Origin of the sequence: Winogradskyella poriferorum (genome assembly GCF_036553625.1) — a bacterium.
Classification (GTDB): Bacteria; Bacteroidota; Bacteroidia; order Flavobacteriales; family Flavobacteriaceae; genus Winogradskyella; species Winogradskyella poriferorum.
In genome coordinates this window covers 230,686-288,356 of record NZ_JAZHOU010000003.1, presented here as the reverse complement: position 1 = coordinate 288,356, position 57,671 = coordinate 230,686, and the positions used below count along the sequence as shown (strand labels likewise).

The following is a 57,671-nucleotide window of genomic DNA, read 5'->3' as shown; positions in this document are numbered from 1 at the left end:
TAAAAGAAGATAGAGAAAATTTGACAATGACACCTTAAGAGTAATAGGCAAGGTTTCAATGTCGTTCGAGAACATCTCGATTGGAAATGGAGATTCTTGGATTTGGATTGATTCGTTTAAACCAGCTGTTGAATTTGATACAGTATATAATAATCTGAATTTTTGTGAAGTCCAATTAACTGGATTGTTTGATTCAAAAAACACTGGACATTTGGGACAATATAATGGAGGATTTAAAAAAATTTATGTAATAAAAACTGAATAAAGCCTACATACAACATTGCATAAACCAATTACGGCGTATTCGACTGCGTCCGAATCCACTCGGAATTGTTAACGTCAGTGCTTAACTGAAAAACATTATCTTTAATCCTATAACTGACGGTTATATGAGACCGTTGTGCAACATTTGACCAAACCATCCAGAAATATATGTTTACACCAATTATTAGAGTAATTCTTGTCATATTTAGTTTAATTGCTGCTGCATACTTTTACTCAAAAGAGGATTTTGCAAATATGTCAATGATGTTAATTGCTGGAGGACTTTTTATTTATGGATATTTCAAGTACGGAACTGTTTATACTGCTTTTCAGCATATGAAAAAGAATAATCTTAAAAAAGCAGAAGAACTAATTTCTAAAATTAAAAATCCAGACAAGTTAACTAAAGGACACAAGAGCTATTATTATTTTACAACTGGAATTATTGCTTTAGAAAAAAAAGAATTTGAAAAAAGTCATTTCGATTTAACTCAAGCTTTGAACATTGGCTTAAGAACCGAAAACGACAAATCAATTGTCTTACTTAATTTAGCAAATATTGAACTTTTGAGAAAGAACTTTATAAAAGCGAATGAATATATAAAAAAGGTCAAAGAACTTGATTTAAAACCTTTAGTTGAATCAGAGACCGATAGAATTGAAAAAGAAATAAACATTGCACAACAAAGTTTATAAGATTGCTCGTATTCCACTAAAACAAAGACATTGGAGACACAAGACATTAGAATTGGATTTAAAAAACTGTTCGGAAATGAAAAATATATTCATTTCGTTCTTACACTTTACGAGGCATTTCCATTGAGAAAAAGACTTTTCTTTTGGCAAGAACAGTTATTAAAAGACTTTACGAATAAATTTGACTTGGAACCAATAGAGATTGAACAAGTTTACGAGATATTTAACCATTGTCCTGTGCATAATTATGAATTAAAAGATGACAATGTTTTAATAGTCGATGGAAATGAAATTAGTTCTAAAGTCTCTTATGAGAGAGAAAAAGAACTTTTTCCAATGGCAAATATTAATGCACCAAGAGACTTGGAAAGATTTAATTATCCGAAAGATGTTAATGTTGTTTATTGTGAAAAATGTAGGGAATTAAAAAGAGTGTGACGAATAAAAAACGTTGCAAAATAATATGTATAATTAATTGCTGATTATGGCCTACTTTCAAAAGTCCTCGCGGACTTTCTATCCGTGATTTATTTACTAAATTTAGTGCTTAAACACGCTACAAAATCATACATGAGACCGATGGAACAAATTTGAAGAAAAAGTTGCTCATATCGAAAAATATTATCAAACTGATTTTAATTTTAGTTTGCGGAATTTCTTATGCACAAACTGAAATCATTGGAAAAGTTATTAGTGGAATTTCTGGAGAAGTACCAATTTCCGAAATTTATGTAAAAGAGCTAATTACTAAACAACCTTTAACAATGACAGATAGTTTGGGTAATTTCCGAATTGAATATTTAGAACCTAACAAAAGTTATGTCATAGAAATTTCAGCATTCGGGTACGGAAATCAAAAATTTGACGTAAAAACAAAAAGCGGAATTAATAACGTGATTTTTGAACTGAAAGCTGAATGTGGTTATAGTGCGGAACGTGCTGAATCAGATTGGAAAAACGGAAAAGCAAGTTTATTACTTATTGGCTCAATCGCACCAATTGCAAATTCACCAGCTGACAAACGATTTGAGAAAAAATACGGAATCAGATATTATGACTTTGGTTGTACACCACCAATTTCGGAATGTATAAAAGAATATAACGAGCGAATTTTTGAACTTATGGATAAAAAGTATGGAATGGAATGGCGAAAAAAAGTTCGTTCTGACGTCCAATATTTAAACTAAAAAAAATACATTTTACAATACCGAGTATAGCTCATTGCGGCCTAATTCCTAATCGGAATTCATTGCAATTTGCTATCTTTCGATTACGGCAGAATTATAACCAAACCATAGTAAGTAATTTTGATGACAAAGGAAACCATTTTTCGAATAATTATCACATTAACTATTGTCTTAATTACACAATTAAAAGCAATAGAATACTATGGAGAACTTTCTAGTTTCTTAATTATTATACTTTTAATATTTGACCTTTTTGAAAAAAATCATTTTAACGACTCAAAGCCCGAATTAATTTATTACTTATCATGGGGAACAATTGGACTGTCAACATTTTTAATTAGAAAAAGTTATATTGGACCTTACAGTCCAATTTTCTTAATATTAATAATAAAGCTTGTCACCTTACTTCTCTATTATTTAAAATATAAAAGCCTTTGTGTAACTAGAACAATTTTATCAAAGTTATGCTTAGCAGCCTTAGCTCTATATTTCATTGAGTTGCTAGCTAACTCTACTCACGGCTTAGGATCAACTACATTGTTTTGGACAAAACTATCTTCAGCCGAACTATTTTTGATTTTACTAACAAAAAAGGATAGAATTAAATATAAATGGTCTATCCTGGACTCTTCATGGAAAAAATAAAAACAATTTACAACACGGTTTATAGTATAATGCTTCTGATTTTCAGATACTTATCTATCAGCTTTATTTTATTATTTTATCGGCACTTTAGCAATTTTGACATTATTAAAAATTAAAATGTAACATTTTCTAATTTCTGCATCTAAAGGGAAATTTAAAACGCAGAATCATGAAAACCATAGCATTATTAATTCTCTCAACATTTTTCACTTTTTCATTCCCAAAAGATAAGACTCCTCAACCTATTCATGTGGAAGTTTCTGGCAAAGGAGAACCAATTTTATTAATTCCTGGATTTACAGTTCCTGGAGAAGTCTGGAATCCATTAGTTAAAAAATTAGAAAACAACTACGAATGCCATGTTGTAACCTTAGCTGGTTTTGGTGGCAAAGCACCTATTGAATTTCCTTGGTTATCAAAAGTAAACGATGCCCTAAACAACTACATAAAACAAAATGAGTTAAATAATGTCACCATTATTGGTCACAGCTTAGGAGGAACTATTGCTACTTGGTTAGCCAGTAGAGAAAACTCACTTGTCTCTGATATCATCTTAGTAGATGCTTTACCAGCCGCTGGAGCTCTAATGATACCAAATTTTAATCCAGATGACCTTGCTTATGATAGTCCTTACAACAATCAGCAACTCGCCATTAGCGACGAACAGTTTGAACAAATGGCAACAAGCATGTCACAAGGTATGAGTCTAAATAAAAAAGCGCAAGAACGCATTAAATCTTGGATATTAGCTGCAGACCGAAAAACCTACGTTTACGGTTATACAGATTACCTTAAATTAGACCTTAGACAGGATTTAAAAAACATTACAACACCAACCACTATTATTGCCGCAACAAAACCTTATGGTAAGGAAATGGTTATAAAAACTTACAAAGAACAGTACACTAATCTAGAGAATTATAATTTTATTTTAGCAGACAATGCTGCCCATTTTATTATGTTAGACCAACCAGATTGGTTTTTACAAACAATAAAAACAGTTCTATTAGCCCAATAATGATTTCAGAAAAAGACTTTACAGTAGTATACAATACGCATGCTGCAAAAATCCGGAGGCTATGCTTAGGCTATGCCTCTGGAGATTATGACCTTGCGAATGAATGGCTACAAGAAACCTTTATAAAAGTCTGGAACCACAGAAAATCGTTTAAAGGAGACGCTTCTGTTGACACATGGATATACAGAATAGCCGTAAATACTTGCTTAAGTGATTTGCGCAAATCCAAAAAAAATATTCCCATTAATGAAGACCTATTAAAAGACCATGAACCAGACAATACTATTGCTACGAAAGATAAGAAGCTCAAAAAAATGTTTCGATGTATAGATCAACTCACAGAACAAAATAAAGCTTTAATTCTTTTAGAGTTAGAAGACATACCACAAGCTACAATAGCAGAAACCGTAGGATTAGCGCATGGCACACTTAGAACACGATTAAGCCGAATAAGAAAATCGCTTTTAAAATGTATTACCAATGGAAAATAGCACACTAAACAAAATATGGGATAGTCAGGATAACACTGAAATAATTCACCCTGAAATCATTATTAAAAAAGCAAAAAAACAACGTAGAAGACAGTATGGCTCAATTTTAATTATGGGCTTAACTGTAGCAACACTCATTGGTTTTACCATATTTGTATCACCAAGTCAGTGGAATAATTTTACTTTAGGGTTATTATTGATGATTTTGAGCTTGGTATTTAGGATTACGTTAGAGTTAGGTACTATTTATCTAAGAGACCAAAAACTAGTAATATTAGATAACAAATCTTACAAAAGTTATTTAAAAAGGCATTACAAATCACGTTTATGGGTACACTACTTTGTAACTCCAATTTGCTTGCTAATATACATTTACGGCTTATATTTGCTCTTACCTTATTTTAAACGTGAGTTCTCTGAAGGCTTTTATCTATATATTTTAATTTCAGGTTTTGGATCCATTGCTGGTATAATTGCAATAATCATTTACAGTATCCGAAAAGAATTACGTTTTTTTAATAAACTAAATAACAATTAAATTATTCGTTGAGTAATTCCGCCACAAAACTCTCAAATTCCTTTTTGAATTCTGTATACTTCTCACCTGTTGCAGGTCCATTAAATCCTGTATGTATCTTTCTCACTTTTCCTTTTTTGTCTATAAAAATTGAAGTAGGATATGATAACACATGATTAAGCATTGGTAATTTTTTTTGTGCCTTAGATTTGTCAGCACCTCCGTACTGTGCTAAAAGTATCGGATAATCTATATCTATTTTGTATGCCAAACGATCTATACGACTAAAAGCAGTTTCTTTGTCTTTTGCATACTCAAATGCCAAGGCAATAAACTCTACACCTTTGTCTTTGTTTTTTTTATAAAAGTCGGCATAGTATTTACTCTCATCCAAACAATTAGGACACCATGTTCCCATTATTTGTACCACAACAACTTTGTCTTTAAATCGGTCATCCTTAAGACCTACCAACTCATCAGAGGTGTTAGAAAACACAAAATCTAAACTATCATAGCCTTCTTTTAGGTATGTTAATTCGTTAGCACTTGGCAGCTCAAAATCTTGGCTTCGTTTGGCCTCAAAAGGCTCTTTCCAATGGTTTCCAGAATAAAAATAACCGTTCATGGTTGAATCAGTGACTTTAGCTGTAAACAAAAAGGCATGTGCGCCATCAAAAGTTGATAGCTTTAGACGCGTCCCATCTAGCACTCCTTCTAAGTAACGATAATCACCAGTTGTGGTTCTAAATGTTCCTGTAATTTTCCCATTATCGTATTGCTTAAAAATACCTTTTGCAAGGTATTCATCTTCCTCAACACCTTTACTAAATACAGTTTCCCAAACTCCTTCAATATTATAAGCCGCACCTGTTCCTGTTCCAAATCTAATTGCATTTTTAAACGTAGCTTCAAACGGTACTTTTCTATTTCTATCAGGACTTATATAATAACCGCTTAAATTATTATCCTGATTAATTTTTGCCACTAGGTAGTCTTCAAATACAGGTAAGTTAATGTATACAGAATCATTTTTATATTCTATTTCATCTACTACAATCGTTTCTTCAGCATTGTAAATGTTTAATTTTTTATCAGATTCTACCTCAAAAACAAAAGGAATTTCCTCATTATCCTGAATTGAAATCCAAGCTCTGTAACTTCCTGTTTCTAATTTATTGTCGCTAAGGGTGTTGTTTTTTTTATCGTCTTTGCATGAAAATAGAAGACTTATCACTAAAAGACCAAAAATATATCGCATTGTAAATTGAATTTTATTTAAGTTCGAAATAACAACAATTACCTTACATAAAAAAGCCTATTCAAAATTCCTCTACTCAGATTTTTGTTTTTATAATAGCGAAATGCAACCTGTTTAAAATTTAATTAGGGATGTTTCATTAACATTTAAGTATTATTATCTTTGTGGCCTGAATAAAACAGCACATGAAGATATCTTACAACTGGTTAAAACAGTTTATCAATATAGATTGGAACGCCGAAAAAACAGGCGAATTACTTACAGATCTTGGTCTTGAAATAGAAGGTATAGAAACCTACGAATCTGTTAAAGGTGGCTTAAAAGGCATTGTAGTTGGCGAGGTATTAACTTGCGAACAACACCCAAACGCAGACCGATTAAAAGTAACAACTGTAAATATTGGTGAAGCAGAGCCGGTACAAATTGTTTGCGGAGCACCTAATGTGGCTGCAGGACAAAAAGTACCTGTTGCTACAATTGGCACAACACTTTATACTGCAGAAGGTGAAGCCTGGAAAATCAAAAAAGGTAAAATTAGAGGCGAAGAAAGCCACGGAATGATTTGTGCTGAGGACGAACTTGGTCTTGGCGAATCTCATGATGGCATTATGGTTCTTGATGCCGACTTAAAAGTCGGAACTCCTGCCGCTGAGATTTTTGAAGTGGAAAATGATGAAGTTTTTGAAATTGGTCTAACACCAAACCGTGCCGATGCCATGAGTCATTATGGTGTGGCTAGAGATTTAAAAGCTGGTTTATTACAACAAGATCTTAACTTGGAGTTGATATCTCCATCAGTAATGTCTTACCATGTAGATACGCGTTCTTTAAAGGTTGACGTCGATGTGCAAGACAAGGACAAATGTCCGCGTTACTGTGGTGTTACTATTTCTGGTGTTAAAGTTGAAACATCTCCAAGCTGGTTACAAAACCGCTTAAAAGCAATTGGCTTATCTCCTATTAATAACATTGTAGATGTTACTAATTATGTTTTGCATGAATTAGGACAACCATTACACGCTTTTGATGCTGCAAAAATAACTGGTAACAAGGTTGAAGTTAAAACCTGCGAAGCTGGTACAAAGTTTACAACTCTAGACGAGATTGAAAGAGAATTACATGAAGATGATTTAATGATTTGTGATGCCGAAAAACCAATGTGTATTGCTGGTGTTTTTGGTGGCATAGATTCTGGTGTTACCGAAACAACAACCAATATCTTTTTAGAAAGCGCTTATTTTGATCCTGTAAGCGTTAGAAAAACAGCTAAGCGTCACGGTCTTAATACAGATGCTTCTTTTAGATTTGAACGTGGTATCGATCCTAACTTTACAAAGTACGCTTTAAAGCGTGCTGCACTTTTAATTACTGAAATTGCTGGTGGTGAAATAACAAGTGACATCTCTGACGCTTATCCTAATAAGATTGAAGATTTTCAGGTTGTATTGAGTTTTGATAATGCTAAGCGATTAATCGGTCAAGAAATTCCGAAAGAAACCATAAAAAGTATTTTAACCTCTTTAGACATAAAAATTAATAATGTTACTGAAGCTGGTTTAGGACTTACGGTACCGTCTTTTAGAAATGATGTGCAGCGCGAAGCTGATGTTATTGAAGAAATTCTAAGAGTTTACGGTTACAACAACATAAAAACTACTGAAAAGCTTAACGCTTCTATTTCTAACACATCACGTTTTGAAGATTACAAACTTCAAAATGTTATTGGCAATCAGTTAGCTTCTCAAGGCTTCTTTGAGATTATGGCTAACTCACTAACATCGCCAAAATATGTTGAGTTAAGTGAACAATTGAATGCAGACCATAACGTAAAAATGCTAAATCCATTAAGTAATGATTTAGAAGTTATGCGTCAATCCTTATTATTTTCTGGATTAGAAGCTGTTTCGCACAATATTAACAGAAAACGTGATGACCTTAAGTTGTTTGAATTTGGTAAAACTTACCATCAGTATTCAGACAATAGAGAAGAACACAAACATTTGGCACTTTTTGTAACCGGAAACAAAGCACAAGAACGTTGGAATACACAAGCTACACCTAGTGATTTCTTTTACCTAAAAGGTACTATTGAAACTGTATTAGAGCGTTTAGGATTAAACCGACTAAAATCTGCACCTCATAAAACCGATATTCTTAGTGAAGGTATGAGCCTTTCTATAGGTAAGAAAACTTTAGTTGAATTTGGGTTGGTTAAAAAATCAGTTTTAAAGCATTTTGGTATTTCTCAAAACGTATTGTTTGCTGATTTTAATTGGGATAATGTGTTAGACATGGCACAACACAACAAAATTAAGTTTACTGCCATACCTAAGTATCCAGAAGTTCGTAGAGATTTTGCGTTGCTACTAGACAATAGCGTTACGTTTGACGATATCTATACAATTGCCAAACAAACTGAAAAACAATTGCTAAAAGCTGTAAATCTGTTTGATGTTTACGAAGGTAAAAATTTACCTGCAGGCAAAAAGAGTTATGCAGTAAGCTTTACGCTACAAGACGAAAATAAAACGCTTAACGATAAGCAAATCGATAAAATAATGAACAAGCTTCAATCTAATTTTGAAAACAAGCTTGGTGCTGAATTGAGATAATCAAAGCTTTCTTTTTATGCTACTAGCTAAACGCTTTTTTATATCACTAATATTCATTTTTTATTTTTTTGAAGACGCCTCTGCGCAACGTCTTTATAAAATAGATCAGGACAATGCTTCAACATGGTCATTACTAAAGTATGATATCAATACAACATGGAATGGATTAAAATATTCGTTTAAAAGACCACTTCACTGGAAAAAAAATGATTTTTTAAAACTTGGTGGTTTAGTCTTTGGTACTGCTACTCTAGCCCTTGCAGACGAAGGTGTTGACAAATATATAGATAACCATAGGTCTAATTTCCCTAAAGTCGTTAGAGATTATGGTTGGTACTTTGGCAGTCCTCAAAATTATTTTATGGCTAACGCTGGTTTATATGGTTTTGGCTTAGTAACTAAAAACAGTAAAATTAGGCGAACAAGTGTGCTTATTATTACTTCATCTATTACAAGCGGGCTTTTGCAAACCATTTTAAAAAACGGACTTGGTAGAGCAAGACCAGGTACAGGCTATGGTGCATTTCATTTTAAGCCTTTTTCAAAAGAAGGAGGTCAACACTCATTTCCTTCTGGACATACTGTACTTTCTGTAACCATGGCACATTCTATTGCCAAACAATTTGACAGTCCATGGATAAAAGCAGGTGTTTACACCTTAGGTGCAATTCCACCAATGTCTAGGTTAATCGATGGCGCACACTGGCTATCTGATATAGGGTTTAGTACAGTATTAAGCATCATAGTCGTGGATGGCGTTGATAAGTTTTTATTCAAAGAAAATGCCTTTAACATCGTAGAACCTAATAAAAATAAAATATCTTGGAGTTTTGCATTTACAGGTAACCAAATAGGTATTGTTGGTAGATTTTAACCAATTTGTACCACAACTTTATTATTTTTAATTTCTAAACATGAACGTTAACAAAGATATTTTTACCGTTTTAGATTCGGGTATTCCAATATTTATGGAAGCAGATTTTCCATTGGAATGGTCTATGACCAGAAATGAAAAATTTTGCTTCATAAAGCTATTAGAAATCTTAAAACCTGAAGTTGCTATTGAAATAGGTGTAGATCAAGGAGGAAGCCTCCAGGTTATGAGTAAGTATGCTGAAAAAGTATACGCTATAGAAATCGATGAAAGTAAGGTAGAACGTTTACAAGGCAAGTTTAATAATGTTGAATTTTTGGTAGGAGACTCCAAAACAATAATACCTAAACTTTTAGATACAATTCAAAAAGATGGAAAATCCTTAGAGTTTGCATTAATTGATGGAGATCATTCTGAAAAAGGTGTAAAAGCTGATATTGAGAATCTTATAAAATACATTCCACCAAAAAGTTTAAACATTATTCTACATGATAGTTTTAATCCAGATTGTAGAAAAGGAATGACATCGGTGAACTTCACAACTAACAAGCATGTTCATTATGTTGAACTAGATTATATCTCTGGAACTTTTGAACCTGATGGACAGAAAAATGAAATGTGGGGAGGATTAGGTCATATTGTTCTATTAAAAGAAGAACGAACTAAGCATTTGGATGTAAACCAAAGTCAAGAACGATTATTTAATATCACAAAACGTTACTCAAAACATTATTGGAAAAATAAATTTAAACTCCTAAAGCCATTCAAAAAATAATTATTTTCTAAAATACTTTTTACATAAGATTCAATTAGAAGAACGAATAAATAAAGTATTACTATTTTATAAAATTTTAGGTCTATTACGGTCGAGTAAGCGTCATTGTACCAATACTTAAATTATTCCATAAGCCTCCATCAGTTTCATGTGAATAATTACCCGAAAAACTATCAGTGCTTTCTTCATAAACTCCTTCAAAAATAAATGTTCTATCATCAAAGAAGAAACCAGAGGTGCTATATGTCCTTATTTCCATTCTTAAATTTACACCATCAAAATTGAAAGAACGCTCAAGGAAAACTTCTGTATTTGTATATACACCATCGTTATAAACAATTCCACAACTTATACTTGTGTCTTCACAATAATTATAATTTAAATCCTCGGAGAACTCTAATTCTAAACCTTCAAATGTACTATGACTAACGCAATCTGGATCATTGCTATTTCCTGCAGCATTACACTCACTCATATTTATATTTGAAATCCAAAATCCGGTTATATCAGGACCTGTAACTTCTTCAATACCAATACCAGTTACTGCAATTACATTATTTTCTGAATCCAAGTCATTATTTATAATAATGGAACCATTGTAATTTTGAACATTATTAGGACTAAAGGTAATATCAATATCTTGAGAACTTTGACCATTAATTAAGCCACCTGTCCAATTTGCAGTATAGCCAACAGGTAGATCTACTGATGAAACTAGCATAGGTACAATTGTATTATTCTGTACTGTTAAAACTCTCACTTCCTCCGAACCGATTTCCACATCACCAAAATTCATATCACCAGATAAGCTTATTGCATTTTGCACAACACCAATACCAGTAACAGGAATTAAATTATTAATGTCATCAACATCATTATTTACTATAATATCACCATTATAATCTTGTAATTCAGTAGGTGAAAATGTTACTACTACATCTTGCGTAGATTCAGCCGCTATTTGCCCACTATTCCAATTTACACTATACCCTTCAGGAATATCAATTGACGAAACATTTATTGGTGTAGAGTTCGGATTCTCTATTGTAAATGATATGTTCTCAGAACTTCCTATTTCAACTTCTCCAAAACTTAAATCACCTATTAAGCTTAATTCAACCTCGCCTGCATTTGATGTAAAAACTAACGTTTCACCTACCACATCACCTCCAGAATTTCTAATTTCAACATTTACTGCTTGTTCAGTTGTGAATGTTCCCAAAGTCCATATAACTTCCGCAAAACCTTCATCGTCTGTTAAGACACTAGTATTATCTACTTCACCATCACCTGGTGTAACTTGAAAATATACAGGAACGTTTGAGATTGGATCACCCATATTATCAGTTACTTTTACTTTTAAAGGCTCGTCTAATTCGGCTCCTTGTGTGCCCTCTTGCTGATTACCAGATACAATTTCTAATGTTTTAGGTGCTTCCCAAACAGTAACATTTGATGAGAAAATGCTTGTGTTGTAATCTACTAATGTTTCACCTAATACTTGAGCATCTGCTCCAACAACTATATTAAGCCCTGCATCTACCTTGGCATTCCAATCTGGATCTTCACCATCAAAATTTACTCCCAAGGTTAAATCCTCTGTCATTATAGGTGTACAATAAGGTCCCACTACATTGTAAAACTTAATATCAACTTTTGGTGTAATTGTAATATTTTGCATTATTTCAGCCACAGCGGAATTATCTACTGGTTTTCCTGTAGTATTTGATGAAGTTTCACCTATATAATCCCATACACCATTATTATAAGTTGCTCCTAAAGTTGTTGTATTTACCGAAGTAAATCCTCCAGTAAAACCAAACTGACCTGATGTTTCTATTGATAATTCAGCAACGAGTTCTGTTGACACAGTTACAACTACAGGAACAAAACCAACAAATGTGGTAAAAGTTTTATCATACTCAGCTATTGTAGTAGAAACATTTAATTGATCCTCAGCATTAAGTCCAAAAAACAAATCACAATCTATGGTTAAATTAGCATTTTCTGCACTAAATTCAAATTGCTGTAATGTTGAATTCTCAAAGTCAAAATCAAACTGAAAATTAGGATTAAATTCCGCTGAACCATCTGTAATATTAAACACAACTGGTCCATCTTGATATATGACGGTATTGGAAAAATCAAAAGAAAAACCTTCACCGTCTCTCTTACTATTTATATTTTGATTATTGTTATTTGTATTTCTTTGTGGAGTCTCTGATAAATCAGCATTAAAACTAAATTCAGCATTCTCAAAGACATCTTCCATATTAGCTTGCTCTACTTGAAAAGTTGCTTGATCACCTTCAATTGTTTTAGTGATAACTTTAACTAAAAATCCACCATCTTCTTGTCCTATCAATACAGAGCCAACTTCAACATCTTCTACCAAACTTGCTGGTTGCACAACTAAAGTGCCATTAAGTATTTCTGCAATTTCATTTGTAGTTTGATTATTGTCAGACAGTACAACTACATTATCTTTAATTTCTATTTCTAATTGTTCAATTAATTCAGGCTCTAAGGCTTCATTATTTTTATCACATGAACTTAAAATTATAAAAAATATTAGAAGTAATTTTTTCATTGTTCTCTTGTATTGGTTAATAGCTATTCAAAACTAAACACCATAAATAATAAATAAAATACCCATTAAACGGTATTTTATATGAAGCTGAATTTTTAAAAACATTATCATTTTATTTAGACTTTTCAGTATTGCTTTTTTTATTTTTAACAAAATTTAAAAACACTAAACCATGGCAAACGTAACACTAGGAGGAGCTCCAGTAGAAACAATAGGTGAATTACCAAAGGTTGGTAGTAAAGCACCGAATTTTAAACTAACAGATACAGATTTAAAAGATCATAATCTATCAGGATTTGAAGGTAGCCGATTAGTATTAAATATCTTTCCAAGTGTAGATACAGGAACCTGTGCTCAATCAGTAAGAACCTTTAATGAAAAAGCAAGCCAATTAGAAAACACCAAAGTACTTTGTATATCTAAAGATTTGCCATTTGCTATGGCACGTTTTTGTGGTGCCGAAGGCTTAGACAATGTTATCAGTTTATCAGATTACAAAACAGGTCAGTTTGGCAAAGATTATGGTTTGGTATTCTCTAATGGCACTTTTGAAACATTACTATCTAGATGTGTTGTTGTTATAGACTCAGATGGTACTGTATTATACACAGAGCAAGTTTCTGAAATTGCAGACGAACCAGATTACGCAAGTGCTTTGAGCAGCTTATCATAATTTTTAATGCAAAATACCAAAGAGCCTTTTATAATTAACAGACTAAAAAGTGTTGGCTTTGCTTTTAAAGGAATGCTTATTCTTATTAAAACCGAAGCCAGCATTAAAATTCAAGTCTTTATTGCTATAGTTGTTACTGTTGCTGGTTTTTATTTTGATATATCAGCCACAGAATGGATGTTTCAAACCGCTATGATAGGTCTAGTAATGAGTATTGAAGGTGTTAATACTGCCGTAGAATACATTGCAGATTTTATTCACCCAGATCACCATCCAAAAATTGGTTTAATAAAAGATATTTCTGCTGGAGCCGTTTTTATTGCTTCCATAGTCGCTGTGATTATTGCAGGAATAATTTATCTACCTAAAATATTTTAAATACCAAACCTTAGCTTTATTACGTTACATGATTGAAAACTTAATCAGTCTTAGACCTATGCCGTGCTATAAAATGAAGCTATTTTCTATTTTACCTTTCTTTATTCTACTTCAAACTAGTTGTAATAACAAGCCTAAAGAAATATTATCAGTTGTTGTTACTAATACTGAAGCAAAAACTAAGATTGAAGAAAACAGCAAGCTAAAAGACACACTAAACATTACTTCTAATTTTGTTCTTGGGAAATTTGATTACAAATCAGATTCTACCTTTGTAAAGGTTGATAGCAGATATACAGCAAAAGATATTTATCTCAACTATATGACTTATAAAGCTTTTCTAGAAATGTCTAATAAAGCTAAAAGAGATAGCATTGATTTAAAAATAATATCTGGAACAAGAAATTTCTATGAGCAAAAAGCCATCTGGAATAGAAAATGGAATCTATATAATAACCTAAATCCAATCCATAGAGCTAAGAAAATTTTAGAATACAGTTCTATGCCTTCTACATCTAGACATCATTGGGGCACAGATATAGATTTGAATAGTTTAAATAATTCGTATTTTAACACCGGAAAAGGTTTAAAAACCTACCAATGGCTAAAAGAACATGCCAACAGTTTTGGTTTTTATCAGGTTTACACCAATAAAAATAATGGAAGAACAGGCTATAATGAAGAAAAATGGCATTGGTCTTTTGTACCTTTGGCGAGTAAATATTTAGAGTTTTATAATTCTAATATAAAAACTGAAGATATTTCAGAATTTGAAGGATCTCAACTTGCTAAAGATCTTCATATTATAGAAGATTACGTCAATGGGATTCCGAAAGAAGTAAAAAAATATAAACAACAAACACCTTAAAGATATAAAGGTAATTACCGAACAGTATTCGGCATAACATGGCAAAAAAGACAACTAAAAAGAAAAATACAACCAAAACCAATTCAAAGTCTAAAAAGACTTTCAAGAAACCATCACTAGTATTATCTAATCAGCAAAAGCTTATTTTTGGTAGTCTATTGATTATTTTGGGCGTGCTTTTATTTATTTCCTTTTTGTCATTTATATTCACAGGAAAGGAAGATCAAAGTGCATTAAGTAACTTCCCAGAACGTTCAGAAACCTATAAGAATTGGGCAAGTCAATTAGGTGCTTGGGTAAGTGAATTATTTATAAGCAAAGGATTTGGTATACCATCTTTTATTTTTTCTGGTTTAATTTTTCTTTCTGGAGTTTATGTAGCGCTTAATCTCAATAAAGCAAAACTTAGAAAACATTGGATTTGGGGAACACTAATAGTTATCTGGCTTTCTATCTTCTTTGGTTTCTTTACTCATAAATTCGATATACTTGGCGGTACTGTTGGTTTTGAAATGAATCATTTCTTTCAGGATTATATCGGAAAAATCGGTACCGCACTATTACTACTTTTTGGTCTTATAGCCTATTTGGCTCTACGATTTAAAGTTACTGGAGATACGTTTGTTAAACTTTTTAGTAGTGCTAAAAAGGATTTTCAGAATGACATGAATTCTAATACTGAAGATGATTCTCAAACAGCCATTGTAGATAACAGCCTAACCGAAGAAGCTGAAGCTATTAAATCTGCTTTCGAGATTTCTCTTGATAAACCAGAACCTACTATTAGCAACCATTCTAAACCAAAAGAAGACAAAAAGCCATTAAATATTGAAGTAAAGCCTCAACCTATAGAAGAAACAGAATCAGAACCAGAGCTTAAGGTTGAAGTAGAAACAGTTGAAGAAGAAAAATCTGAAACTGATAATCTTGCAGCAAAACTTGTTGAAGATTTTGGACAATTTGACCCAACTTTAGAATTAGGTAATTTTCAATTTCCTCACTTAGATTTATTAAAGAAATATGATAATGAAGGGATTTCTATAGATCAGGAAGAACTTGAAGAAAATAAAAACCGAATTGTAGAAACACTAAGCAACTACAAAATTGGCATTACCAGCATAAAAGCAACGATTGGTCCTACGGTAACACTTTACGAAATTGTACCAGATGCAGGTATTAGAATTTCAAAAATTAAAAATCTTGAAGATGATATTGCTTTATCGCTTGCTGCTTTAGGCATCAGAATTATTGCTCCAATTCCTGGTAAAGGTACCATTGGTATTGAGGTTCCTAACAAGAAATCTACTATTGTATCGATGCGCTCTGTAATTGCTTCGCAAAAATTTCAGAAATCAGATATGCAGTTACCAATAGCGTTTGGTAAAACCATTAGCAATGAAACCTTTGTGGTAGATTTAGCTAAAATGCCTCACTTGCTTATGGCTGGTGCAACAGGACAAGGTAAATCGGTTGGTTTAAATGCTGTTTTAACTTCGTTATTATACAAAAAACATCCTGCTGAAGTAAAGTTTGTATTGGTTGATCCTAAAAAGGTAGAATTAACACTTTTTAATAAGATAGAGCGTCATTATTTAGCCAAGTTACCAGATAGCGAAGATGCTATTATTACAGATAACACAAAAGTGATTAACACGCTAAACTCACTTTGTATAGAAATGGACAACCGTTACGAAATGCTTAAAAATGCATTTTGTAGAAACATTGCTGAGTACAACGCCAAATTCAAAGCCAGAAAATTGAATCCTAATGATGGTCATCAATTCTTACCATACATTGTTTTGGTGGTAGATGAGTTTGCCGATTTAATTATGACAGCTGGTAAAGAAGTAGAAACACCGATTGCCAGATTGGCACAATTAGCACGTGCTATTGGTATTCACCTTATCATTGCCACACAGCGTCCTTCTGTTAATGTTATTACTGGTATTATTAAGGCAAACTTCCCAGCTCGTATAGCATTTAGAGTTACTAGTAAAATAGATTCGCGCACCATTTTAGATGGCTCTGGCGCAGATCAGCTTATTGGTCGTGGAGATATGCTCTACACACAAGGTAATGATCTTATACGTCTGCAATGTGCTTTTGTTGACACACCAGAGGTTGAAAAAATCACAGAATTTATAGGTTCGCAAAAAGCCTATCCAGATGCTCATCTCTTACCAGAATATGTTGGTGAAGAAGGTGGCACAAATCTTGATATAAATATTTCTGACAGAGATAAATTGTTTAGAGAAGCTGCCGAAATTATTGTTACAGCACAGCAAGGATCAGCTTCATTATTACAACGAAAGCTAAAATTAGGTTACAACAGAGCTGGTAGAATTATAGACCAGTTAGAAGCTGCTGGTATTGTAGGTCCTTTTGAAGGTAGTAAAGCCAGACAGGTTTTAGTACCAGATTTAGTAGCTCTAGATCAATTACTAGAAAATGAAAAACAATAATATATTACACTTATATAAAATGAAACGACTATTAATTATAGCCTTTATCACTCTAGGTTTTACAGCTTTTTCACAAAATGACACAAAAGCCGAAGCACTATTAACAGAAGTAAGTAATAAAATAAAAAGTTACAAGAACATCTCTATAGACTTTAAATACGAACTTAACAATGTTAATGAAGAGAATATGAATCAGGAGACTCGTGGTGACGTTGTTATAGAAGGTGAAAAATATAAACTTAATATCTTAGGGATTACAAGAATTTTTGATGGAAAAACACTTTACACCATTAGCCCTGAAGATGAAGAAGTAACAATTTCTTCAGATAACTCAGACGAAGAAAGTACGATTTCTCCTAGCGACATGCTATCTTTCTATGAAGATGGTTACACTTATCAAATGGATATCATTCAAAATGTAAAGGGACGCAAAATTCAGTATGTAAAATTGAGTCCTATGGACACAAACTCTGAAATAAAGCATGTTTTATTAGGTATAGATGCTACAACAAAACACATTTATAATCTTATTGAAGTGGGTAAAAACGGAACAAAAACAACATTAACTGTTAATTCTTTTCAAACCGATCAACCTATCTCAAAAACCTTGTTTACTTTTGACGAAAGTAAATATGAAGATTACTACATCAATCGAATAGACTAAGGTTTTAATACTTAATGTGTGAAAATACTAGATAGGTACATACTTATCACATTTTTAAGGACGTTTTTTAGCGTCTTTATTATATTCATGTTCATCTTTGTGCTGCAAGGTGTATGGCTTTATATATCTGAGCTTGCTGGTAAGGATCTAGATGTTTCCGTGACTGCAAAATTTATTCTTTACTACATGCCAAAGCTAATTCCTTTGGTAGTACCGCTTACCATTTTATTATCATCTATTATGGTTTTCGGAAATTTTGCCGAGAACTATGAGTTTGCAGCAATGAAATCTACAGGCATTTCGCTACAACGAGCAATGCGTAGTCTAAGTGTTTTTATTGTTGCATTAGGTATAGCTTGTTTCTTTTTTGCAAACAACGTTATTCCTTGGGGAGAATATAACTTTTACAACTTAAGAAAAAACATAGCAAAAGTTAAACCTGCCCTAGCTATAGCAGAAGGCCAGTTTAATGAAATTGGCAACATAAATATTAAAGTAGATAAAAAATCTGGAGATAGAGGTCAATACTTAGAAAATGTAATTATACACGATAAAAGTTCTGCCAGAACTGGTAATTACAAGGTTATTGTTTCTGAAAAGGGTGAGCTAAAAAGTAGCAAGGACTCTAATGTTTTACAACTAGAACTTTTAAATGGTAACTATTACGAAGAAATTATAGATAAAGATATTCGCAAAAACATTAATAGACCACATGCCAAAAGCTATTTTGACAGCTATACCATTAATGTAGACTTGGAAATTCTTAATGATGAAGACCTTGATGAAAAGAACTATAAAGGGAAGCATTCCATGTTAAATATTGATCAATTAAATTATACCATAGATAGTTTAAAAGGTCAAAGAAGAGAAGACTACAAAACCTTATCTAACACATTATATAACAGAACAACTTACGCTGCATTAAACCTTAATATTAATACCGAAAAAGATTCTTCTTTTACAGGTAATGTAATCGATCTTTTTCCTGCAAGCAAAAAAGGACAGATTATAAACCTTGCATTAAATTCTGCAAATAGTACCAACCAAATTATAGACTCCAACAAAAAGAATTTTGAAACCAAGTCTATACATTTAAACAAGCATATTATAGCTTTTCATGAAAAATTTGTCTTAGCAATTGCCTGTATCATCCTGTTTTTTGTTGGAGCACCTCTTGGAGCTTTAATAAGAAAAGGTGGTTTAGGTTTACCAATTGTAATTGCGGTTGTACTGTTTTTAACCTATCACTTCTTTGGTATTTTTGCCAAAAACAGTGCTGAAAAAGGAAGTTTTAGTCCTATTATAGGATCATGGTTATCTACAGCTGTAATGCTTCCTTTAAGTATTTATTTAACCTCTAGAGCCACTAATGATAAAGGAGCTTTTGAAATTGAATCGATTCTTAAACCATTAAAAAAGTTCTTTAAACTTCAAAAAAATGAAATTAGAGACAAATCGTATTTAGATAAAACATCTGAAGATTATAAAACGCTATTAAGTTTTGAAAACTCAAAACTTATTCAAATTGTTAAAAATCATAGAGATTTTGACTATAAATATGAGCACAAGAACTCAGCAATCTCTATACTTAATGAAAGAGGAATTACAGTTCAAGAACTGAGGTTGGCAGGACATTTATCTAGCAGAAAAGATGATGAGATAATAAGCCTAAAAAATGAATACGAAGAAGATTCTAAATTAGCATTTATCTTTTACATCATAATGACTCCTCTTATTATTCTTGCTGGAGTATTCAATAATAATGGCCCACAATTTTTGGCATTTGTATTTTTTATACCAGGTATTCTCGCATTTTTAATTTGTGTAATTGCACTTATAAAATCTATATCAAAACATATAGATTTGTTTAAAGCACTTGGAAAATCTAGGAGTGCCAATGGAGCCATACTATATTTTCTTGGACTACCACTATATTTTATATTTTACTTTGTTCAAAAGAATCAAATAGAAACAGAGCTATTCAAAGTAAGGTCAAAAGAAGTAAGCAGAGAGCAACTTTCTGAAAATTCTCAAAGACTTCTAAAAGATTATAAAGACTATTCTAACACAAGTTTGGTGAGCTATCTTTTAAGTTTAGTTTTTATAGGTTTACATTTTATATTAAAAAACAATAAACTTCCAGAAATAGCGGAGTCATCTCTTAGCTTAGGGTTTATAGCTTTAGTATTCTTTATTATTTATGCTTTTGTAGATGCCTACTTCTATTTAAAGTTTTATAAATCTACCTCTAAAAAAGGTAAGCATCTTAGTGTTTTTATTTTAATAATACTATCTATTGTCTATCCTTTAAGATATATTCTTACACGAAACAAAATCAAGCAAGACTTCGGTTAACAAAACCGCGTTATCATACAAAATAACCGTATCTTTGCATAACTAAATTCTTAGGTATGACTATTAATGCTATGGACAAAAAAACCAAGTTAAATACTATTGAAGAAGCCATTGAAGACATTCGTCAAGGTAAAGTAATTATTGTGGTTGATGATGAAAACCGCGAGAATGAAGGTGATTTTTTAGCTGCTGCCGAAATGGTAACTCCTGAGATGATCAACTTTATGGCTACGCATGGTCGTGGTTTAATATGTGCACCTCTTACCGAGCATCGTTGTGAAGAATTAGAACTTAACATGATGGTTAGAAACAATACCGATCCTATGGAAACTGCTTTTACAGTTTCGGTAGATTTAAGAGGTAATGGTGTAAGCACTGGTATTTCTGCAAGCGATAGAGCTAAAACTATAAAGGCATTAGTTAATACTGACACAAAACCTTTTGAGTTAGCAAGACCTGGACATATTTTTCCTCTTGTTGCCAAAGAAGGTGGAGTTTTAAGACGTACAGGCCATACAGAAGCTGCTATAGATTTTGCGCGTTTGGCAGGTTTTGAGCCAGCCGGTGTTATCGTAGAGATAATGAACGAAGATGGTACTATGGCACGATTACCTCAACTCATGGAAGTCGCAAAAAAGTTTGACTTAAAAATTGTTTCTATCGAAGATTTAGTGGCTTACCGTATGGAGCACGACTCTTTAATAGAAAAGAAAGAAGATTTTAACATAGAGACACGTTTTGGTAAATTTAGACTTAGAGCATATTTACAAACTACAAATAATCAGGTACATATTGCATTAACAAAAGGCACATGGAAATCTGATGAAACAGTTTTAACACGTGTTAACTCTACATTAGTTAATAATGATATTCTTGGTACGCTAACCAATAATGCTGACCAAAAGTTAGATGATATGTTCAACGCTATCAATACAGATGGAAAAGGCGCTATCATATTCATAAATCAGCAAGCTCAATCTATGAACCTTTTATCACGTTTATCTGTTTTAAAAGAAAGTCAAGAAGAGGGTAAATTGGTAAAAGCACCGAGAATTTCTATGGATTCAAAAGACTTTGGTATTGGAGCTCAAATTCTTCATGATTTAAAAATCAGTAAAATCAATCTTTTATCCAACAGCTTACAAACCAAACGTGTTGGCATGATTGGATATGGTTTAGAAATCGTAGATTATGTTAATTATTAAGACTAGTAATTAAAGCTCTAAACTCCTCTGAAGTTTTTTCTTTGTAAATACTCTGAATAATTTCTTTATTCATTTCGTGATTCCTTGAGTTTCTCTTATACTTTTTATAAAACTCAGGATAATCTTTTTTTAGAAGTAATCGCATTTTTGTCCTAGTCATTGGATAAAATTGACCTGTACTTAAATCAAATAAAACTGTTTGATGTTCATTAGACATTAAAACTCCCAATACACCAAAGGCAAGAGACATGCCACTAACATTATCTTGATTTACAAATACATCTGAAAAAATTAAAAAATCATCAAAGCGATCTGTTTTTACATAATGACGTTCACCAGAATAAGTAGAGGCATTTAAATAAGTGTTCTCTCCATCATTATAAGCGAAATGCATAATTTTCTTATTAATTATGGTATCCTTTAAGTGCAATTTTTCGTCTGTGGTTCTATTCTGAATTTTAAAATTTATATCTCTTATTGGACTATTATTAGCCAATTCCATATAAGTTTCAAAAAAACCTTGTTTAATAGAGTCATTGAGAACTTTTACAGACTCAGGTGAAAAAGGATTCAATTTTTTTAAAACCAGTACTTCTCTATCCAAAGAATCGAATTGCATTAAACAATCTTTTAAAACTGCCCTTATTCTGTCATCATGTTTTCTGGTGACATCCATACTATTTTTGGATCTAGAAGCTTCAAAACTACCATAATTACCATATATTGAATCATTTAGTTTTACCAAAACATTTAGTCTTACAATGGCTTTACCTGTTTCCTTAAATGCACCTGTATGCTCTGATATTAAAAGTTGATTAATACGCAATGATAAAGCTGTTTTAGAAGAATCTATTGGTAAAATGGTTTCTAAATAATCAAGTATTTCACGATCAAAATCTTTACTAAAATCGGATAGAACTTTTCTATTCATTAAGCCCTTTTGAGCTATACCAATGTTAGATTTAATAATACGATTATCAATAATTTCTGAAATATAAAAATCTGTGGATAAAACCGTTTCCGTTTCATTTGGTAATAACTCTATTTCATGGACATCTTTATTTTGAGCATTTAAAGCGAACGAAACTAATAATGTAATAAAAAAGTAAAATGATATTTTTAATATCCTCATTATAAGCAAGATTCAATTAGTTTTTTCATTTTTTCTGCCCTATTCCCTACTTCATCTTCTGTCCAAGATAATTTTATTAAGCATGAAATATTTCTACCAATGTAATTATCTGATTGTTCGAATGATTTTGTTTGAAGATATTTTAAACCATCCTTTACGTCTTGAGTAATTGGAAATAAAGATTTCAGTTCTTTTAAATGATCCCACTTGCGTATGTAGTGCCAATTGTTGTCATAATAATTCCAACAAGCATCTATACCATTTTCTTTAAAAGCTTTAATAACTGCTCTTGTCGTTTCCAAATCTGGTAAAAAGAAATTAAAAAACGCTCCACTCTCCTCACCTCCTTCTGGCACAGTTCTTAAAGTTATTTCTGGTATTTGAGATAGTTTATCTTGAAATATCTTTAGATACTTACGTTGAATGTCTAGAAACTCTGGTAATCTCCTAACCTGCGCCAAACCTACAGCTGCATGCAGTTCTGAAATTCTAAAATTATAACCTAAAAACGGATGAGTTTCAGCACCTCTGTCATTTCCAATATGATCATGACCATGATCACTATAATGGTCGGCATTAAGGTAATAGTCTTTATTATTAGTTATTACCGCTCCACCTTCACCACAAGTTATAGTTTTTACAAAATCGAAAGAAAAACAACCTAAATCTCCTACACTTCCTAGAGGTTTACCCTCATAGGTTGCTCCTATCGCTTGGCAAGCATCTTCTACAAGAACAAGATTATTAACATCACATACTTCTTGAAGTGCATTTAGATTAGCCATACTACCACACATATGAACTACCATCACAGCCTTTGTCTTTGATGTTATTGCAGCCTTTACAGCTTTAGGGTCTAAAGTTAAAGTATCATCAATATCTACTAAAACAGGAATTGCTCCTAGCATCATTATGGCTTCAAAACTTGCAACAAAAGTAAATGTTGGCATTATAACCTCATCGCCAGATCCTACGCCAGCAGAAGCTAATGCTACAGAAACTGCTGCTGTTCCACTTGATACTAATTGTACATGTTTAGTACTAAAAGTTTTAGATAGTTCTAACTCAAGTTCTTTGGCTTTCCAATGTCCCTTGCGCATTCCGTCAAAACCATATCGCATTAAAACTCCATTATCTAAAACATCGTTAACTTCCTTTCGTTCTAAGTCACCAAATAACTCAAATCCTGGCATAAATTTTCTGTTTTTTTATTTTAAACAAATATAAGCTTTTGAAGTTCTTAAAAATCGTAATCTAAATTTCAATTGTAGTTTCTGATAAAGGTTTTCTTACTTTCTTAAGACTAGCAAACATATCATCTTTTGCTCTAAAACCTACTGGGAACAACAGAACAGAAGTTAATCCATATTTATCTAATTCTAAAACCTCATCTACTTGCTCTGCTACAAAACCTTCCATAGGACAGCTATCTATGTGTTCCATTGCGCAAACGGTCATTAAATTACCTAAGGCTATATACGCTTGCCTTGTTGCCCAATCATTTTTTTTGATTTTGGTCATACTTTGAATTGTAGACTTAAGTCCCTTCTTAAATGGATCTAAAATTTCATCTGGTGTTTGCCTTATTTCTTTTATAATATTAAAATGATAATCGACATCCTCATCATTAATTTCTTTTTGAATACAAATGACTAATAAATGAGAAGAATCAATTACCTGGCGCTGACCATAGGAATGCTGTACAAGTTGCTCTCTTTTTAACTTATCTTCTACAACTACCAATTTTAAAGTTTGTAAACCATAAGATAATGCAGTAAGATTAAATGCTTGTTTTAAGGTATTTATCTGATTTTTAGATAATTTTTTTGTAGTATCAAACTTTTTTGTTGCGTAACGCCACTTCAATTTTTCGATTATAGACATATTCTTTTTTATTGCAAAGATATGCCATAAACAAAAAAGAGTTCCTATTTCTAGGAACTCTTTGCGGAGAAAGAGGGATTCGAACCCCCGGAGGTGTGACCCTCGCTGGTTTTCAAGACCAGTGCATTCGACCACTCTGCCATTTCTCCAAATGCGGATGCAAATATAAAACCCTTTTTGATGTAGCCAAAGATTTTTATGTAGTTTTTTTAAAAATGTTTCTAATCCATTTTAAAATAAAATTAGCAACATTAAATAAAGCATTGTATTTTCGGCACAATATATGCTATATAAATCGTTATTATTACAAATCAATCTCTATGAAAAAATACGTTTTTGTTTTTACAGTTTTATTTGGATTGCACATAACAGCTCAAAATAATACAATTGCTTTTGGTGAAAAACTAGTTTTCTCTGCATCGTATAATATGTCTGGTATATTAACAGACATTGCCCAAGTTAAAATGGAAACAAGTGAAGTTAAAACTTCTAAAAGTACGCTGATGCGACTAAAGTGTACTGCTGCTACATATAAAAAATGGGACAACTTTTTTAAAATAAGAGACTTATACGAAAGTTATGTAAATCCGAAGACCCTAACCCCTTACCTATACAAAAGAGATATTAGTGAAGGTGGTTATTATAAGTTTATGCAATATAAGTATAACCATAAAGCTAATTTGGTAAAAAGTCTAAAACGCAAAAAAAATAAAGAAGGTAAAACCTGGGATGAAAATAAAAATGTAAAAATTAGTGCTTCAACAAAAGATATAGTAAGTACATTGTACCATATAAGAAATCTAGATATTCACAAGGCCAGTCCAGGGGATCAACAAGACTTTACGGTATTATTTGACAATAAGGAGACAACCATAACTTTAAAATATCTTAGTAAAGAGACAATTTCGACAAATATAGGTCCTAAAGAATGTTATAAGTTAGCATTATCCTTAAAAGGAAGTGATGTGCTAAAAGGAAGTAACTCTAATTTATTATGGTTAACTGCCGATAAAAACAAGATTCCTGTGTATGCAAAATTTAAAATTGCTGTAGGAAATGGAGAATTAAAGATTCAATCTGCAACTGGTTTAAAACATTAAAAAATCATGGGAAAGAAACTCATTATAATTTTAGGATTTATAGCTGCCGTTTTAGCTGTTATTTTAGCTGTAACACCATTTTCTAATCTTGCTGTAATACCAATTGTTGTAGCTTTTATTTGTGGTTTATCTATTTTCTTTATATCCAGAAAAGAAAAATCCAAACCAAAATCTATTCAATATATATTTTTGATGGTAATTATTGCTTTGGTATTAACCGTTTACAAAAGTGTTTATTATACTTCTGAAGTTGGAGATACTGAGCAATTAGAGCAACGCGATGAAGAAAACCTTGAAGACTCTAAAGAATTATTAGAAGACATAGACTTTGATGAAGATATTTAAATTTTCATTCTAACTGTAAGAAAATATCTCATAGTTTTAACTTATTTTTGCATAAATCAAATAGTTACAAACAAATTCTATTATTTAGCCCCAATTTTTCGCAAGAGAATAAATAGTAGAGTTTGATGAATATTTAGTAAAAACAAGTAATTCGTTAAATGAAAGTATTAGTTGCCTCTGCACTTATTCTTGTAGGATCTTGCGCTACATTAAGACACAGTGAAAAAATTGAACAATTAAAAGAAAGTATTTCTTACGACAACAAAAGCGTTGTTGAAAAGTACTTAAACACTATCACTACTGATGAGTTGAAACTCTATGTTGAAGAGGTGTCTTCAGAAAAATACAATGGTCGCATGACTGGCGAAGAAGGCCATAATGAAGTCTGCAACTACATAAGAAGATATTACGACTCTTTAGGAATAAAACCACCTAAGACTCATCCAGATTACTTCCAAAAAGTACCAAAATCGGTTTTACCTGATGAGTTAAATGATTCACAAAATGTAATAGCATACATTGAAGGATCCGAATTTCCTGATGAATATATTTACATAACAGCACACTCTGACCACGAAGGAGTTAAAGAAGGAGAAATTTATCCTGGTGCAGATGATAATGGCTCTGGTACTGCAGCAGTGTTTGAGATGGCTGAAGCCTTTAAAAAAGCTGTAGAAGATGGAAATGGCCCTAAACGTAGCATTGTATTTCTTCATGTTACTGGTGAAGAAGTTGGACTACATGGTTCTAGATATTACACTAATAATCCTATTTTTCCTATAGAAGATACTGTAAGTACATTAAATATTGATATGATTGGTCGTGTAGATAGCAGACATAAAGACAATGAAGACTATGTATATGTTATAGGAGCCGACCGTATAAGCACAGAACTTCACTTTGTTGTACAAGAGGCTAATTACAATTTTGTGAATTTAGAATTAGATTACGAATTTAATGCTGAAAATGACCACAATCGTTATTACTACAGGTCCGATCACTACAACTTTGCTACAAAAGGTATTCCTGTAGTTTTCTTCTTTAACGGAGAGCATGAGGATTATACAAAACCAACAGATACAGCAGATAAAATTAATTACCCTTTACTTGCAAAACGCACAAAACTTATCTTCGCCACTGCTTGGTACTTAGCTAACGCTCCAGAGCGCTTAAAACCTGAAATCATCTAGTGTTAAACTTTGCTAAAGAAAAACATCAAAACAACTTAAGCTATTTTTGATTTTTGTAATTTAGTCCATAGTTATCAAGATTAAACAAATCATTATAAAATGAAACAAATATTATTGCTCTCTTTTACGGCACTTTTAATGACCAGTTGTGGTACTTCATCTCAAAGTAATTCATCTTCAATAAACATGAATGAAGCTAAAGTAGAAGACCCAACAAAATACGCAACCTCTATTACTGCAGAAGAGCTCAAAGAAATGCTTTACAAATATGCTTCTGACGAATTTGAAGGCAGAGAAACTGGTGAAAAGGGACAAAAAATGGCTGTTGAATACTTAAAATCTCAATATCAAGCATTAAACATACCAACACCTTTAGGAAACGATGATTATTTTCAAGAAGTCCCTTTAGAAAAGCAAAGTGTCTCTGAAGCAAAAATAACTGTAAACGGTAAAGATTTTAAAAGTTTTGAAGAGCATATAGTGTTAAGAGCTTCTGGCAATGTTAACGTCTCTACAAAAGAAATAGTTTATGTAGGTTACGGCATTGATTCAGAAAACTACTCAGACTACAAAGATCTTGATGTTAAAGGCAAAATTGTCTTAGCAAAAGCTGGCGAACCTAAAGATGACGACGGCAATTATGTAACAACAGGAAATGCAGAAGATACTAAATGGTCTAGTGGTCGTCAGTCTCTATCTAGCAAAAGAGATGCTGCCATAGAAAATGGTGCTAAAGGACTTATGCTTTTAGATTCTTACATGTTCGTTAGATATGCTCCTTATTACCAAAGACAGGCAGAAAGTGGAACTTCTGGTCGTTTATCCTTAAAAAGTAACGATGATGAAATGATGATGCTAATGATAAATGAAAATTTAGCTAAAGCATTGCACCCTTCAATACTTGAAGATGATAAAACTAAAACACTTAAAACCGATTTAAATTTAGAAATAGAAAATAAATCTGAACAAATAACTTCTGAAAACGTAGTAGCCTACATTAAAGGATCTACAAAACCAAATGAGATAGTTGTAATCTCAGCGCACTTAGATCATGAAGGTATTAAAAATGGTGAAGTTTATAATGGTGCTGATGATGATGGCTCTGGCACTGTAGCAATACTAGAAATCGCTGAAGCTTTTAAAATAGCTGAAAAATCTGGTCATGGCCCAAAACGTTCTATTCTTTTTCTTCATGTAACTGGCGAAGAAAAAGGGCTTTTAGGTTCTAGACATTATACAGATAACGATCCTATTTTCCCTTTAGAAAATACTGTAGCTGATTTAAATATTGACATGATAGGTAGATCAGATCCTAAAAGAAAAGAAGAAGACCGCAACTACATTTATTTAATTGGTAGTGATAAGTTGAGTACAGATTTACATAACATTTCAGAAGAAGTAAATAAAAAATACTGCAATGTAGAATTAGATTACACATACAATGATGATAATGACCCAAATCGTTTTTATTATAGATCTGACCACTACAACTTTGCAAAAAATAACATTCCTGTAATATTCTATTTTAACGGTACGCACGATGATTACCACCAGCCTAGTGACACTCCAGATAAGATCGAATACGACTTGCTAGAAAATAGAACTCGTTTAGTGTTTCATACAGCATGGGAAATTGCGAATAGAGAAAACAAACCCATTGTTGATAAAGCTACAGAATAACTAACTGCTTTAAAATAGATATACAAAAAAAGCCTTTCAGAAATGAAAGGCTTTATCTTTTTGGGTGGAAGATGGGACTCGAACCCACGACATCTGGTACCACAAACCAGCGCTCTAACCAACTGAGCTACAACCACCATTTTTGATTAGGATTGCAAATGTAAATTATTTACTCATTTCTACAAAAGGTTTTCTCAACTTATTTTAAATCAAATAAAGAATCTACTGCAGGATAGCGTTCTACGGTATATCCTTCACCATATTCTGTACCTATTAATCTTCCGGCATTTCTTGCTCTGTAAATAATACTATCTGTAAAGTTTTTACTAGAAATTGGTGTTTCTGGCTCTTTACTTTCCGGATCAAAAAATTGAGTTTTGTAAGCCAAAACAGCTTCCATCTTCTTTTCAATATAACCAGTAACATCAACTATAATGTCTGGTTCTAAATCTTTCCACTGTATGTAATGATAAACCGCCTTAGGTCTCCAAGGCTCTTGCCAATTGTCTCCATCATTATGTTTAGTATCAATTTTTCGTAATCCACTTAAAAAACAAGCATCACTAACAAGCTTACTCCCTTTTGCATGATCTATATGTCTGTCATCAATAGCATTACATAAAACAATTTCTGGTCTATACTTACGTATTTCTTTTATAAGTTCTATTTGGTGCTCTTTATTATTAATAAAAAAACCATCGGCAAACTCCATATTAGTGCGCATCGCTACACTAAGAATCTTAGCTGCGTTAAAAGACTCCTCATCTCTGGTATCTGCTGTACCACGTGTTCCAAGTTCTCCTCTTGTTAAATCTATAATTCCAACTTTTTTGCCATTTGCTACTTCTTTTGCAATTGTAGCTCCACAACCTAATTCGACATCATCAGGATGTGCTCCTATGGCTAAAATATCTAATTTCATACGTGATCTCTCTTGTTTTAATAATCAAATGGTATATCCAAAAATATCATTCTGACATCTCTTTAAGAAAAAATAATGGATATTTTATATGGTTTTCACCTTTTTCGGATGTCAAAAATATTAAAAAGGATGTAGAATTTCATCTCCTTTCTATTTCGCAAACGGTTTCGTTTAAACTTTCTTTGAATTGCATCCCTTAAAACTATTAAAAATTGAATAATTCGTAAATCCTAAAAAGCATGACATTAGTCATAATTATTGGCACAGTTTGACTTTAACTTTACCCTAAGATTTAAAAGTACATAACTTTATGAGCCTAATGCTTATCATCCTAACTGTTACAATTCTTCTTTTTATTTGGGGAAAATTCACTCCAGATATTATTGCACTAATTTCTATGCTAAGTCTATTTCTATTTGGGATTTTAGATTTACAAGAAACTCTTAGCGGCTTTAGCAATCCAACGGTAATAATGATTGCTTCATTATTTATTATAGGAGAAGGATTATCTCAAACTGGATGGACGGCCTTAGCAGGACAAAAATTTATTAAAATGGCCGGTAAGAGTGTTACAAAACTTTTACTGATTACTACTTTAGGTTCTGGTTTACTTTCTGGCGTTGTAAGTAATACTGGTACCGTAGCAACATTAATGCCTGTAACGATATCTTCTGCTTGGAACATTGGAACTCTTCCTTCTAAATTGCTAATGCCTGTTGCATTTGGATCTAACACTGGTGGATTACTCACATTGACAGGTACTCCACCAAACATTATTGTTAATAACACCATGCTAGAAAGTGGTTTAGAAGGCTTTTCATTTTTTGAGTTTGGGCTAATTGGTCTTCCGCTTTTATTAATTGCTCTACTCTACTTTAGATTTGTTGGGTACAAATTACTTCCTAAAAACAAAACTAATAACAAACCAGTGGATATTAGTACGACGCTTCATAAATGGATTGAAGCTTATAAAGTAGAAGGTGATTATTACCGATTAAGAGTACGTTCTGTATCTCCTCTACTCGGTACACATATTGGAGAGTGGAATTTTGAAGATAATCATCAAATCTCCATACTTAGAATAAAGCGTCGTCACCCTAATGTTTTAAAGGGAAACGAACCTTTTATTGAATTCCCTTCAAACGAAACCGAATTTAAATATCATGATATTATAACTGTCAAAGGAAGCACAGAAGCTATTAATGCTTTAATGATAAAATTTAGATTAGGATTGTTACCTCTAGAGTCTATTAAGGACGAGCTTCGTAATAACTTAATTAATCAAGAAGTTGGTATGACCGAAATTATTGTAACACCAAACTCTACTTTAGTGGGTAGAAAATTAAGAATTGGTAGATACTTTAGAAGGTTTGGTGTTCAACTTATGGCTGCTTCTAGAAATAATAAACCTTTTACAGACAGAGAGATTGTTGTTAAAGCAGGTGATGCGTTCTTAATAAGAGGCATTTGGAGTGACATTGAGCAATTAAAATCTTATCACGAAAATCTTGTTATTATAGGCAGTCCAGAAGGTATAGCTAAAACCGTTACCAATATTACTCATAAGTCTTACATAGCTCTTTTTGCTCTTATACTTATGATTGCTTTATTAGTTTTTAAAATTGTTCCTGGCGCAATAGCCGCACTCATTTCTGCAGGTATAATACTAATTACAGGATGTGTACCAATATCAAAAGCATATAAAGGAATTAGTTGGGTAAGTGTCGTTATGATTGCAGCTATGATTCCTATGGGATTAGCACTTCAAAAAACCGGAACTGCAAAACTCATAGCTGATGGATTGGTAAATGCTTTAGGTAGCTTACACCCTATTGTATTACTTGGTGGTGTTTTTCTTCTCACAACATCATTTAGTCAAGTTATAAACAATTCTGCAACTGCAGTTTTAATGGCTCCGATTGTCATTATTACGGCAAACACATTAAATCTATCTGCGGCACCTTTTATGATAGCAGTTGCTATAAGTGCTTCAACTGCATTTTTAACACCTGTTGGAACAACCACAAACGCTATGGTTATGACTGCAGGTGGCTACAAATTTATTGATTATGTAAAGGTAGGTGCACCCTTGCTTCTACTCTTTTTAATAACAACATTAACCTTAGTGCCATTGATTTGGCCATTTTAAAATTTTTAACTCATGGAAACATTATTAAAAGATCCGATTATGAAAACTAGAGACCTTACAAAGTATGGACTGAAAGACACCAAGGCACATTGGAATCTTTCTCCTGAAGAATTACAAACCATTACCCTTGAAAAAGGAATGGGTAAAGAAGCTGCTAATGGTACCTTAGCCATTAATACCGGAAAATTTACAGGACGTTCACCTCAAGATAGATTCTTAGTAAAAGATAATTATACAAAAGATAGAGTTTGGTGGGGAAAAACTAATAAGGCTATATCACCAGAAAATTTCGACTATTTACAAGGTGAAATAGAAAAATACCTTAGTGGTAAAGAAATTTACGTACGTGATGGTTTTGTAGGTGCTGACCCAGAATACAAAATGGGAGTTAGAACTGTAACAGAATATCCTTGGTCTAATATGTTTGTTTTCAATATGTTTTTAAGACCTACTGCTGAAGAACTTGAAAACTTTGAAGAAGAATGGTTAGTACTTTGTGCACCTGGTTATGAGTGTCCAGAGCCAAAAAAATATGGCTTAAGACAAGGCAATTTTTCAATCTTAAACTTCACTAAAAAAATAGCATTAGTAGGTGGTTCTGCGTACACAGGCGAAATTAAAAAAGGGATTTTTTCTGCTTTAAACATGATACTTACTGTTGATAAAAACGTACTACCAATGCACTGTTCTGCGAATGTTGGTGAAGATGGAGAAACAGCTATTTTCTTTGGTTTATCAGGTACAGGTAAAACAACACTATCCGCGGATCCTAACAGAAAATTAATTGGTGATGATGAGCATGGCTGGACCGCTGAAAACAGAATCTTCAATTTTGAAGGTGGTTGTTACGCTAAAGTGATTGATTTAACTGAAGAAAAAGAGCCGGACATTTATAGAGCTATTAAACCTGGTGCTATTTTAGAAAATGTAATCTTTAAAGATAATGGTGAAGTAGATTATATGGATAGTAGTATTACACAAAATACACGTGTAAGTTATCCTATTTACCACATAGATAATATTCAGCAACCTTCTTATGCAGATAATCCTAAGAATATATTCTTCTTAACCTGTGATGCTTTTGGTGTATTACCTCCTGTTTCTAAGTTAACTCCAGGACAAGCTGCATACCATTTTATTTCTGGATATACTGCAAAAGTAGCTGGTACAGAAGCTGGTATTACAGAACCTGTGCCTTCATTCTCTGCTTGTTTTGGTGAGCCATTTATGCCATTACATCCAACTAAGTATGCCGAAATGCTAAGTAGCAAAATGCAAGAAGCTGGTGTTAATGTTTGGTTACTGAACACTGGTTGGAGTGGCGGACCTTATGGAGTTGGTTCTCGTATTAAACTAAAATATACAAGAGCGATGATTACTGCCATTCTTAATGGTGAATTAGACAACGTTGACTACGAACAACATCCAATTTTCGGATTGTACATGCCAAAATACATTCCTAATGTTCCATCAGAAATGTTAGACCCAATGAATACTTGGTTACAAAAAGGAGCTTACATCAGTAAAGCTATTCAATTAGCGCACTCATTCCACTTAAATTTTGAAAAATTTGCAAGTGAAGCTTCTGAACAAATTATAGAAGGAGGTCCATTAATTGATGAGCACCATCATTTAACAGACCATGTTTAATAATTCCATGACAAGGAGGAGCTCTCTTGGAGCTCCTCTTTTTCATTACCTTAACTGAACTCTAATTCTCAAATAATAAAGATGAAAAGTCAAATGAGAATTCTACTAACGATTGTATTTTTAACTCTAATTTCAACCAACCTCAGCGCCCAAAATCCATCAGAAAATCATTTAGGCTCTTGGTATACTTATGGGAGTCATCATAGATTAAACGAGCGTTTTAGCTTAAACCCATGGGCTGAATTACGATTTTATGAAGCGTCTTCAAATTATAACTTGGCTTATATCTCCTTACGTGGAAATTATCACTTAAAGAATAATCAGACCTTAGGGTTAGCCTATGCTTATTTAGATATAGATACTGTTTTTGAATTTGACCATCAACCCAACGTACACGAGCATCGTGTTTATGAACAGTACACATATAATCAAAAAAAATCTAAATTAAGTATTCAACATAGAGCAAGATTTGAGCAACGCTTTTTAGACTTTTCAAACAGAAATGAACTTCAAAACAGATTTAGATATAGATTAAGTTTGAAATATAATTTGAGTAATACTGTTTTCATAAACGTTTCAGAAGAACCTTTTGTAAATTTTCAAGATCAGGTATTTCATGAAAACAGATTTTACACTGGTTTTGGTTTCAATGTTACTAACCACTCACAATTACAAATAGGTTACTTAAAGCAACATATTCGTAAAAACAATCTTAACAGAATACAAGTTGGTATTAGCTTTAAAACAGATAACCGCAAACCAAAAACTACTTTAGCGCAGCTATAGCCTTATCTATATCGCGTTTTAAATCTTTTACATCTTCTATACCTACAGAGAATCTAATTAGTCGGTCGCTTATACCAACCTTATCTCGCTCTTCTTGTGTTAAAAGTGCATGAGAAGTTAGGTGTGGAGAAATCACAGTACTTTCTACACCTGCTAAACTCATAGAAGATTTAATGAGTTTTAATGCTTTCTGAAATTGATATGCATCAAGACCTTCTTTAAGCTCAAAAGATAGCATCGCACCAAAACCTTTCATTTGAGATTTTGCCAATTTATGCTCAGGATGCGATTTTAAACCTGGATAATACACCTTGTCTATTTTTGGATGTTTATTTAACCATTTTGCCATTTTCATGGCATTTTTGGTTTGTGCTTTTACACGTAAGCCTAGAGTTTTCATACTACGCTCTAGCATCCAAACTGTCATATCGCTAAGACTACCTCCAAGATTTTTACTCACATTCCAAACTCTGTCAATATATTCTTGAGAGCTTGCTACTGCACCTGCACAAATATCGCTATGACCACCAAAATATTTTGTTGCCGAATGCATTACCATATCAATACCCAAATCAATCGGGTTTTGATTTACTGGAGAAGCAAACGTATTGTCAATTGATGTTACGATATTCTTAACCTTACCTAGCTTAGCAATGGCTTTAATATCTGTAATTGTCAATAATGGATTTGAAGGTGTTTCAATATGAATGAGCTTTGTATTAGGCTGAATAGCCGTTTCAAAATCTTCGACCTTATAACCATTGGTAAAGGTGTATTCTATTCCATATTTTGGAAACTCTTCTTTTATAAAATTAACCGTTCCACCATACAATGTATTTTGCACTACCAAGTGATCTCCTTTTTGCAAAAACGCCAAAAACATATGACTAATCGCTGCCATACCTGATCCAAAAATCAATGCTGCTTCAGTATGTTCTAAAGCAGCTATTTTTTTTGCTAAATATTCTTGATTTGGTGTATTAAAATATCTTGGATAGCGCTTTACATCAACATCTAAAAACTCGTAAGATGAGCTTAAATACATTGGAGATACAGCACCTTTAAACTGTTCGTCTTTAACTTCACCTAAATGTGTGCATATGGTGTTTAATCCTAATTTTTCTTTTGACATAGCTTATTAATTATGGACTTAAAATTAAGAAAAAATACCATGAAATGATCTTAAACCTGAGTAGTTTTCCAATGACCTTTTTTAAACCAAATAAGTCCAAGTATAGTAATCAACACTTCAGCTAACGTTATCGCAATAAAAACACCTAAAGGTCCAATGTCTAACGTTAATGCTGTGATATACGCAAGCGGTAATTGAAACAACCAAAAACAAATAAAATTAATCCAAGTTGGTGTCTTGGTATCACCAGCACCATTAAATGCATTAATGATTACCATTCCGTAACCATAGAATACATAACCAGCGGCTATGATTCTAAGACATAACGATCCATGTATAATTACCTCTGGTTCTTGAGTAAACCACGATATAATTTGAGGTGCAAAAATGAGATAAACAATAGAAACAAATCCCATAAAAATTGCGCTATACTTTCCTGTCTTCCATACAGATGCTTCTGCTCTGTTTGGCTTTTGGGCACCTAAATTTTGACCAACCAATGTTGCTGCGGCATTACTCATTCCCCAAGCTGGCATAAGGGTAAACATCATAACTCGTATAGCTATGGTGTAACCTGCTAATACTTCGCTACCAAACTCACTCATAATACGCATTAAAAATACCCAAGAAGATGTACCAATTAAAAACTGACCTATTCCACCAAGCGACACTTTAATTAAATTTACCATTACAGCTATTCGAAGTACCAAGTCTTTAAAACTGACCTTAATTTTGCTCCATCCATAAAACAACACTAAAAGTTGAAAAATAACTGCTGTACCTCTACCTATAGTTGTTGCAATTGCCGCTCCTTCCACTCCAAATGCTGGTATTGGACCCAAACCGAAAATAAAAATTGGGTCTAAAATGATGTTTAAACCATTGGATAACACCAAAGCCCACATAGCTATAGATGCATCACCAGCACCTCTAAAAATAGCATTAATTAAGAACAAAAGCATTATCGTAACATTTCCTCCAAGTAGCACTTGCGTGTATCCATATCCCTCAGCAATTAAATCGGGTTCACCTCCCATTAATTGCAAGATTTCCTTTGGAAAAAGGATGCCTATAATACTTATAATGGTGGCCACTAAAACTCCTAAACCAATGACTTGTACAGCGGCCTGAGACGCTCCTTCCCTATCCTTTTCTCCTATGCGTCTGGCAACAACCGCAGTTGCAGCCATACTTAAACCTATAGCAACAGCATATACTAATGTAATAACAGACTCGGTTAGACCTATTGTTGCAACGGCATTTACACTGACTTGAGAAACATAAAAAACATCGACGATTGCGAAGATAGACTCCATTAGCATTTCTAAAATCATGGGAACCGAAAGCATAAAAACAGCTTTACGAATACTACCTGAAGTGAATTCCTGCTCTTTACCAGAAATTGCGATTTTTAAATATTTGAAAAATTGACGTATTGAGACTTTATTTGATTGCATAACTAAAAATGTACGATTAATTATAGCTGAACATATAGAAATATTCAACAATTTTACATCACATGAAGTAGTGACGATTTATATCTGATGGGTAAATTAGGCAATCATAATAGCGCAAATATGCGTATTATTTTTAAGAAAAGGATAATTGGTTAAGAAAATTAATCGTTCTTTCCTGCTTTGTTATATGCACGAATCATAAGAATTGCCCAAATGGCCACTAAAACAACCACAACAATTGAAAACCATAATACTATATCATTTGCTTCCATTGTCCACAAGTTTTAGATATATCATAACGCCCAATAAGGTAGGTGCCCAAAGGCCTACAAACAAGCCATGCATCTGGTCTCCGGATAAAAATAGATATTCGGCAACCAGGATAATAACCGCACACAAAATGAGCATTAATGTGTTTGCAGTTCCAATTTTTTTGAAGTAATTCATTATTTGAGGGTTAGTTTTAACACCTCAATTTAAGAAAAATCCAACGATTTGTTATCCTTTATTTGTAATGCTTCTTATATTTAAAATAAGCAGCAGTAGCTATAATAGCAATTATAGATAATGTATAAGCACTAATTTCTAAACTTAAGATTTGGTCTCCACTAGCATAAGCGTGCAATCCTGTTAAGTAGAAATTAACACCAAAATAGGTCATTAAAATACTTGCAAATGCAATCACCGACATCAAGCTAAAAATCCATCGTCCACGAAGTCCTGGCACTAATCGCATGTGAATAACAAATGCATAAATCATAATACTAATTAAAGCCCATGTCTCTTTTGGGTCCCAGCCCCAATAACGTCCCCAACTTTCATTAGCCCACATACCTCCTAAGAAGTTACCAATGGTTAACATAATTAAGCCTACTGTTAATGCCATTTCATTAATAATAGTTAATTCTTTTATATTAATATCCATTCGTTTTTTGTTCTTTTCAGTAGTAAAAATCATTAACAATAATGAAACAACACCTAAAATCATACCTAAAGTGAAAGGTCCATAGCTAGCAACAATAACAGAAACGTGAATCATTAACCAATAACCTTGTAAAACAGGCTGAAGATTTGCAATTGCAGGATCCATCCAGTTCCAATGTGCAATCATTAATATCATTGAGGTTACAAATGCAGAAGCTGCAACTGTTAAATCTGAAGATCTTTTTTCAAAGAGACCATAAAACGGTACTAAAGATTTAAATGAAAACTTTTTTGGTATTAATTGTCGGTTATAAGCTAATAACAAACCAAATAACATTAAGGACCAAGCAACATAAATTAAAGACTCGTAAGCATCACTCCAAGGCGCATGACCAGATAAGTACCAACGCCAAATTAATCCTAACGTGTGTAAAACAAATAGAGTAACTACAATGCCAACTAAGGATTTTACAATAATGTTTACAATCTTATTCTTATGGTAAAATATTTGAATAATAATCATTACAAACAGTAGTGTTGCAGCATACATATACCAACTGAATAAGCGCTTAAAAATATCGTATTCGTTGTATAAAATTTCAGACTCTATCTTGTCATCAGATAGCATTACCTCACTTCCATATTTTTGCTGTGTTTTTTTGAAATCTTCCAACAGCTTATCCGCATTATCAAAATTACCTGATTGCTTTGCATTATTTAGGGTCATTAAGTAATAGCTAAATCCATTTTTTACAAATGCCTTATACGATTCGTCCTTAATAGCTTCATCGTAACCGCCTTGCTTAAATTCAAAAGAAGAAATCCATTTATTATTATCATTTTCTGGTATAGGGAAAATTTTGATATTTCTTCCTTGCATAACATCTGATAATAGACTTAACCTATCATACGTGTTTTTTACTTCTTTTTGAAAACCATTAGGAATTTGAGTGCTATAAGCTTCCTCTATATATGGTCCTAGCTTATTGTCGCCATTTTCTTTGATAAAGTCTAGCAAACTCACATATTTCTGATCCTTATCTACGCCTATAATAGCCCTTATTGAGTCTGCTTTTCTTGGTGTTAAATATATAACTGGCATATTATACCATAGCATAGGACTTTCTTGTATAGATAAGAAAATCTGAGAAGCATTAAGGCCTTCATAGGTATCCTTTTTACTTAATTTTCTCAGCATCTCAGAAGCATAAGTATGAATAGGCATCATACGACCACTATAATCTTGTATCACCATTTTAGCAAACTTAGCTGCGTGCTCTTTTGGTGTAATATTGGCTTTTAGAATAGAGTCTAAAGCCTCTTTTGATGGTGTTTGTTGTGAGTGCTCATGACCATCATTTTGACTATGCTCCTGTGAGAAACCAGATAAGCTTAATAACAGAAGCAACGTGGTCATTATTTTCACTTTCTTTTCTTTAAGCTTTTTTAGACGTTTTCTGATATCATCAAACCTCGTGTTTTTAGCAAATAAGATGGCTATAAGACCAAAGTATAACAACATGTACCCTGCATATGTAATATAGGTTCCCCAACGATCGTGGTTTACAGATAGTATTGTTCCCTTTTCATCTTTATCAAAATCCGCTTGAAAAAATCTAAAACCTCTGTGATCTAAAACATGATTCATGTATATATGAAAATCAAAGTCACCTTGTTCTTTATCTAAAACAGTTACTTTACTTTCAAAAGTTCTAGGAATGTCTGTTCCTGGTCTTTTTTCTGAAATAAAATCGTTTAACTTAACTTCAAAAGGTAATTGCTCCATTCTTGACCCAAACCTTAAAGCAAATTCTAAACCACCAACTTCAAACTCTTCAACTCTGTAATACGTCCAAGGACCTCCAATAATATTCACATTCTTGGTTTCGCCATTTGCTGAGACTTCTAACACAATTCCACTATCATCACCTTTTAGACGCTCTGGCTTTTTAACAACATCAAAAACACCTTTGATAACTGGTTTTGGAAACACCAATTGCATATTTCCTATGATGTAACGCGAACGTAGCGCTAAAGGCTGTAAACTATCCTTTACCAATGTCCCTGTCTGGCCAGTTGCCATGGTCATAAACTCACCGTCAAAAGGGGACTTAATAAACAAACCTTCTTCGGTATCATAAATATTAATAGCACCTTGTTGCTCTTTATTCAAAGATATAAGAACATTATGCATACTAGATACCTCACCCTCTTTTAGAAAATGATTATGCGGATTACCATCTGCACCAGCTTCCACTATTTTTAGATAGTTTTCCCCATTGTCATCTGGGACAATATCTTTTTCTGCACCTAGAATAAACTTTTTTAGTTTGAAGTTTACTTGAGTACCACCATAATTGTAAGTTCTTTCAAATTCGTTGTTTAAGCGAGAGGAAAAATCTACTTCTTCCATAATTGGAAGTTGTTGTAATTGCCCATTAATTTCGTAATCACCGAGAATTCTTCCGCTTATATATGTTTTTTGAGATCTAAACTGGCTTTCTGTTTCACCTTCTCTTATCGCCATCATACCTTCATAACCAATATATCTGGTAACTGCTGCTCCCAGTATGATTAAAATCCACGACACATGCAGAATAAGAATAGACCATTTTTCTTTTCTAAGTAGTCGGTAGCGTGAAATATTACCAACAAAATTAATGACAAAAAAGACCATTATCGTCTCAAACCACCATGTATTATAAATAAGAGTTCTTGTGTATGGTGTTGGTGATTTATCAGTTGGGTTATCAAAAAATGGTGAATCTAGAAAAGTACCAACTGCCATTGCAATGGCAAATACGATAAATAAAACAGCTGTAAGCTTGGTTGAAAAGAGGAAGTTTGCGATTTTCTTTTGCATAGTCTGAAGGGCTTTTTTAAGCTCGTGCAAAGATAGTGCTTTTTACTGTTTTGCTTAATTTTTGCATTCCCAAAAAGCGTTAAAATTCATTAATATATTTTCAATTATTTTGAAACTTGAGATTTAAGAAGTCGATTCTGTTCTTCCATTAAGTTTTTTAAGTCTGATAATAGTTGAATATCCTTTGGTGTTGCTACCGTTTTATCTTTAGTATCTTGTGCTCTGTTTCTTAATTTATTCATGGCTTTTACAACAATAAACACAGTGAATCCTATGATTAAAAAATCTAAAAATACTTCGAAGAGTTTTCCATATTCAACAGCTACTTCGCTTATTGTTATTGCACCTGAAGCATCAGTTACACCTTCTCTTAAAATCAATCTTTTATCCTGAAAATTAGTTCCATCAGATAATAATGACAAAGGTGGTAATAAGACTTGTTTTGCAAGGACATCTATAACTTTATTGAATGCAGCACCAATAATAATACCGATAGCCATATCCATCATATTACCTTTAACTGCAAATTCTTTAAACTCTTTAAGTAACTTCATTTTTGATTAGGTTTAATTAAATTTAAACCAACAAAGTTAACAAGAAGCTAAGGGTTATTTATTTCTGGCTTCAAATATTTTTAAGTAGAGAAAAGTGCCCATTTTTCGTGCTCTTCGTTTAGCATTTTCGGCATAATCACCTTCAAAAAGTTCATCAATGGTCTGATACCACAGATTTAACCAAAGTCCGAAGTGTTCATTTTTTATACTATGATTATGAGCTGCATCTACCTTAACATGAGCTTCTAACGGATTGCCATAATACCTTGTTTTTAAAAACAAACTCGATTCCCAAAACGTTGTAAGATGTTCTAGGTGCGCATCCCAATCTTTAATAGTTTCGTTGAAGAATGGACCCAATGCTTTATTCTCTCTCACTTTTGCATAAAAAGTAGAAACTAATAAGTACACATCTTCTCTGTTTTTGAGGTCATTTTTCATTTAATAAATTAAGTGTAGTAAAAGAGTGACATTTCACTTATTAAAGTGACAGAATTAACTAAACTTTTATCTTTTCAAAGAAAAATGACCAGATTTACTTTGACCATCTTCGAAAACAATCTCAAACCAATAGTCATTGGCTGGCATATCTTGTCCATTATACTTCCCGTCCCAAACACCACCATTTTGCGTTATAGATTTTAAAAGTTTTCCGTATCTGTCATAAATAAAAACTGAATAAAGTCTATCTGTATTACCTCTTAAACCCCAAAAATCATTATTATTATCACCATTAGGGGTAAAATACTTAGGGTAATCTATTATTGTTACCAATTCTTCTAAAATACCACATCCATTAACTTCCTTAACGTAAACAGTGTAATCACCACCAATTAAATTATTAAATACATTACTGTTTTGGTAATTTAATCCATCTAACGAGAATTGATACTCTAAATTTGAATCAATAAGAACCTCTATACTATTGTTAAGACTTAACTCCACTATTATTATTTCATAACTTGTTATGGGTGTAAATTGAGTTACTGTAACCTCAACCTCCGAGAAACTCATACCACATAAACCATTATCTATTGTGTAGGTGTATGTACCAGAGCTATCAACCAATGGGTTAAAAATACCTGAACCACTTGATAATATTGGAGACCATGTACCACCTGAATCTGGTGAACCGTTTAAACTATCGAACAAATTAACTAAACCTGAGTTTATACAGATTTCTAATATTCCATCTTCACCAGAATTAGGTGAATCATTTACAATTACATTTACTTCTGCTGTAGAACTTCCACAAAACACACTTTCTACTGTATAAATATAAGTTCCTGAAATATCAACTGATGGGTTAAATATCCCACTCCCACTTGATAAACTTGGTGACCAAATTCCCCCTGGATCTGGTATTCCATTTAAGTAATTAATTAAATCAACTGAACTGTCAGATTCGCATAACTCCAATATCCCATTCTCACCTGCATTTGGCAGCTCATAAACACTAACATTAACCTCTGAAGAGCTTGTACCGCATAAACCATTATCTATTGTGTAGGTGTATGTACCAGAGCTATCAACCAATGGGTTAAAAATACCTGAACCACTTGATAAAATTGGTGACCAAGTGCCACCCGAATCTGGTGAACCGTTTAAACTATCGAACAAATTAACTAAACCTGAGTTTATACAGATTTCTAATACTCCATCTTCTCCAGAATTTGGCGAATCACTAACAATTACATTTACCTCCGCTGTAGAACTTTCACAAAACTCACTTTCTACAGTATAAATATAGGTTCCTGACACATCAACTGACGGATCAAACATTCCACTTCCACTTGATAAACTTGGTGACCAAATTCCCCCTAAATCTGGTATTCCATTTAGGTAATTAATTAAATCAACTGCACCGTCAGATTCACATAACTCCAATATCCCATTCTCACCTGCATTTGGCAGCTCATAAACACTAACATTAACCTCTGAAGAGCTTGTACCGCATAAACCATTATCTATTGTGTAGGTGTATGTACCAGAGCTATCAACCAATGGGTTAAAAATACCTGAACCACTTGATAATATTGGAGACCATGTACCACCTGAATCTGGTGAACCGTTTAAACTATCGAACAAATTAACTAAACCTGAGTTTATACAAATCTCTAAATTAGCGTTTTCCCCTGCACTGAAAATACTAAACTCCTGAAAGTCTAAAACAGAATTAGAGTTTATATCTAATGGTGTGGAATATCCATTTAGTTCTCCTATGATTAACCCATTTGCATCTACATTGTCAGGCAGAGTACCTAAAGTTCCATTTTGATCATTATCTGTAAAGCCAGATTCGATAACATCAAAACAACCATCATTATCACTATCATAATCCATATGATCTGGATAACCATCAGAATCAGTATCTCTATTTTCATCACCATCTTGTTCAACCTCATCTAGTATACCATCATTATCATCATCTAAATCATCATCATTTAAAATACCATCATTATCAAAATCTGGCACACAATCTTGTTCAATTTCTTCTCTGCTACTACACATAGAAGGATTACCTGATATATCTACAAATCCTGTAATACCATCCGAAACTAATAAATTACAGATTGCAGAACAGTCAGTCAATGAGACATTATCAGTTATTAAAAAGGAAAAATCATTTATAAAATTTGGACCTGCTACTTGTATTAACGATTCTAAGCCATCTAAGGATGTTAATGAAGGATTTACATTTATCTGAAACAATCCACCAACAATGGTCAGCTGATTAAAGCCTATAATACTTTCAAGAGAATCATTGGTAATTATTTGGACGACTCCTCCTATTTGAGTCAAACTATTAAAACCATTTAAATCTATTAAGGAATTATTACCGGTTAATATAAACCAATCTCCAATATTGGTGAGACTATTAAACCCAGATAAGGTTTCGAGCGAAGTGTTACTAATTTCAAAACCGTCATTAACAGTAGTAAGAGATGGAAAATCAGTAATAACAGATAAATTTAATCCTGAAAAGTCAATAAATCCATCTATAATTTCAAGGTTTTCAAAACCTGTCAAAGAGATTAAATTTGTATTATTCCATACATAAAAAACTCTATTATCAACTTGGTCTGCTAACTCACCTATAGTTTCTAAGCTTGAAAAACCACTAACACTTTCTAATACATCATTACTTGTAAAAAAAAGACTATTACCTATCGTATTTAAAGAATTAAACTCTGGTATTAGAGCTAAGCTGTTATGGTTATTAAAAGCTAATGACCTACCAATAAAATTTAAATTTTCAAATCCTATAACTTCAGTTAAAACTAGATTACTATCAATGTTTAGATTACCTGATATATTGGTAAGGTTAGAAAATCCCTCTATACGTTCTAATCCTGTAACACCAATATTATTATCTTCAATTACTAAATCTCCGCCAACTGTCATTAAAGCATCAAACCCTATTATTTCTGTCAGCTCAGAAGTGTCAAATATTTGTAAATCAACACCCACACTTTCAAGGTTATCAAAAACGGCTATAGAATTAATATTAGGGCTAGAAATTCTTAGAGACCCACCTACTGTTTGAACCGGAGGTAAGTTAGAAATATCAGTAACTCCAAAGCCAATTATTAGGTCTCCTTCTATGTTTACGCAGTTCGGAAAATTTGTAGTAAAATCATTCATTTGAGCCTGTGATTCTAGAATTACATCACCAGAAGGGCATTGAGAATAAAGTGATTGCAAAAACAACAAAAGAAAAAAGATGTAAGTATAACTAACTCTGGCAATTATTGACATAGGACATTGCTTTAGTAAACAAAAATAAAAATAAAAGGGTAATTCTTACTATTTTTACTGCATGATAACTGTTACAATTTTAGGTGCCGGAAATGTGGCATTTCATTTATATAAAGCCTTTAAAAACGCTAAAGATGTTACCGTTAAACAATGGTATAATCGTACATACAGCGATATATCGTCTTATGCGAATGAAGTTGATACGATAGATGATTTGTCTAAACTTGAAGATGCTGACATTTACATTATGGCTGTTAGCGATGATAGTATTGCATCACTTTCTAGAGCATTACCTTTTGAAAACAGGTTGGTAGCACATACGTCGGGCAGTGTTTCTATCCACGATTTAGACAAGAAAAATCAGCGTGCTGTTTTTTATCCTCTACAAACTTTTTCTAAAGATGCGGAATTGAATTTTAGTGAGATTCCTATTTGTATTGAAGTGACTGAAAAAGCAAATCTTCAGTTTATGAAAGATTTAGCCGATGCCTTGGGCTGCTCAGCATATAAAATTAACACTGAACAACGCCAAACTCTACATTTATCGGCTGTTTTTATTAATAATTTCACCAATCAATTATACAGAATAGCTCATGAAATTAGTGATGCAAAAAGCATAAACTTTGATATTCTAAAACCGTTGATAATGGAGACTGCCAGAAAGGTTCAGGATATGTCACCTTACATGGCACAAACAGGACCTGCAAAACGTAACGATAAAAAGACTATAAAGCGTCATCTAAAACAGATAGAAAGCGAAGAGCATAAAGCCATTTATGAATTGCTAACCGCTTCTATAAAGAAAACACATAATTATAGATGATTGAGACTAACGCTTCACCTTCTGAACAGTCATCTCCTTTTTATGACACTAATAAAAAGTTCTGCTTAACATTTGAAAAATTTATTAAAGAACATGAAGGTTTCTCTGAGGGTAAATACAATGCTTGGTCTTATTCGGTGATTGGTAAAATTGGTACAACTAGAGAATGGGTCTTAAAGTACAAGAAATCTACTTTTACTTCAGGTAATTTGTTATTTTCAAATAAAACACAGAGCTTATTTGTATCCTCTATTTGGAAAACACACGGATTAGAAAATGAAAGATTTGTAATCAGAAAAAAGAAAATAAAAGATTTATTTTTCAAAATATTCAATTCAAAATTCAAAGCGCTAGACAACTTTAATAAGTATACTTTAATTTCTAAAAACAAATCAAAATCTATTTCAGATTTGGCTACTATTTTAAGACCTTTGTTAATATCTGGTGAAGTTTATCACATTTCCAATAACAACAAAGAGTTGTTTATTGAATTAAGAACTGACAAACATTATTTTGATATATTTAAAAAATTGAGCGATAGTAATATTACAGATTAAACACATGGACAACGATAAAAGCTATAAAGAGTACCTAATAAATATCAACACCTTTATTTTTGATGTAGATGGTGTACTTACAGATGGTACAGTTACCATTACCACCTCTGGTGAAATGCTACGCAGAATGAGCATTAAAGATGGTTTTGCCTTAAAAACTGCTGTTGATGCTGGTTTTAATGTGTGTATAATTTCTGGTGGCTCTAACGAAGGTGTTCGTAAGCGTCTTCAAGGTTTAGGTGTTACAGACATTTACCTAGGCGCACACAATAAAATAGAGCAACTCAACGATTATTTAGAAAAGAAAAACGTTAACGTTTCTGAAGTTTTATATATGGGAGATGATATTCCGGATTATCCTGTTATGGAACTTGTTGGTTTACCATGTTGTCCGCAAGATGCTGCGCCAGAAATTAAAGCCATTTCAAAATATATTTCGCATAAAAATGGCGGAAAAGGTGCTGCCAGAGACGTTATTGAACAAGTGCTTAAAGTACACAACAAGTGGAATGGTAATTTTGATGCTAAATACGATTAAATAACATGGCTCGAAGAAGCAGACGACATAGCACTGGTTTTGGTTACATAGGGTTTGGTAACAACCAATCTACCTTTAACCAAAAAACAAGCACACCTTTTTCAGTCTATAAAGAAAAACTAGATTTAGAGGCACACCTCCATTATGAAATGGAGTTTATGCACAAAAACCTAAGTAAAGCAGATAAGGAAAAAATAAAAAACAAAATACGAAAACAAGAACGCAAACTATTTAGACGAACCGTTGCTATCAGCCTTATTGTCTTTGCTTTTGTTTTATATGTTGCTTATTATTTAATCAATCAAATTCTTTCTCATTAATCCCTAATAATGATTCATTTTCTTAATCTAATCCGTTGGAAAAACCTAATTATGATTGCCCTTGTGCAAATCTTAATTAAATACGCTTTGTTGCTTCCATTTAATGAAAGTCAAGGTGTTACAACTACTCTCAGTACTTTTGCTTTTATTATTTTGGTTATAGCTACATTATGTATTGCAGCTGGCGGATATATTATAAACGATATTTATGATATTGACACAGATAAGGTTAACAAACCAAGTAAAGTCATCATCAATAAGCACATTTCAGAAAAGGATGGCTACACCTACTTCATGCTTCTAAATGTCATTGGTGTTGGATTGGGTTTTTACCTATCATATCACATTAATTATTCTTCTCTTTTTGTAGTATTTTTTATTAGCTCTGCGTTGCTGTACATCTACTCTACTGCACTAAAACAGATGTTTTTAATAGGGAATATTGTGGTTTCTATTGTTGTGGCACTAAGTATTTTGGTGGTTGGTGTTTTTGAATTAATCCCTTCTATGATGTCATTTAATAATGTAGCCAACATGCCTTTTTTAGAAATCATAAGGGACTATGCTATTTTCGCTTTCTTAATAAATCTAGTTAGAGAAGTTATAAAAGATATTGAAGATATTAATGGAGATCATAAGGTTGGTATGCAAACCATGCCAATAGTTTTAGGAAGAGATAGAGCTACAAAAATTGCGTTTGTGCTATCTTTAATTCCTCTTTTTGCAGTTGTGTATTACATTATCACGAGTTTATATACGCAACAAATTTTAGTAGGTTACTTTTTAGTATTTGTTGTCGCACCACTAATCTACATTACCATAAACATTTTTAGTGCAGAACAGCAATCGCACTACAAGCATATTAGCTTGATGTTGAAACTAGTTATGCTCACAGGTATGCTTTCTATGAGTCTTTATCCTTTTGTTTTAAATTAATATGTTAAACGACAAACTAAAAGATTATAATATCATTTTAGCATCTGCTTCTCCAAGACGCCATGCCTTTTTAAAGTCTATGAATATAGATTTTGAAGTGCGTCTTCACCCTGTTGAAGAAGTTTATCCTAATACTTTAAAAGGCACTGAAATCACAGATTATTTAGCAAAATTAAAAGCTGAAGCCTTTAAAAGGCAACTCAAAGAAAAAGACATTTTAATTACCAGCGACACTATTGTTTGGTTAGACAACAAAGCTGTTGAAAAACCAAAAGACAAGGATGATGCCTTTAGGATGATTAAATCGCTAAGTAACAAAACCCATGAGGTAATGACCTCAATCTGTTTCACTCAACTAACCCAACAAAAAGTTGTAAATACCATTACTAAAGTTACGTTTAAGGCATTAACAGATGACGAAATCTGGTACTACGTAAACACGTATGAACCATTAGATAAAGCTGGTGCTTATGGCATACAAGAATGGATTGGAGCCATAGGAATCACCAATATTGAAGGCTCTTATAACAACGTAGTAGGCCTACCTACACATTTACTTTACGAAACGTTAAATACCATTGCCAACACTTAAGTAGATTGTAACTTTGTAAGAAAGCTCATTTTGGGCTCCTGCCTGTCAGTAAACTTCGTCTCTCCGTACCATTATATTACTGACAAGCATTCTTATTAAAAATTTTATGTTGATGAAAAAGTTACTTTTTATACTCACAATTTTAGTAGTTGCATTTCAAAGTTGTAAAGAAACAGTTGAAACCACTTCGGAAATCTCAGAAAACTTACGTCCAGAGATTGAAGAAAAACAGCCTAAAGAAGAGTTATCGCAAGCATTTAAAGACTATTGGTATGCTGGTGAAGCAGAAATTACATCTTACAAACTAGAACAAGCGCGTTATGGTGAAATAAGAGATGGCAAAGCCGTTTTAGTTTTTGTTACTGAAGATTTTTTACCAGACGTTCAAGTAAAAGCAGATAATTACAGTGACAAAAACACTCCTGTTTTAAAATTAAATGCAACCAAAAAATTCAACACTGGTATTTATCCGTATAGTATTATGCAGAGTACGTTTTTCCCTGTAGCTAATAATCAGCACGCAGTAAAAGTATCAGCATCTATACAAGAATGGTGTGGCCATGTGTACACGCAACTTAACAATCGTAATCAATTTGAAATTATGTCGCACTCCTATTTTCAAGGTGAAGCGGATCAAAATTTTAAACTTGGAAAAACATGGACAGAAAACGAACTTTGGACTAAACTGAGAATAAATCCTAGCACCTTACCTGTTGGTGAAATCAGTATTATTCCATCATTAGAATTTATAAGATTATCACATAAAGACATCAAAGCTTACAAAGCTTTTGCAAACTTAACTGATGGTACATATACTTTAAACTATCCTGAATTAAACCGAAGCTTAAAAATTAATTATAACACAGTATTTCCTTTCGAAATTTTAAGTTGGGAAGAAACATCAACAAGCGGATTTGGTGCATCTGCAAAGACTTTAACAACTAAAGCCACAAAGCTAGAAACGATTAAATCAACCTATTGGAATAAAAATAATAATGTTGATGAAAGTTTAAGAACTACCCTAAAGTTACAATAGAATAATAGCTACCTTTGTTTGTATACTAACCTTAATACGCTATGTCAAATTTCTTTGAAACTTATCAATCCGAGATTATCTACTCCATTATTGTTCTTGTTGTAATGCTAATTATACGAGCGATAATTGTTGTCGCAGTAAATAAAATTGGAAAAAAAAGTGGAACTACCGAAGCCAGAGCTGCACTAATTGGTCGCTATGCAACAGTAACCTTGGTACTGTTGGCTTTGTTGATAGAAGCCTTTATTCTCGGTGCTAAAACTAGTGATATTACCCTAGTGTTTTCGTCTGTATTTGCTGTTATTGGTATAGCCTTATTTGCTATTTGGTCTATTTTAAGCAACATAACTTCTGGAGTAATTATGTTTTTTTCATTCCCTTACAAGGTTGGCGATAAGATTAAAATACACGACAAAGATTATCCTGTTGAAGCCATTATAGAAGACATTAGAGCATTTCAACTCATCCTTAGAGAAGACAATGGCGATTTAGTTACTTACCCAAATAACTTAATTCTTCAAAAAGCTGTAACTTTAATGGAGAAAGATGCTTTAGACGATAGCAGTATTCTTTAAATTATGATTAAAAGACGAACTAAGAAAAAACGCACCCAAGAATCTAAAAAACATATTGGTCAGGTTCCTGGAACGCTAATATATACTGGCAAAAAGTCAGACAAAGATTTTCATGTAGAATGCTTCGATTACACAAAAGATCATATTGAAGAATCTATTTTGTTAAATATTGAAGATGCTGTTAATTATAAAGAAACAGATTCGGTAACCTGGATAAATGTCGATGGACTAAAACATACAGACAAAATTGAAGATATTGGTAAACAATACGACCTTCATCCACTGGTTTTAGAAGATATTGTTAACACTTCTCAAAGACCAAAAATAGACGAATATGATGATTATCTCTTTGTAGTTTTAAAAATGCTGTATTACGATGACGAAGAAAATATTGTAATAGAACAAGTTAGCATCGTACTTGGCAAAAACTATGTGCTAACTTTTCAAGAATCCGAAGGAGATGTTTTTGGGTCTATTAGAGAGCGACTGCGGTTGTCTAATGGAAGAATAAGAGGTTTAAAATCTGATTATTTAATGTACGCATTAATTGATGCTATTGTAGATAATTATTTTAGTATCATTGAAACCTTAGGCAACAAAATTGAAGATTTAGAAACCGAATTGTTTTCTGGTAATGCCAGAGAAAATATTAATGTTGAAGTACAACAACTTAAACGTGAAATTCTAAAAGTCCGTCGTGCAATTTTTCCACTTCGTGAAATTATAAACCGTATTGAAAAAGGTGAGCATCCACTCATTTACAAACGTACAATTAACTTTTTCAGAGATATTTATGATCATTTAATTCAAGTCTCTGAAAACATTGATATTTATCGTGAAATGATCTGGAGTTTAATGGATATGTACATGACCACCATTAGCAATAAAATGAACGAAGTGATGAAAGTCCTTACCATTATTGCCACCATTTTTATTCCGCTTACCTTTATTGCTGGTATCTACGGTATGAACTTTGACAACATACCAGAATTACATTATAAATACAGTTACCACATACTCATTGGAGTAATGGTTCTACTCTTTTTAGCAATGCTCTATTACTTCAAACGAAAAAAGTGGTTATAACTTAGCTTGATGGAGTTAGCAGATAAACTTTTTGAAATCCCAATATTCATAAGTAGGTACATCATTTCCTTTATTTATCTACCTGTATTATTACTTATCATCCTAAAAATATCCATTGATTCAAATAGTATAGCTGTACCTTTAAAATTTATTAAGTGGATAATAATCAGCTATTGTGTTATAACTATATTATGCTGGCTACTCATACTTATTTTACCTCACTCCGGCAATTATGCATTTATAAAAAGAGCTACAGGGCCATATGCTTGGGCATATTGGCTGATGTTGTTTTTTAATTGTCTTCTTCCTTTAGTTCTATTACACAAAAAATTCGGAAAGAATGTTTATATCGTATTTGTTATTTCATTTTTAATGAATTTTGGCGCATTGTTTGAAAAATTCGTCATTATTATTACAAGTTTTCACCGAGATTATTTACCATAGTTACAGTACACATTTCTCAATTCTAACTTCTGGTATCTCACATCTCAAAAACCCAACGTTAAACAAACCCTAAAAACAAGGTTATAGTAACCAACTTTTTTATATTTGAAAAGCACACTAACTAAATAACCTCATGTTTCAGATTAGACTCTGTATTCTCTTTGTTTTTAGCTGTTTAACTACTTTATCAGCACAACAACCCAAAAAACTTAATTCCTCAGAAATATACGAAGCCGTCCAAAAACTTAATGTTTTAGGCTCAGTACTTTATGTCGCAGCGCATCCAGATGATGAAAATACACGATTAATTTCTTACATGTCTAACCAGGTGAAAGCGCGAACTGCTTACCTTTCATTAACACGTGGAGATGGTGGACAAAATCTCATTGGACCAGAAATTAGAGAACTTCTCGGAGTCATAAGAACTCAAGAATTATTAGCAGCTCGTCGTGTAGATGGTGGCGAACAACGTTTTTCTAGAGCTAACGACTTTGGCTACTCTAAGCACCCTGACGAAACTTTAACCATCTGGAACAAAGACGAAGTATTATCTGATGTCGTTTGGACGATTAGAAATTTTAAGCCAGACGTCATCATTAATCGTTTCGATCACAGATCGCCAGGTACAACCCATGGTCATCATACAAGCTCTGCCATGTTAAGTATGGAGGCTTTTGATTTGGCTAACGATGCTTCAAAATATGCTTCGCAATTACAGCTTACGGATACCTGGCAACCAAAACGTATCTTTTTTAATACCTCTTGGTGGTTCTACGGTAGTCAGGAAAAGTTTGAAGAAGCTGACAAAACCAACATGCTAAATTTTGATATTGGTGTCTACTACCCTTCTAAAGGCTTATCTAACAATGAAGTTGCAGCTATTGCAAGCAGTCAGCATTTATGTCAAGGGTTTGGGCGTTTGTCTCAAAGGGGCACACAAGAAGAATATATTGAGTTTCTTAAAGGCGAACCTCTAAATGGCAGCAACAATATTTTTGAAGGTATCGATACCTCTTGGAGTCGTGTTAAAGGTGGAAAAGCCGTTGGAAACATTCTATACAAGGTAGAGCAAAATTTTAATTTTAGAAATCCTGCGACACACCTACCACAATTATTAGAAGCCTACAAACTACTTCAAAATATAGAAGATGAGCATTGGAAATCAGTTAAAACCAAAGAACTAAAAACAATTATTGAAGCTTGTGCAGGCTTATATCTGGAAGCTTCAGCAAATGTACCTTATACTGCACCAAACACAACTGTTAGTCTTAATATTGAAGCTTTAAACCGAAGTAATGCCACAATAGATTTAGTGTCTTACAAACTTTCTACCCTAAACAGTGGCACTTCAAAAAACATGAAAATGCAGAACAATCAACGTTTAAATTTTGATGAAGGCATTACCATACCAAACAACACTACTTACACTACTCCATATTGGTTAAATAAAAAAAGTACACTTGGTATGTATCATGTAGACAACCAGGATTTAATTGGTCGTCCTGAAACACCAAGAGCTGTTTTTGTTGACTTTAACCTCAATATTGAAGGAACTCCAATAACCTTTACAAAACCAGTTATCTATCGTTATTCTGAGCCAGATAAAGGAGAACTGTATAGACCTTTTGAAATTATTCCAGAAGTCTCTGCAAGTATATCTGACAAAGTTTTCATTTTTGACAACGATCAACAAAAGGAAATCGAAGTTACTGTAAAAGCTGGTAGAGATGCTATTGAAGGCTATGTGCAAATGGCTTATCCTAATGACTGGAGTGTATTTCCACAAAAGCAAAAAATTGAAATTGTAAATAAAGGCGATGTTCAAAAAGTTGTATTTACTGTAATTCCTCCAAAAAATCAAAGCGAAGGTCTTATTACACCAATGGTAAACATCAACGATAATTTTTATACAGACGAACTTATTGAGATCGATTACAGTCATATTCCTTTTCAAACTGTATTGATGCCTAGCGAAAGTAAAGTAGTGCGTTTAGATATTGAAAAACGAGGCAATAACATTGGCTATATTGAAGGTGCTGGCGATGTAGTACCAGAGAGTTTAAGACAAATTGGCTACAACGTTACCATCATAAAACCTGAACAAATTTCAGCTGAAAATCTGGTTAATTTTGATGCAATTGTTGTTGGTATCAGAGCTTATAACATCTTAGATGAATTAAAATTCAAACAAAAATTCTTACTACACTATGTTAAAGAAGGTGGAAATCTTATTGTACAGTATAATACTAACAGACGTCTAAAAGTTGATGACTTAGCACCATACCATTTACAACTCTCAAGAGATCGTGTTACTGATGAAAATGCCACAGTAACAATACTTAATCCTAACCATTCAATTTTAAATTTTCCTAATAAAATTACAACACAAGATTTTGAAGGTTGGGTACAAGAACGTGGTTTATATTTTCCAAATGAATGGTCAGAAGAATTTACACCACTTCTATCCATGAATGATAAAGGTGAATCGCCTAAAGAAGGGAGTCTCTTGGTTGCCAAATACGGAAAAGGTAACTACATATACACTGGTTTAAGCTTTTTTAGAGAGTTTCCTGCTGGTGTCTCTGGTGCATATCGTCTTTTTGCCAATCTGCTTTCTGCTGGTAAAGAAGAAACTAATAAACTTAAAAACTAATACTTTATTAAAATGCAGAACCAAGATCAACCGCAACCAAAGCAAAAATGGGACAAGATGTACACCATCGTACTCATCGCAAATGCACTTTACATTGTATTATTTTATTTTATAACTGCTTCATTCGCCTAAGCTTATGCAACAGACTTTAGACTGGATAGATTGGACTGTTCTCATTGTTACATTGGCTGTAATTGTAGGCTATGGCACATGGAAAACAAGAGGTAGCAAAAACGTTCAGGATTATGTTAGAGGAGGTAACTCTACAAAATGGTGGACTATCGGTTTGTCCGTCATGGCAACCCAAGCGAGTGCTATTACCTTTTTATCTACTACTGGTCAGGCATTTTCGGACGGTATGGGATTCGTGCAATTCTATTTTGGTTTGCCGATTGCTATGGTTATCATCTGCCTGGTATTTATCCCTATTTACCATCGACTTAAAGTATATACGGCTTACGAATTTCTCGAAAATCGTTTCGATTTAAAAACCAGAACACTTACTGCTATTTTATTCTTAATTCAGCGTGGTTTAGCAGCAGGTATTACCATATTCGCTCCTGCCATTATTCTATCTGTTGTATTAGGTTGGAACATTGTAACGCTCAACATCATCATTGGTGTTTTAGTTATTATCTATACCGTTTCTGGTGGTACTAAAGCTGTAACTGTAACCCAAAAACAGCAAATGTTTGTGATTTTTGCTGGTATGATTGCTGCGCTAATAATCATCATTAATCTTATACCTAATGACGTCTCTTTTGTAGATGCTATTGATATTGCAGGTGCTACAGGAAAAATGCAGGTTCTGGACTTTTCTTTCGATTTAGAAAATCGTTATACCGTTTGGACAGGACTAATTGGTGGCACATTTTTAATGTTATCGTATTTTGGTACAGATCAAAGTCAGGTGCAACGCTACCTTTCTGGTAAGAGCATGAAAGAAATGCAAATGGGCTTACTTTTTAACGGGCTTCTAAAAGTGCCTATGCAATTCTTTATTCTACTGGTTGGTGTTATGGTGTTTGTGTTTTATCAGTTTAACCCTTCACCATTAAATTTTATTGATAAGTCTACGGAAACCGTTTTAGCTTCAGAATATGGAAATGAATATAGAGCACTTCAAGATAAGCAAGCAGAATTGTTTGACATGAAGCAACGACTCAGTTTAGCTTATGCAAAAGATGAAAACCCTGAATTAAAACAAGAATTATTTCAAATAGATAGTATTGAAAAAACGTATCGCTTAGAGTCTAAATTCTTGATAAAAAAAGCCATTGACCCAGAATACAAGGCAAACTATATCGCTCTTGAAAAATCAGTTAAACAACTAGAGTCTAACCCTAAAAGCGAAGCTTACAAAACCAAGTCGGCTGAACTAAAAACACTCTATAAAGACGCAGCTAAAGACACACAAACCAATGACCGAGATTACATGTTTATTCGGTTTATTCTAAATCATTTACCAACAGGTTTAATCGGTTTATTATTGGCTGTAATTTTATCTGCAGCAATGTCTTCAACGGCATCAGAAATTAATGCTTTAGCAACGATTACTTCGATTGATCTGTATGGTAGAAATCTCAAAGAAGATAAAGGTGAAACACACATGGTAAAAATGACCAAGTGGTTTACATTTGGATGGGGAATTGTAGCTATAATTATTGCCTGCTTTGCAGATTTGGCTGAAAACTTAATTCAGCTCGTAAACATAATCGGTTCTATATTCTATGGTAATGTTCTTGGTATTTTCTTACTGGCCTTTTTCTTTAAACACATAAAAGGAAATGCGGTCTTTATAGGAGCACTTATCACACAATTTATTGTAATTATTGGTTGGGCTTTTGACTGGATGCCTTATCTCTGGCTCAATTTATTTGGTTGTATATTAGTAATAATAATAGCACATATAATTCAGCCTATATTACCTAAAACACAAAATAATGGAAACTAAAACGATACGTTGGGGAATTATTGGAGCTGGTAAAATCGCTACTAAATTCGCAAAGGATTTAAGTACTGTTCCTAATTCAAAATTATACGCTATAGCTTCAAGAAATCTTGAGAAAGCTAAAATTTTTGGTCAAGAATTCAATGCCGATGTCGCTTATGGCAATTACGAAGAGTTAAGTTTAGATCCTAATGTTGATGCTGTTTATATTGCAACACCACATAGCTTTCATAAAGAACACACCCTTTTATGTCTCAATCAAGGTATTGCTGTGTTGTGTGAAAAGCCATTTGCTATGGATTTACAGGAAGTTGAAGAAATGATTCAACTTTCAAAAGAAAAAAATACGCTTTTAATGGAAGCCATGTGGACTATATTTCTTCCTCATTTTAGATATGTCTTAGATTTAATTGAGCAAAAGCATTATGGGGATCTTGTAAAACTTGAAGCTGATTTTGGCTTTAAACCAGAGTATGATGAAACATCAAGATTATTAGATAAATCTGTAGGAGGTGGTAGTCTTTTAGATATTGGTATCTACCCTATTTTTGCTGCACTCTCTAGTTTAGGAAAACCTGATAGCATAGAAGCTAGAGCTGAATTTTTTGCTACTGGTGCAGATGCTGAATGTAACATGATTTTTAACTATAGTAATGCTATAGCGATTTTAAAGAGCACACTAAAAGAAGAAACTAAAACAGAAGCAATTTTCCATTGCGAAGAGGGCATCATAAAAATTAACACAAAATTTCATCAACCATCTACAGTAAGCCTAATTGACAGTAATGGCAATGAAGAACTTAAAACTTTTGATTATAAAACCATAGGTTATAGTTACGAAACAGAACATTTCAATCAACTCATAAGAAAAGGTAAAATTGAAAGTGATGTTATGACTTTTGAAAAAAGCAAAGAACTTATTTCAACTTTAGATATGGTTAGAAAACGTATAGGTCTAGATTACAAGTAAAAAAAAACGCAACTCAATAAGTTGCGTTTTTTTATTATTAGTGAGGCTATAATTACATAGCTCCCCATTCTTTTAAAGAATCTTCATTCATTTTTATGTAGTCTGCATTTTTTGCTTCTTTTGCACCTTCA

General features: G+C 32.8%; 49 protein-coding genes and 2 tRNA genes (1 of these 51 running past the window's edge). 36 read left to right on the top strand and 15 right to left on the bottom strand.

Translation table 11 applies throughout. The features are described from left to right. The first annotated feature begins 432 nt into the window (after nucleotides 1-432). The 7 genes from V1468_RS10890 to V1468_RS10860 all read left to right on the top strand — a co-directional run bounded on the left by V1468_RS10890 (nucleotide 433) and on the right by V1468_RS10860 (nucleotide 4,839). On the top strand, nucleotides 433-960 hold the full coding sequence (locus V1468_RS10890) for a tetratricopeptide repeat protein (protein ID WP_331810271.1): 528 nt from the start codon (nucleotides 433-435) through the stop codon (nucleotides 958-960). Between the two features lie 30 nt (nucleotides 961-990). Beyond that, a complete protein-coding gene (locus V1468_RS10885; RefSeq protein WP_331810270.1) occupies nucleotides 991-1,398 on the top strand; it encodes a hypothetical protein in 408 nt (135 codons plus the stop codon). Nucleotides 1,399-1,550: 152 nt separating this feature from the next. Then, nucleotides 1,551-2,147 carry an FEKKY domain-containing protein gene (locus V1468_RS10880; RefSeq protein WP_331810269.1) on the top strand — a complete coding sequence of 199 codons (597 nt, stop codon included), beginning with the start codon at nucleotides 1,551-1,553 and terminating at the stop codon, nucleotides 2,145-2,147. A gap of 123 nt (nucleotides 2,148-2,270) precedes the next feature. Beyond that, nucleotides 2,271-2,792, top strand: coding sequence for a hypothetical protein (locus V1468_RS10875; protein WP_331810268.1), 522 nt, complete (start codon nucleotides 2,271-2,273; stop codon nucleotides 2,790-2,792). A 169-nt stretch (nucleotides 2,793-2,961) separates the two neighbouring features. Continuing rightward, the gene (locus V1468_RS10870; protein WP_331810267.1) at nucleotides 2,962-3,810 is read left to right on the top strand and encodes an alpha/beta fold hydrolase; all 849 of its coding nucleotides are present in this window, start codon (nucleotides 2,962-2,964) and stop codon (nucleotides 3,808-3,810) included. Further along, nucleotides 3,810-4,301 (top strand): RNA polymerase sigma factor, encoded by a 492-nt coding sequence (locus tag V1468_RS10865; RefSeq protein WP_331810266.1) that lies wholly within the window; start codon nucleotides 3,810-3,812, stop codon nucleotides 4,299-4,301. Before V1468_RS10870 ends, V1468_RS10865 begins: the two co-directional genes overlap by 1 nt. Beyond that, nucleotides 4,291-4,839, top strand: coding sequence for a hypothetical protein (locus V1468_RS10860; RefSeq protein ID WP_331810265.1), 549 nt, complete (start codon nucleotides 4,291-4,293; stop codon nucleotides 4,837-4,839). Before V1468_RS10865 ends, V1468_RS10860 begins: the two co-directional genes overlap by 11 nt. Nucleotide 4,840: 1 nt before the next feature. Here V1468_RS10860 and V1468_RS10855 read toward each other — a convergent pair whose 3' ends face one another. Continuing rightward, the gene (locus tag V1468_RS10855) at nucleotides 4,841-6,076 is read right to left on the bottom strand and encodes a peroxiredoxin family protein (RefSeq protein ID WP_331810264.1); all 1,236 of its coding nucleotides are present in this window, start codon (nucleotides 6,074-6,076) and stop codon (nucleotides 4,841-4,843) included. A gap of 185 nt (nucleotides 6,077-6,261) precedes the next feature. Between V1468_RS10855 and pheT the strand changes: the two genes are divergently transcribed. Genes pheT through V1468_RS10840 form a run of 3 tightly spaced genes read left to right on the top strand, consistent with a single transcriptional unit; the run spans nucleotide 6,262 to nucleotide 10,337 of the window. Next, complete coding sequence (gene pheT, locus V1468_RS10850) at nucleotides 6,262-8,688, top strand: phenylalanine--tRNA ligase subunit beta (protein ID WP_331810263.1); 2,427 nt, start codon at nucleotides 6,262-6,264, stop codon at nucleotides 8,686-8,688. A 16-nt stretch (nucleotides 8,689-8,704) separates the two neighbouring features. Further along, nucleotides 8,705-9,562 carry a phosphatase PAP2 family protein gene (locus V1468_RS10845; protein ID WP_331810262.1) on the top strand — a complete coding sequence of 286 codons (858 nt, stop codon included), beginning with the start codon at nucleotides 8,705-8,707 and terminating at the stop codon, nucleotides 9,560-9,562. A 40-nt stretch (nucleotides 9,563-9,602) separates the two neighbouring features. After that, entirely contained in the window at nucleotides 9,603-10,337 is a 735-nt protein-coding gene (locus tag V1468_RS10840; protein WP_331810261.1) for a class I SAM-dependent methyltransferase, read from the top strand. 85 nt (nucleotides 10,338-10,422) lie between these two features. Here the strand turns inward: V1468_RS10840 and V1468_RS10835 are convergent, their stop codons facing one another. Next, complete coding sequence (locus V1468_RS10835) at nucleotides 10,423-12,927, bottom strand: choice-of-anchor D domain-containing protein (protein ID WP_331810260.1); 2,505 nt, start codon at nucleotides 12,925-12,927, stop codon at nucleotides 10,423-10,425. Between the two features lie 172 nt (nucleotides 12,928-13,099). Between V1468_RS10835 and tpx the strand changes: the two genes are divergently transcribed. From tpx to ribB, 7 genes are all read left to right on the top strand, one after another. Beyond that, nucleotides 13,100-13,600, top strand: a complete 501-nt coding sequence (tpx, locus tag V1468_RS10830; protein ID WP_331810259.1) for a thiol peroxidase — start codon at nucleotides 13,100-13,102, stop codon at nucleotides 13,598-13,600. A gap of 6 nt (nucleotides 13,601-13,606) precedes the next feature. Next, nucleotides 13,607-13,978: a diacylglycerol kinase gene (locus V1468_RS10825; protein WP_331810258.1), complete on the top strand. Its 372-nt coding sequence runs from the start codon at nucleotides 13,607-13,609 to the stop codon at nucleotides 13,976-13,978. A gap of 73 nt (nucleotides 13,979-14,051) precedes the next feature. After that, nucleotides 14,052-14,846 (top strand): M15 family metallopeptidase, encoded by a 795-nt coding sequence (locus tag V1468_RS10820; protein WP_331810257.1) that lies wholly within the window; start codon nucleotides 14,052-14,054, stop codon nucleotides 14,844-14,846. A gap of 38 nt (nucleotides 14,847-14,884) precedes the next feature. Continuing rightward, entirely contained in the window at nucleotides 14,885-17,308 is a 2,424-nt protein-coding gene (locus V1468_RS10815; RefSeq protein WP_331810256.1) for an FtsK/SpoIIIE family DNA translocase, read from the top strand. A gap of 19 nt (nucleotides 17,309-17,327) precedes the next feature. Further along, entirely contained in the window at nucleotides 17,328-17,972 is a 645-nt protein-coding gene (locus tag V1468_RS10810; protein WP_331810255.1) for a LolA family protein, read from the top strand. Nucleotides 17,973-17,990: 18 nt separating this feature from the next. Next, the gene (locus V1468_RS10805) at nucleotides 17,991-20,327 is read left to right on the top strand and encodes an LptF/LptG family permease (RefSeq protein WP_331810254.1); all 2,337 of its coding nucleotides are present in this window, start codon (nucleotides 17,991-17,993) and stop codon (nucleotides 20,325-20,327) included. Nucleotides 20,328-20,383: 56 nt separating this feature from the next. Continuing rightward, nucleotides 20,384-21,532 (top strand): 3,4-dihydroxy-2-butanone-4-phosphate synthase, encoded by a 1,149-nt coding sequence (gene ribB, locus V1468_RS10800; protein WP_331810253.1) that lies wholly within the window; start codon nucleotides 20,384-20,386, stop codon nucleotides 21,530-21,532. Here the strand turns inward: ribB and V1468_RS10795 are convergent. From V1468_RS10795 to V1468_RS10780, 4 genes are all read right to left on the bottom strand, one after another. Next, nucleotides 21,522-22,664: a hypothetical protein gene (locus V1468_RS10795; protein ID WP_331810252.1), complete on the bottom strand. Its 1,143-nt coding sequence runs from the start codon at nucleotides 22,662-22,664 to the stop codon at nucleotides 21,522-21,524. The genes ribB and V1468_RS10795 overlap by 11 nt on opposite strands. Then, nucleotides 22,664-23,857: a DegT/DnrJ/EryC1/StrS family aminotransferase gene (locus tag V1468_RS10790; protein WP_331810251.1), complete on the bottom strand. Its 1,194-nt coding sequence runs from the start codon at nucleotides 23,855-23,857 to the stop codon at nucleotides 22,664-22,666. Before V1468_RS10790 ends, V1468_RS10795 begins: the two co-directional genes overlap by 1 nt. A gap of 61 nt (nucleotides 23,858-23,918) precedes the next feature. Further along, complete coding sequence (locus tag V1468_RS10785; protein ID WP_331810250.1) at nucleotides 23,919-24,548, bottom strand: NAD(P)H-dependent oxidoreductase; 630 nt, start codon at nucleotides 24,546-24,548, stop codon at nucleotides 23,919-23,921. Nucleotides 24,549-24,612: 64 nt separating this feature from the next. Next, nucleotides 24,613-24,697: transfer RNA gene (locus V1468_RS10780), tRNA-Ser, on the bottom strand. 171 nt (nucleotides 24,698-24,868) lie between these two features. On the opposite strand from V1468_RS10780, the gene V1468_RS10775 reads away from it, so the two are divergent. From V1468_RS10775 to V1468_RS10760, 4 genes are all read left to right on the top strand, one after another. Next, the gene (locus V1468_RS10775; protein WP_331810249.1) at nucleotides 24,869-25,648 is read left to right on the top strand and encodes a DUF3108 domain-containing protein; all 780 of its coding nucleotides are present in this window, start codon (nucleotides 24,869-24,871) and stop codon (nucleotides 25,646-25,648) included. Nucleotides 25,649-25,654: 6 nt separating this feature from the next. After that, nucleotides 25,655-25,993, top strand: coding sequence for an FUSC family protein (locus V1468_RS10770; RefSeq protein ID WP_331810248.1), 339 nt, complete (start codon nucleotides 25,655-25,657; stop codon nucleotides 25,991-25,993). A 158-nt stretch (nucleotides 25,994-26,151) separates the two neighbouring features. After that, a complete protein-coding gene (locus tag V1468_RS10765) occupies nucleotides 26,152-27,183 on the top strand; it encodes a M28 family metallopeptidase (RefSeq protein ID WP_331810247.1) in 1,032 nt (343 codons plus the stop codon). 99 nt (nucleotides 27,184-27,282) lie between these two features. Beyond that, nucleotides 27,283-28,863 (top strand): M28 family peptidase, encoded by a 1,581-nt coding sequence (locus tag V1468_RS10760; protein ID WP_331810246.1) that lies wholly within the window; start codon nucleotides 27,283-27,285, stop codon nucleotides 28,861-28,863. Between the two features lie 62 nt (nucleotides 28,864-28,925). Here V1468_RS10760 and V1468_RS10755 read toward each other — a convergent pair. Beyond that, nucleotides 28,926-29,001 (bottom strand) — tRNA-His (locus V1468_RS10755). 61 nt (nucleotides 29,002-29,062) lie between these two features. Continuing rightward, nucleotides 29,063-29,785 (bottom strand): bacillithiol biosynthesis deacetylase BshB1, encoded by a 723-nt coding sequence (bshB1, locus tag V1468_RS10750; protein ID WP_331810245.1) that lies wholly within the window; start codon nucleotides 29,783-29,785, stop codon nucleotides 29,063-29,065. A gap of 310 nt (nucleotides 29,786-30,095) precedes the next feature. On the opposite strand from bshB1, the gene V1468_RS10745 reads away from it, so the two are divergent. The 3 genes from V1468_RS10745 to V1468_RS10735 all read left to right on the top strand — a co-directional run bounded on the left by V1468_RS10745 (nucleotide 30,096) and on the right by V1468_RS10735 (nucleotide 34,370). Then, nucleotides 30,096-31,934 carry an SLC13 family permease gene (locus V1468_RS10745; RefSeq protein ID WP_331810244.1) on the top strand — a complete coding sequence of 613 codons (1,839 nt, stop codon included), beginning with the start codon at nucleotides 30,096-30,098 and terminating at the stop codon, nucleotides 31,932-31,934. A 12-nt stretch (nucleotides 31,935-31,946) separates the two neighbouring features. Beyond that, nucleotides 31,947-33,584 carry a phosphoenolpyruvate carboxykinase (ATP) gene (pckA, locus tag V1468_RS10740; protein ID WP_331810243.1) on the top strand — a complete coding sequence of 546 codons (1,638 nt, stop codon included), beginning with the start codon at nucleotides 31,947-31,949 and terminating at the stop codon, nucleotides 33,582-33,584. 81 nt (nucleotides 33,585-33,665) lie between these two features. After that, nucleotides 33,666-34,370, top strand: a complete 705-nt coding sequence (locus V1468_RS10735) for a DUF2490 domain-containing protein (protein WP_331810242.1) — start codon at nucleotides 33,666-33,668, stop codon at nucleotides 34,368-34,370. Here V1468_RS10735 and V1468_RS10730 read toward each other — a convergent pair. The 6 genes from V1468_RS10730 to V1468_RS10705 all read right to left on the bottom strand — a co-directional run bounded on the left by V1468_RS10730 (nucleotide 34,351) and on the right by V1468_RS10705 (nucleotide 45,059). After that, nucleotides 34,351-35,502, bottom strand: a complete 1,152-nt coding sequence (locus V1468_RS10730) for a trans-sulfuration enzyme family protein (protein WP_331810241.1) — start codon at nucleotides 35,500-35,502, stop codon at nucleotides 34,351-34,353. The genes V1468_RS10735 and V1468_RS10730 overlap by 20 nt on opposite strands. 50 nt (nucleotides 35,503-35,552) lie before the next feature. Continuing rightward, nucleotides 35,553-36,959, bottom strand: a complete 1,407-nt coding sequence (locus V1468_RS10725) for an MATE family efflux transporter (RefSeq protein ID WP_331810240.1) — start codon at nucleotides 36,957-36,959, stop codon at nucleotides 35,553-35,555. Between the two features lie 505 nt (nucleotides 36,960-37,464). Further along, a complete protein-coding gene (gene ccsA, locus V1468_RS10720) occupies nucleotides 37,465-40,746 on the bottom strand; it encodes a cytochrome c biogenesis protein CcsA (protein ID WP_331810239.1) in 3,282 nt (1,093 codons plus the stop codon). A gap of 104 nt (nucleotides 40,747-40,850) precedes the next feature. Then, nucleotides 40,851-41,300, bottom strand: coding sequence for a large conductance mechanosensitive channel protein MscL (gene mscL, locus V1468_RS10715; protein WP_331810238.1), 450 nt, complete (start codon nucleotides 41,298-41,300; stop codon nucleotides 40,851-40,853). Between the two features lie 54 nt (nucleotides 41,301-41,354). Then, nucleotides 41,355-41,741 carry a group III truncated hemoglobin gene (locus V1468_RS10710; RefSeq protein WP_331810237.1) on the bottom strand — a complete coding sequence of 129 codons (387 nt, stop codon included), beginning with the start codon at nucleotides 41,739-41,741 and terminating at the stop codon, nucleotides 41,355-41,357. Between the two features lie 66 nt (nucleotides 41,742-41,807). Continuing rightward, complete coding sequence (locus tag V1468_RS10705; RefSeq protein ID WP_331810236.1) at nucleotides 41,808-45,059, bottom strand: T9SS type B sorting domain-containing protein; 3,252 nt, start codon at nucleotides 45,057-45,059, stop codon at nucleotides 41,808-41,810. A 61-nt stretch (nucleotides 45,060-45,120) separates the two neighbouring features. On the opposite strand from V1468_RS10705, the gene V1468_RS10700 reads away from it, so the two are divergent. The 12 genes from V1468_RS10700 to V1468_RS10645 all read left to right on the top strand — a co-directional run bounded on the left by V1468_RS10700 (nucleotide 45,121) and on the right by V1468_RS10645 (nucleotide 57,540). Beyond that, the gene (locus tag V1468_RS10700) at nucleotides 45,121-45,882 is read left to right on the top strand and encodes a Rossmann-like and DUF2520 domain-containing protein (protein ID WP_331810235.1); all 762 of its coding nucleotides are present in this window, start codon (nucleotides 45,121-45,123) and stop codon (nucleotides 45,880-45,882) included. Next, nucleotides 45,879-46,439 (top strand): hypothetical protein, encoded by a 561-nt coding sequence (locus V1468_RS10695; protein WP_331810234.1) that lies wholly within the window; start codon nucleotides 45,879-45,881, stop codon nucleotides 46,437-46,439. The genes V1468_RS10700 and V1468_RS10695 overlap by 4 nt, the downstream gene beginning before the upstream one ends. Before the next feature lie 4 nt (nucleotides 46,440-46,443). Then, complete coding sequence (locus V1468_RS10690) at nucleotides 46,444-46,977, top strand: KdsC family phosphatase (protein ID WP_331810233.1); 534 nt, start codon at nucleotides 46,444-46,446, stop codon at nucleotides 46,975-46,977. 5 nt (nucleotides 46,978-46,982) lie between these two features. Further along, nucleotides 46,983-47,297: a hypothetical protein gene (locus tag V1468_RS10685; protein ID WP_331810232.1), complete on the top strand. Its 315-nt coding sequence runs from the start codon at nucleotides 46,983-46,985 to the stop codon at nucleotides 47,295-47,297. A 9-nt stretch (nucleotides 47,298-47,306) separates the two neighbouring features. Next, nucleotides 47,307-48,233 (top strand): geranylgeranylglycerol-phosphate geranylgeranyltransferase, encoded by a 927-nt coding sequence (locus V1468_RS10680; protein ID WP_331810231.1) that lies wholly within the window; start codon nucleotides 47,307-47,309, stop codon nucleotides 48,231-48,233. A gap of 1 nt (nucleotide 48,234) precedes the next feature. After that, nucleotides 48,235-48,825 carry a Maf-like protein gene (locus V1468_RS10675; RefSeq protein ID WP_331810230.1) on the top strand — a complete coding sequence of 197 codons (591 nt, stop codon included), beginning with the start codon at nucleotides 48,235-48,237 and terminating at the stop codon, nucleotides 48,823-48,825. Nucleotides 48,826-48,937: 112 nt separating this feature from the next. After that, entirely contained in the window at nucleotides 48,938-49,861 is a 924-nt protein-coding gene (locus tag V1468_RS10670) for a septum formation inhibitor Maf (protein WP_331810229.1), read from the top strand. A gap of 41 nt (nucleotides 49,862-49,902) precedes the next feature. Then, nucleotides 49,903-50,436 carry a mechanosensitive ion channel domain-containing protein gene (locus tag V1468_RS10665; RefSeq protein WP_331810228.1) on the top strand — a complete coding sequence of 178 codons (534 nt, stop codon included), beginning with the start codon at nucleotides 49,903-49,905 and terminating at the stop codon, nucleotides 50,434-50,436. 3 nt (nucleotides 50,437-50,439) lie between these two features. Then, nucleotides 50,440-51,522 carry a magnesium/cobalt transporter CorA gene (gene corA / locus V1468_RS10660; RefSeq protein ID WP_331810227.1) on the top strand — a complete coding sequence of 361 codons (1,083 nt, stop codon included), beginning with the start codon at nucleotides 50,440-50,442 and terminating at the stop codon, nucleotides 51,520-51,522. 577 nt (nucleotides 51,523-52,099) lie between these two features. Further along, on the top strand, nucleotides 52,100-54,619 hold the full coding sequence (locus V1468_RS10655) for a PIG-L family deacetylase (RefSeq protein ID WP_331810226.1): 2,520 nt from the start codon (nucleotides 52,100-52,102) through the stop codon (nucleotides 54,617-54,619). 136 nt (nucleotides 54,620-54,755) lie between these two features. After that, a complete protein-coding gene (locus tag V1468_RS10650) occupies nucleotides 54,756-56,573 on the top strand; it encodes a sodium:solute symporter (RefSeq protein ID WP_331810225.1) in 1,818 nt (605 codons plus the stop codon). Next, the gene (locus V1468_RS10645; RefSeq protein ID WP_331810224.1) at nucleotides 56,563-57,540 is read left to right on the top strand and encodes a Gfo/Idh/MocA family protein; all 978 of its coding nucleotides are present in this window, start codon (nucleotides 56,563-56,565) and stop codon (nucleotides 57,538-57,540) included. Before V1468_RS10650 ends, V1468_RS10645 begins: the two co-directional genes overlap by 11 nt. Before the next feature lie 52 nt (nucleotides 57,541-57,592). Here the strand turns inward: V1468_RS10645 and V1468_RS10640 are convergent, their stop codons facing one another. Then, a protein-coding gene (locus tag V1468_RS10640) for a DUF2911 domain-containing protein (RefSeq protein ID WP_331810223.1) crosses the window boundary here: on the bottom strand, nucleotides 57,593-57,671 show its end. It continues 770 nt past the right edge of the window; 79 of the gene's 849 nt are visible here — the last part of the coding sequence; its start codon lies off the right edge, out of view; its stop codon occupies nucleotides 57,593-57,595.

Bases quoted from the DNA above. Each gene is read 5' to 3' on its own strand.
- V1468_RS10825 (WP_331810258.1), top strand. From the start codon at position 13,607: ATGCAAAATACCAAAGAGCCTTTTATAATTAACAGACTAAAAAGTGTT.
- V1468_RS10870 (WP_331810267.1), top strand. From the start codon at position 2,962: ATGAAAACCATAGCATTATTAATTCTCTCAACATTTTTCACTTTTTCA.
- V1468_RS10865 (WP_331810266.1), top strand. From the start codon at position 3,810: ATGATTTCAGAAAAAGACTTTACAGTAGTATACAATACGCATGCTGCA.
- ccsA (WP_331810239.1), bottom strand. From the start codon at position 40,746: ATGCAAAAGAAAATCGCAAACTTCCTCTTTTCAACCAAGCTTACAGCT.
- V1468_RS10665 (WP_331810228.1), top strand. From the start codon at position 49,903: ATGTCAAATTTCTTTGAAACTTATCAATCCGAGATTATCTACTCCATT.
- V1468_RS10775 (WP_331810249.1), top strand. From the start codon at position 24,869: ATGAAAAAATACGTTTTTGTTTTTACAGTTTTATTTGGATTGCACATA.
- V1468_RS10675 (WP_331810230.1), top strand. From the start codon at position 48,235: ATGTTAAACGACAAACTAAAAGATTATAATATCATTTTAGCATCTGCT.
- V1468_RS10700 (WP_331810235.1), top strand. From the start codon at position 45,121: ATGATAACTGTTACAATTTTAGGTGCCGGAAATGTGGCATTTCATTTA.
- V1468_RS10695 (WP_331810234.1), top strand. From the start codon at position 45,879: ATGATTGAGACTAACGCTTCACCTTCTGAACAGTCATCTCCTTTTTAT.
- bshB1 (WP_331810245.1), bottom strand. From the start codon at position 29,785: ATGAAATTAGATATTTTAGCCATAGGAGCACATCCTGATGATGTCGAA.
- V1468_RS10790 (WP_331810251.1), bottom strand. From the start codon at position 23,857: ATGCCAGGATTTGAGTTATTTGGTGACTTAGAACGAAAGGAAGTTAAC.
- V1468_RS10835 (WP_331810260.1), bottom strand. From the start codon at position 12,927: ATGAAAAAATTACTTCTAATATTTTTTATAATTTTAAGTTCATGTGAT.
- V1468_RS10840 (WP_331810261.1), top strand. From the start codon at position 9,603: ATGAACGTTAACAAAGATATTTTTACCGTTTTAGATTCGGGTATTCCA.
- V1468_RS10685 (WP_331810232.1), top strand. From the start codon at position 46,983: ATGGCTCGAAGAAGCAGACGACATAGCACTGGTTTTGGTTACATAGGG.
- V1468_RS10860 (WP_331810265.1), top strand. From the start codon at position 4,291: ATGGAAAATAGCACACTAAACAAAATATGGGATAGTCAGGATAACACT.
- V1468_RS10725 (WP_331810240.1), bottom strand. From the start codon at position 36,959: ATGCAATCAAATAAAGTCTCAATACGTCAATTTTTCAAATATTTAAAA.
- V1468_RS10655 (WP_331810226.1), top strand. From the start codon at position 52,100: ATGTTTCAGATTAGACTCTGTATTCTCTTTGTTTTTAGCTGTTTAACT.
- V1468_RS10650 (WP_331810225.1), top strand. From the start codon at position 54,756: ATGCAACAGACTTTAGACTGGATAGATTGGACTGTTCTCATTGTTACA.
- V1468_RS10705 (WP_331810236.1), bottom strand. From the start codon at position 45,059: ATGTCAATAATTGCCAGAGTTAGTTATACTTACATCTTTTTTCTTTTG.
- V1468_RS10785 (WP_331810250.1), bottom strand. From the start codon at position 24,548: ATGTCTATAATCGAAAAATTGAAGTGGCGTTACGCAACAAAAAAGTTT.
- V1468_RS10745 (WP_331810244.1), top strand. From the start codon at position 30,096: ATGAGCCTAATGCTTATCATCCTAACTGTTACAATTCTTCTTTTTATT.
- V1468_RS10795 (WP_331810252.1), bottom strand. From the start codon at position 22,664: ATGAGGATATTAAAAATATCATTTTACTTTTTTATTACATTATTAGTT.
- V1468_RS10670 (WP_331810229.1), top strand. From the start codon at position 48,938: ATGAAAAAGTTACTTTTTATACTCACAATTTTAGTAGTTGCATTTCAA.
- V1468_RS10855 (WP_331810264.1), bottom strand. From the start codon at position 6,076: ATGCGATATATTTTTGGTCTTTTAGTGATAAGTCTTCTATTTTCATGC.
- V1468_RS10890 (WP_331810271.1), top strand. From the start codon at position 433: ATGTTTACACCAATTATTAGAGTAATTCTTGTCATATTTAGTTTAATT.
- V1468_RS10845 (WP_331810262.1), top strand. From the start codon at position 8,705: ATGCTACTAGCTAAACGCTTTTTTATATCACTAATATTCATTTTTTAT.
- ribB (WP_331810253.1), top strand. From the start codon at position 20,384: ATGACTATTAATGCTATGGACAAAAAAACCAAGTTAAATACTATTGAA.
- pckA (WP_331810243.1), top strand. From the start codon at position 31,947: ATGGAAACATTATTAAAAGATCCGATTATGAAAACTAGAGACCTTACA.
- V1468_RS10710 (WP_331810237.1), bottom strand. From the start codon at position 41,741: ATGAAAAATGACCTCAAAAACAGAGAAGATGTGTACTTATTAGTTTCT.
- V1468_RS10765 (WP_331810247.1), top strand. From the start codon at position 26,152: ATGAAAGTATTAGTTGCCTCTGCACTTATTCTTGTAGGATCTTGCGCT.
- V1468_RS10680 (WP_331810231.1), top strand. From the start codon at position 47,307: ATGATTCATTTTCTTAATCTAATCCGTTGGAAAAACCTAATTATGATT.
- corA (WP_331810227.1), top strand. From the start codon at position 50,440: ATGATTAAAAGACGAACTAAGAAAAAACGCACCCAAGAATCTAAAAAA.
- V1468_RS10735 (WP_331810242.1), top strand. From the start codon at position 33,666: ATGAAAAGTCAAATGAGAATTCTACTAACGATTGTATTTTTAACTCTA.
- V1468_RS10815 (WP_331810256.1), top strand. From the start codon at position 14,885: ATGGCAAAAAAGACAACTAAAAAGAAAAATACAACCAAAACCAATTCA.
- V1468_RS10770 (WP_331810248.1), top strand. From the start codon at position 25,655: ATGGGAAAGAAACTCATTATAATTTTAGGATTTATAGCTGCCGTTTTA.
- V1468_RS10875 (WP_331810268.1), top strand. From the start codon at position 2,271: ATGACAAAGGAAACCATTTTTCGAATAATTATCACATTAACTATTGTC.
- V1468_RS10645 (WP_331810224.1), top strand. From the start codon at position 56,563: ATGGAAACTAAAACGATACGTTGGGGAATTATTGGAGCTGGTAAAATC.
- V1468_RS10810 (WP_331810255.1), top strand. From the start codon at position 17,328: ATGAAACGACTATTAATTATAGCCTTTATCACTCTAGGTTTTACAGCT.
- tpx (WP_331810259.1), top strand. From the start codon at position 13,100: ATGGCAAACGTAACACTAGGAGGAGCTCCAGTAGAAACAATAGGTGAA.
- V1468_RS10820 (WP_331810257.1), top strand. From the start codon at position 14,052: ATGAAGCTATTTTCTATTTTACCTTTCTTTATTCTACTTCAAACTAGT.
- V1468_RS10730 (WP_331810241.1), bottom strand. From the start codon at position 35,502: ATGTCAAAAGAAAAATTAGGATTAAACACCATATGCACACATTTAGGT.
- pheT (WP_331810263.1), top strand. From the start codon at position 6,262: ATGAAGATATCTTACAACTGGTTAAAACAGTTTATCAATATAGATTGG.
- mscL (WP_331810238.1), bottom strand. From the start codon at position 41,300: ATGAAGTTACTTAAAGAGTTTAAAGAATTTGCAGTTAAAGGTAATATG.
- V1468_RS10760 (WP_331810246.1), top strand. From the start codon at position 27,283: ATGAAACAAATATTATTGCTCTCTTTTACGGCACTTTTAATGACCAGT.
- V1468_RS10690 (WP_331810233.1), top strand. From the start codon at position 46,444: ATGGACAACGATAAAAGCTATAAAGAGTACCTAATAAATATCAACACC.